General features: G+C 65.5%; 50 protein-coding genes and 1 pseudogene (2 of these 51 cut by a window edge). 38 read left to right on the top strand and 13 right to left on the bottom strand.

What is annotated here, in order from left to right:
* A protein-coding gene (locus CHEID_RS03805; protein ID WP_112768959.1) for a leucyl aminopeptidase crosses the window boundary here: on the bottom strand, nt 1-132 show its start. The gene continues 1,458 nt to the left of window position 1, outside the view; only the first 132 of its 1,590 coding nucleotides appear in the window; its start codon is at nt 130-132; its stop codon lies off the left edge, out of view.
* A gap of 262 nt (nt 133-394) precedes the next feature.
* Here CHEID_RS03805 and CHEID_RS03810 point away from each other — a divergent pair, with 262 nt between their 5' ends.
* Complete coding sequence (locus tag CHEID_RS03810) at nt 395-1,531, top strand: branched-chain amino acid aminotransferase (protein WP_112768976.1); 1,137 nt, start codon at nt 395-397, stop codon at nt 1,529-1,531.
* 34 nt (nt 1,532-1,565) lie between these two features.
* On the opposite strand, the gene CHEID_RS03815 is transcribed toward CHEID_RS03810, so the two are convergent.
* Nucleotides 1,566-2,507: a nicotinate-nucleotide--dimethylbenzimidazole phosphoribosyltransferase gene (locus CHEID_RS03815; RefSeq protein ID WP_112768960.1), complete on the bottom strand. Its 942-nt coding sequence runs from the start codon at nt 2,505-2,507 to the stop codon at nt 1,566-1,568.
* An 87-nt stretch (nt 2,508-2,594) separates the two neighbouring features.
* Nucleotides 2,595-3,458, bottom strand: a complete 864-nt coding sequence (locus CHEID_RS03820) for a DUF3043 domain-containing protein (RefSeq protein WP_238599249.1) — start codon at nt 3,456-3,458, stop codon at nt 2,595-2,597.
* A gap of 202 nt (nt 3,459-3,660) precedes the next feature.
* Between CHEID_RS03820 and CHEID_RS03825 the strand changes: the two genes are divergently transcribed.
* Nucleotides 3,661-4,005, top strand: a complete 345-nt coding sequence (locus CHEID_RS03825) for a HesB/IscA family protein (protein ID WP_112768962.1) — start codon at nt 3,661-3,663, stop codon at nt 4,003-4,005.
* 35 nt (nt 4,006-4,040) lie between these two features.
* On the opposite strand, the gene asnB is transcribed toward CHEID_RS03825, so the two are convergent.
* Nucleotides 4,041-5,978, bottom strand: a complete 1,938-nt coding sequence (gene asnB, locus CHEID_RS03830; RefSeq protein WP_112768963.1) for an asparagine synthase (glutamine-hydrolyzing) — start codon at nt 5,976-5,978, stop codon at nt 4,041-4,043.
* Nucleotides 5,979-6,342: 364 nt separating this feature from the next.
* Here asnB and ctaC point away from each other — a divergent pair, with 364 nt between their 5' ends.
* Nucleotides 6,343-7,452, top strand: a complete 1,110-nt coding sequence (gene ctaC / locus CHEID_RS03835) for an aa3-type cytochrome oxidase subunit II (protein WP_112768964.1) — start codon at nt 6,343-6,345, stop codon at nt 7,450-7,452.
* Between the two features lie 51 nt (nt 7,453-7,503).
* On the top strand, nt 7,504-7,935 hold the full coding sequence (ctaF, locus tag CHEID_RS03840; RefSeq protein WP_112768965.1) for an aa3-type cytochrome oxidase subunit IV: 432 nt from the start codon (nt 7,504-7,506) through the stop codon (nt 7,933-7,935).
* 283 nt (nt 7,936-8,218) lie between these two features.
* Here the strand turns inward: ctaF and CHEID_RS03845 are convergent, their stop codons facing one another.
* Nucleotides 8,219-9,058 carry a PRC and DUF2382 domain-containing protein gene (locus CHEID_RS03845; RefSeq protein WP_112768966.1) on the bottom strand — a complete coding sequence of 280 codons (840 nt, stop codon included), beginning with the start codon at nt 9,056-9,058 and terminating at the stop codon, nt 8,219-8,221.
* Between the two features lie 316 nt (nt 9,059-9,374).
* Entirely contained in the window at nt 9,375-10,475 is a 1,101-nt protein-coding gene (trpD, locus tag CHEID_RS03850) for an anthranilate phosphoribosyltransferase (RefSeq protein WP_112768967.1), read from the bottom strand.
* A 230-nt stretch (nt 10,476-10,705) separates the two neighbouring features.
* Here trpD and ctaE point away from each other — a divergent pair, with 230 nt between their 5' ends.
* The 4 genes from ctaE (at nt 10,706) to qcrB (ending at nt 15,126) form a co-directional block, all read left to right on the top strand.
* Nucleotides 10,706-11,317 (top strand): aa3-type cytochrome oxidase subunit III, encoded by a 612-nt coding sequence (ctaE, locus tag CHEID_RS03855; protein WP_112768968.1) that lies wholly within the window; start codon nt 10,706-10,708, stop codon nt 11,315-11,317.
* A 73-nt stretch (nt 11,318-11,390) separates the two neighbouring features.
* A complete protein-coding gene (gene qcrC / locus CHEID_RS03860; protein ID WP_181645872.1) occupies nt 11,391-12,293 on the top strand; it encodes a cytochrome bc1 complex diheme cytochrome c subunit in 903 nt (300 codons plus the stop codon).
* Nucleotides 12,290-13,498: a cytochrome bc1 complex Rieske iron-sulfur subunit gene (gene qcrA / locus CHEID_RS03865; RefSeq protein WP_112768969.1), complete on the top strand. Its 1,209-nt coding sequence runs from the start codon at nt 12,290-12,292 to the stop codon at nt 13,496-13,498. The genes qcrC and qcrA overlap by 4 nt, the downstream gene beginning before the upstream one ends.
* Nucleotides 13,495-15,126 carry a cytochrome bc1 complex cytochrome b subunit gene (qcrB, locus tag CHEID_RS03870; RefSeq protein ID WP_112768970.1) on the top strand — a complete coding sequence of 544 codons (1,632 nt, stop codon included), beginning with the start codon at nt 13,495-13,497 and terminating at the stop codon, nt 15,124-15,126. The genes qcrA and qcrB overlap by 4 nt, the downstream gene beginning before the upstream one ends.
* A 163-nt stretch (nt 15,127-15,289) precedes the next feature.
* On the opposite strand, the gene CHEID_RS03875 is transcribed toward qcrB, so the two are convergent.
* Complete coding sequence (locus tag CHEID_RS03875; protein ID WP_112768971.1) at nt 15,290-15,904, bottom strand: 3'-5' exonuclease; 615 nt, start codon at nt 15,902-15,904, stop codon at nt 15,290-15,292.
* A gap of 656 nt (nt 15,905-16,560) precedes the next feature.
* Between CHEID_RS03875 and CHEID_RS03880 the strand changes: the two genes are divergently transcribed.
* From CHEID_RS03880 to CHEID_RS03915, 8 genes are all read left to right on the top strand, one after another.
* Nucleotides 16,561-17,184 (top strand): C40 family peptidase, encoded by a 624-nt coding sequence (locus tag CHEID_RS03880; protein ID WP_112768972.1) that lies wholly within the window; start codon nt 16,561-16,563, stop codon nt 17,182-17,184.
* A 226-nt stretch (nt 17,185-17,410) separates the two neighbouring features.
* Nucleotides 17,411-18,640 (top strand): NlpC/P60 family protein, encoded by a 1,230-nt coding sequence (locus CHEID_RS03885; protein ID WP_112768973.1) that lies wholly within the window; start codon nt 17,411-17,413, stop codon nt 18,638-18,640.
* Between the two features lie 14 nt (nt 18,641-18,654).
* Nucleotides 18,655-19,887 (top strand): glycosyltransferase family 4 protein, encoded by a 1,233-nt coding sequence (locus tag CHEID_RS03890; RefSeq protein ID WP_273661473.1) that lies wholly within the window; start codon nt 18,655-18,657, stop codon nt 19,885-19,887.
* Nucleotides 19,888-19,932: 45 nt separating this feature from the next.
* Nucleotides 19,933-20,949, top strand: coding sequence for an ROK family protein (locus CHEID_RS03895; RefSeq protein ID WP_238599448.1), 1,017 nt, complete (start codon nt 19,933-19,935; stop codon nt 20,947-20,949).
* Nucleotides 20,950-20,952: 3 nt separating this feature from the next.
* On the top strand, nt 20,953-21,693 hold the full coding sequence (locus CHEID_RS03900; protein WP_273661302.1) for a lysophospholipid acyltransferase family protein: 741 nt from the start codon (nt 20,953-20,955) through the stop codon (nt 21,691-21,693).
* A 37-nt stretch (nt 21,694-21,730) separates the two neighbouring features.
* Complete coding sequence (locus CHEID_RS03905; protein ID WP_112770158.1) at nt 21,731-22,861, top strand: acyltransferase family protein; 1,131 nt, start codon at nt 21,731-21,733, stop codon at nt 22,859-22,861.
* Between the two features lie 37 nt (nt 22,862-22,898).
* Complete coding sequence (locus CHEID_RS03910) at nt 22,899-23,432, top strand: polyadenylate-specific 3'-exoribonuclease AS (protein WP_112770159.1); 534 nt, start codon at nt 22,899-22,901, stop codon at nt 23,430-23,432.
* Between the two features lie 33 nt (nt 23,433-23,465).
* Complete coding sequence (locus tag CHEID_RS03915) at nt 23,466-24,854, top strand: class II 3-deoxy-7-phosphoheptulonate synthase (RefSeq protein WP_112770163.1); 1,389 nt, start codon at nt 23,466-23,468, stop codon at nt 24,852-24,854.
* Nucleotides 24,855-24,994: 140 nt separating this feature from the next.
* On the opposite strand, the gene CHEID_RS10545 is transcribed toward CHEID_RS03915, so the two are convergent.
* Both CHEID_RS10545 and CHEID_RS03925 read right to left on the bottom strand, forming a co-directional pair.
* Nucleotides 24,995-25,375: a PASTA domain-containing protein gene (locus CHEID_RS10545; protein WP_181645961.1), complete on the bottom strand. Its 381-nt coding sequence runs from the start codon at nt 25,373-25,375 to the stop codon at nt 24,995-24,997.
* A 713-nt stretch (nt 25,376-26,088) separates the two neighbouring features.
* Nucleotides 26,089-27,102: pseudogene (locus CHEID_RS03925) on the bottom strand (protein kinase domain-containing protein); the annotation flags it as partial.
* A gap of 286 nt (nt 27,103-27,388) precedes the next feature.
* Between CHEID_RS03925 and CHEID_RS03930 the strand changes: the two are divergent.
* Nucleotides 27,389-27,760 (top strand): Rv2175c family DNA-binding protein, encoded by a 372-nt coding sequence (locus tag CHEID_RS03930; RefSeq protein ID WP_112770164.1) that lies wholly within the window; start codon nt 27,389-27,391, stop codon nt 27,758-27,760.
* Here the strand turns inward: CHEID_RS03930 and CHEID_RS03935 are convergent.
* Genes CHEID_RS03935 through CHEID_RS03945 form a run of 3 tightly spaced genes read right to left on the bottom strand, consistent with a single transcriptional unit; the run spans nt 27,753 to nt 32,271 of the window.
* Nucleotides 27,753-29,369, bottom strand: coding sequence for an alpha-(1->6)-mannopyranosyltransferase A (locus tag CHEID_RS03935; protein WP_112770162.1), 1,617 nt, complete (start codon nt 29,367-29,369; stop codon nt 27,753-27,755). The two genes, CHEID_RS03930 and CHEID_RS03935, sit on opposite strands and share 8 nt — an antisense overlap.
* Nucleotides 29,366-31,120 (bottom strand): phytoene desaturase family protein, encoded by a 1,755-nt coding sequence (crtI, locus tag CHEID_RS03940; RefSeq protein WP_273661305.1) that lies wholly within the window; start codon nt 31,118-31,120, stop codon nt 29,366-29,368. The genes CHEID_RS03935 and crtI overlap by 4 nt, the downstream gene beginning before the upstream one ends.
* A 5-nt stretch (nt 31,121-31,125) precedes the next feature.
* A complete protein-coding gene (locus CHEID_RS03945) occupies nt 31,126-32,271 on the bottom strand; it encodes a polyprenyl synthetase family protein (protein ID WP_112770140.1) in 1,146 nt (381 codons plus the stop codon).
* Nucleotides 32,272-32,469: 198 nt separating this feature from the next.
* Between CHEID_RS03945 and CHEID_RS03950 the strand changes: the two genes are divergently transcribed.
* Entirely contained in the window at nt 32,470-33,459 is a 990-nt protein-coding gene (locus CHEID_RS03950; protein WP_112770141.1) for a methylenetetrahydrofolate reductase, read from the top strand.
* On the opposite strand, the gene CHEID_RS03955 is transcribed toward CHEID_RS03950, so the two are convergent.
* Nucleotides 33,456-34,097, bottom strand: a complete 642-nt coding sequence (locus CHEID_RS03955) for a GNAT family N-acetyltransferase (protein ID WP_112770146.1) — start codon at nt 34,095-34,097, stop codon at nt 33,456-33,458. The genes CHEID_RS03950 and CHEID_RS03955 overlap by 4 nt on opposite strands.
* A 189-nt stretch (nt 34,098-34,286) precedes the next feature.
* Here CHEID_RS03955 and CHEID_RS03960 point away from each other — a divergent pair, with 189 nt between their 5' ends.
* The 20 genes from CHEID_RS03960 to CHEID_RS04055 form a co-directional block, all read left to right on the top strand.
* Complete coding sequence (locus CHEID_RS03960; RefSeq protein WP_112770142.1) at nt 34,287-34,706, top strand: SAV_6107 family HEPN domain-containing protein; 420 nt, start codon at nt 34,287-34,289, stop codon at nt 34,704-34,706.
* A gap of 299 nt (nt 34,707-35,005) precedes the next feature.
* Nucleotides 35,006-35,401 (top strand): DUF3040 domain-containing protein, encoded by a 396-nt coding sequence (locus tag CHEID_RS03965; protein ID WP_112770143.1) that lies wholly within the window; start codon nt 35,006-35,008, stop codon nt 35,399-35,401.
* Nucleotides 35,402-35,939: 538 nt separating this feature from the next.
* Nucleotides 35,940-36,371: a division/cell wall cluster transcriptional repressor MraZ gene (gene mraZ, locus CHEID_RS03970; RefSeq protein ID WP_112770144.1), complete on the top strand. Its 432-nt coding sequence runs from the start codon at nt 35,940-35,942 to the stop codon at nt 36,369-36,371.
* Nucleotides 36,372-36,903: 532 nt separating this feature from the next.
* Complete coding sequence (rsmH, locus tag CHEID_RS03975; RefSeq protein WP_112770147.1) at nt 36,904-37,893, top strand: 16S rRNA (cytosine(1402)-N(4))-methyltransferase RsmH; 990 nt, start codon at nt 36,904-36,906, stop codon at nt 37,891-37,893.
* A 13-nt stretch (nt 37,894-37,906) separates the two neighbouring features.
* A complete protein-coding gene (gene ftsL, locus CHEID_RS03980) occupies nt 37,907-38,788 on the top strand; it encodes a cell division protein FtsL (RefSeq protein WP_273661313.1) in 882 nt (293 codons plus the stop codon).
* 345 nt (nt 38,789-39,133) lie between these two features.
* Nucleotides 39,134-40,993 (top strand): peptidoglycan D,D-transpeptidase FtsI family protein, encoded by a 1,860-nt coding sequence (locus CHEID_RS03985; RefSeq protein WP_112769452.1) that lies wholly within the window; start codon nt 39,134-39,136, stop codon nt 40,991-40,993.
* 3 nt (nt 40,994-40,996) lie between these two features.
* Nucleotides 40,997-42,634: a UDP-N-acetylmuramoyl-L-alanyl-D-glutamate--2,6-diaminopimelate ligase gene (locus CHEID_RS03990; protein ID WP_112769451.1), complete on the top strand. Its 1,638-nt coding sequence runs from the start codon at nt 40,997-40,999 to the stop codon at nt 42,632-42,634.
* Entirely contained in the window at nt 42,631-44,112 is a 1,482-nt protein-coding gene (locus CHEID_RS03995; protein ID WP_112769450.1) for a UDP-N-acetylmuramoyl-tripeptide--D-alanyl-D-alanine ligase, read from the top strand. The genes CHEID_RS03990 and CHEID_RS03995 overlap by 4 nt, the downstream gene beginning before the upstream one ends.
* A gap of 72 nt (nt 44,113-44,184) precedes the next feature.
* Nucleotides 44,185-45,288, top strand: a complete 1,104-nt coding sequence (gene mraY / locus CHEID_RS04000; protein ID WP_112769449.1) for a phospho-N-acetylmuramoyl-pentapeptide-transferase — start codon at nt 44,185-44,187, stop codon at nt 45,286-45,288.
* Between the two features lie 29 nt (nt 45,289-45,317).
* On the top strand, nt 45,318-46,973 hold the full coding sequence (locus CHEID_RS04005; RefSeq protein ID WP_112769448.1) for a Mur ligase family protein: 1,656 nt from the start codon (nt 45,318-45,320) through the stop codon (nt 46,971-46,973).
* A gap of 2 nt (nt 46,974-46,975) precedes the next feature.
* Entirely contained in the window at nt 46,976-48,775 is a 1,800-nt protein-coding gene (locus tag CHEID_RS04010; protein WP_273661318.1) for an FtsW/RodA/SpoVE family cell cycle protein, read from the top strand.
* Nucleotides 48,775-49,902 carry an undecaprenyldiphospho-muramoylpentapeptide beta-N-acetylglucosaminyltransferase gene (murG, locus tag CHEID_RS04015; protein WP_273661319.1) on the top strand — a complete coding sequence of 376 codons (1,128 nt, stop codon included), beginning with the start codon at nt 48,775-48,777 and terminating at the stop codon, nt 49,900-49,902. Before CHEID_RS04010 ends, murG begins: the two co-directional genes overlap by 1 nt.
* A gap of 85 nt (nt 49,903-49,987) precedes the next feature.
* A complete protein-coding gene (locus tag CHEID_RS04020; RefSeq protein WP_112769453.1) occupies nt 49,988-51,658 on the top strand; it encodes a UDP-N-acetylmuramate--L-alanine ligase in 1,671 nt (556 codons plus the stop codon).
* A complete protein-coding gene (locus CHEID_RS04025; protein WP_112769445.1) occupies nt 51,655-52,362 on the top strand; it encodes a cell division protein FtsQ/DivIB in 708 nt (235 codons plus the stop codon). Before CHEID_RS04020 ends, CHEID_RS04025 begins: the two co-directional genes overlap by 4 nt.
* Before the next feature lie 245 nt (nt 52,363-52,607).
* Entirely contained in the window at nt 52,608-53,897 is a 1,290-nt protein-coding gene (gene ftsZ, locus CHEID_RS04030; RefSeq protein WP_113630555.1) for a cell division protein FtsZ, read from the top strand.
* 29 nt (nt 53,898-53,926) lie between these two features.
* A complete protein-coding gene (gene pgeF / locus CHEID_RS04035; RefSeq protein WP_112769443.1) occupies nt 53,927-54,730 on the top strand; it encodes a peptidoglycan editing factor PgeF in 804 nt (267 codons plus the stop codon).
* A complete protein-coding gene (locus CHEID_RS04040; RefSeq protein ID WP_112769442.1) occupies nt 54,730-55,494 on the top strand; it encodes a YggS family pyridoxal phosphate enzyme in 765 nt (254 codons plus the stop codon). Before pgeF ends, CHEID_RS04040 begins: the two co-directional genes overlap by 1 nt.
* Before the next feature lie 57 nt (nt 55,495-55,551).
* On the top strand, nt 55,552-56,157 hold the full coding sequence (locus CHEID_RS04045) for a cell division protein SepF (protein ID WP_112769441.1): 606 nt from the start codon (nt 55,552-55,554) through the stop codon (nt 56,155-56,157).
* Nucleotides 56,158-56,161: 4 nt separating this feature from the next.
* Complete coding sequence (locus tag CHEID_RS04050; protein ID WP_112769440.1) at nt 56,162-56,455, top strand: YggT family protein; 294 nt, start codon at nt 56,162-56,164, stop codon at nt 56,453-56,455.
* Nucleotides 56,456-56,715: 260 nt separating this feature from the next.
* Nucleotides 56,716-57,671 carry the 5' portion of a DivIVA domain-containing protein gene (locus CHEID_RS04055; protein ID WP_112769439.1) on the top strand. It continues 109 nt past the right edge of the window, so 956 of the gene's 1,065 nt are visible here — the first part of the coding sequence; it begins with the start codon at nt 56,716-56,718; its stop codon lies beyond the right edge, outside the window.

A 57,671-nucleotide genomic window follows, 5' to 3' on the forward strand; every position in this document is an offset into this window, starting at 1 on the left:
GGTCTCACCGGTGAACACGGGGACAATGAGGGTGTCCACCTCGCCGCCAGCCGCGATGGCCTCCGGATCCTCGGCCAGGGTGACGGTCGGGGTGGTGCCACGAGCGGGGAGTTCTGCGGTGGGTTCTGTCATGGGATTCGAGGTCCTTTCGGTCAAGTGGCGTTGCGGACGGCTAGGACGGCACAACCTGGCCATGTGCGCGCCTGCCCGAGCGCTGTGCTGTTCTCGCTTCCTTCTTACTCTGCCCTACTACTGCCGTGCCGTGTCCGGCCGCCCAATGGGAGCTTCTCCGACCGCCCCGGCCGCCACGCTACGGCCCGCGCCCGAGGGCCATGCCGGGCACCACCTCAAAGGCCCCCACCGTGTGACGGCAGCCGGGGCCACAGGCGTTAACATGACCACCATGTCTGTGCAGCTAAATTCCGTCGCCGGTCCCTTTGAGATCCACCGCAATCCCTCCCCGGTATCTGAGGACCGGTTGCAGGAAATCCTGCGCAACCCCGGTTTCGGCTCCTACTTCACGGACCACATGGTCCTTATCAACTGGGATCGCGAGGCCGGGTGGCATTCCCCCCGCGTGCAACCCTACGGCCCGATCACCCTGGACCCGGCGGCGAGCGTGCTGCACTACGGGCAGGCAATTTTCGAGGGGATCAAGGCCTACCGCCAACCGGATGGCTCGATTGCCACCTTCCGCCCCGACCAGAATGCCCAGCGCATGCGCAACTCCGCTCACCGGCTAGCCATGCCCGAAATGCCGGAGGAACTGTTCCTGGCCTCCATCGAGCAGTTGGTCGCGATCGACCAGCGTTGGGTTCCTGCGGCCGGCGGTGAGGAGGCCCTCTACATCCGGCCCTACATGGTGGCGACCGAACCCGGGATGGGGGTAGAGCCAGCCGGTAGTTACACCTACGCGGTGATCGCGTGCCCGGCTGGGGCCTACTTCAAGGGCGGTGTGAGCCCGGTGAGCGTGTGGCTGACGAAGGACTACGTTCGCGCCGTTCCGGGCGGCACGGGTGCGGCCAAGTGTGCCGGCAATTACGCCGCGTCGCTGCTGGCGCAGACCCAGGCCAAGAAAAAGGGCTGCGATCAGGTGGTGTGGCTCGACGGCAACGAGCACCGCTGGGTCGAAGAAATGGGTGGCATGAACCTCATGTTCGTCTACGGGGAGGGCCAGCAGGCCACCGTGGTCACCCCAGAGCTGTCCGGCTCGCTGTTGCCGGGCGTCACCCGCGCCTCTCTGTTGCAGGTGGCCCGCGATCTCGGCTACGGGGTGCAGGAGCGTCGGATCTCCGTGGAGGAGTGGGAGGAGGACGCCGCCAGCGGCGCGCTTTCCGAAGTCTTCGCCTGCGGCACCGCGGCGGTAGTGACCCCGGTGGGAACAGTCAAGAGCGATTCCGGGGAGTACCTCATCAACGGCGGTGCTACCGGCCCCATCACGATGCAACTGCGCAACCACCTGACCGGGATCCAGCGCGGGACGGTGCCGGATCCGCACGGGTGGATGCACACGCTGGTGGCCGCAGAGTAGGGTCCCAGGTGACCTCACCCCGGGTGGGGACACCTTATCCCTGGGTGTTGAGCAACCCCGCCGCGCTGCGCAGCAGCGGAACCGCCGCGGCGCCGGCCAGGCCCCCGCCGGCCAGGCCCCACTCCCGGCCGAGCACCGTCTTGCCCGCGATAGCTTTCAGCGCGGGCCGGTGCCCCGGTTCCGCACCAACGCTCGCCGCCCGCCACCAGGCCCCGGCCGCGGGATCCATGGAGTGCGCGCATAGAGCCGCAGCGGTCGGCCCCACCCCGTCGAAGAGCACGGGCAGGCCGCGACTCGCCGCGTGCAACAAAATCCCGCAGGCCATAACGAGCACCGGGGAACCCGCATGACGCAGAATCCGGTGTGGGTCCGCGCGGTCGTCCCGAACCCGATACATCGCATCTCGGATCACCGCGACCTTGGCTTTCCAGCCCTCGTCGCTGATCCCGGATCCGCGCCCAATGACTCTCACGGGTTCTACCGAGCACATGGTGCCGATGACGATTGAGGCGGTGGTGGTGATGCCCCGTCCCGCGTCCCCAAGCGCGAGCAGCTCGATGCCATCGTTGACTTGCGCCTCCACAAGTTGTTGGGCGGTGGAGAAAAGCTCCTCATACACTTCGACCGACATCGGCTCGCCGGTGCTTGGGGTAGTCGGAGCGGCGCTGGGGGAGGTGGCGTCCACAAGAGAAATATCCAGATGACCTGCCCCAGCAAGGGCGGACACCATGGCCTCCCCGCTCCGAACTTCCGCAGTGAACCGGGCCGCATAATCTTCCGGCAGCGCGGAGATCTGCGGACTCGCCGCGACTCGAGGATCATCCCCAACCAGCAGGAGGAGCCGAGCCGAGGACAGGGAACTCTGGGGGCCGAGGCCGCACGCACCGAGCCAACCGGCCAGGTCTCCGAGGAGCCCAAGGGAGGATGGGAAGTGCCGGGCGGTGGCGTCTAACTCGGGAATGTGAGGAGTGTCCATGGTTGCCTGGGAGATTTGGGGGGGAGGAATGGGGAAGGACGAAACAACGGCGCGGAACCGCCGAAGGGGGTGAGGGGCCAGCCGGGGCTACCGCACCGAGTCTCCCACATTCACCTTCGCGGCTGGCGTGCGGAAGCGGCGCAGCATCGTCGCCCGGGTGAAGGCGTACATCCCCAGCGAGAAACCGCCCTGCTGGGAATGCGGAAACTTCTCCCGCACCATGCGATTGACCTTCCGCCCCAGGAAAATCCCCTCCACCACCATGATGATGAAGATCGCCATCATCACCAGCGAGGACAGGTTGGCGAAGAAGGGATTACGCAGGCCAACCACCATGATGATGATCACCACGAGCGTCAGCGGTAGGAAAAGGTTCATCACATACCGGTGGCTATCCACCCAGTCCCGCACAAAGCGGCGCTCCGGGCCCTTATCCCGGTCCATTAGGTATTGCTCGTCGCCAGCCATCATCCGCTCGTTGGCCTTCCGTCGCTCGCGCGTGCGCTCCTCCCGCTCCCGGCGCTGGAGGGCTTTGTAGTCCTCCTTGGACATCGAGCGCTTGAGTTCCTTCCTGCGCTTCCGGGCTTCGGCGGGGGTTTCCGGGGGCGCGTTGTTTCCGCTGCGGCGCACTCCGGCTCGGCGCTCCTGTTCGTCGCGCTTCGGCGTGGGGCGGCCCTTCTTGGGGGTGAAAGCCTTCGACTGTTTCTGCGGGGCCTGCTTTTGTGGGGTCTGCTTCGGGTGATCCGCGCTGCCCGATGTAGCGGTGCTCCTCGAATGCCCCGATTCGGTGTGCGACGCCGACCCTGACTCTGTGCGATCCGGGCGCTTCACCTTCACCGCCCGCCCGGCGGCAGGGCGGGACTGGCCGGTGGCGGATTTCGCGGAGGCCGGGGAGGATTCGGGGTGCTCCGATGCGGGCTTGTTGGGCTTGACGTTCCTGGGCAGTTTCACGCTTCTTAGGCTAGAGGACGCAACCCAGCGGGGGCCACAACGGGCTGCAGGGGGAACCATCGGGGTTTTGCCGGATGGCGGGCGGGAATGCGCGGGCCGTCACGGGGGTTGACGCAGGTGTTCTGGGTGCTGTCAGCGCGTTGCTAAGCACAGTGGCCGCGAGTACCTTGGGAAACCTCAAACCATCTTTCGAGGAGGAAATATGACCGCTCCGGGGAAGACCACTGGCGTGGAACTGACCGATGCTGCGGCCGAGAAGGCCCGCGCACTGCTGGCCCAGGAGGGCCGGGACGACATGGCGCTGCGTATCGCCGTGCAGCCGGGCGGCTGCGCTGGCCTGCGTTACCAGCTATTTTTCGATGACCGCAGCCTCGACGGGGACCTGGTGGACAACTACGACGGGATCAACCTCGTCGTGGACCGGATGTCCTCCCCCTACCTGATGGGCGCCAAGATCGACTTCGCGGACACCATCGAGGCCCAGGGCTTCACCATTGACAACCCGAACGCCACGGGCTCCTGCGCCTGCGGAGACTCCTTCTCTTAGAGTCCCCTCAAATCCCCCCGGCATTACCCGGTCCGCTAGAGCTGGACCGGGTATTCCTTTTGGTCGATCTCCGGCGTGATGCGCTTCTCCACGAAGATCCCGTACCACACCATGAACGCCAGAATCGTCCATAGGCGCCGGGAATGATCGGGCCCGGAGCCGGTCGTCATGGCCGCGCGGTGCTCTTCGAGCATGTGGAGAATCTCCGCCTTGTTGAGCAGATCGTCGGTCTGGGAATCACGAATGATCTGCTGGGCCCAGTCATAGAGCTCCGGCCCTGCAAGCCAATGGCGGATCGGGACCGGGAATCCGAGCTTCTTGCGGTGGAGTACGTGGGATGGCACGATCCGCTCCATGGCCTGGCGGAGCGCATACTTCGTTGTCCCGTTGGAGACTTTAAGGTCCACGGGCAGGGTCTCGGCCACGTCGAAGACGACCTTGTCCAAGAAGGGCACACGCAGCTCCAGGGAGTTGGCCATGGTGATCTTGTCGGCCTTGACCAGGATGTCCCCGCGCAGCCAGGTGAACAGGTCCAAGTGCTGCATCCGGGCTACCGGATCCATCTGTGCGCTACGGGCGTAGATGGGGGCCGTGACCTCCCGGTGATCCCACTCGGGGCGGGCGAGGCGGAGCACGCGTTCTAGCTGGGCGTAGTTGAAGGAGCGGGCGTTGCCGTAGTAGCGGGCCTCAATGGGGGTAGTTCCCCGTTCCAACAGGGACTTGCCGCGAACCCCGTCGGGTAGCGCTGAGCCGACCCGGGCCAGAATCTTCTTGAGCGGAGAGGGCACTTTTTCGAACGCCGCGAGGCTGAGCGGCTCCTTATATATGGTGTAGCCGCCGAAAAGCTCATCGGCGCCCTCCCCGGAGAGAACGACCTTGACGTGCTTACGGGCTTCCGCAGCCACGAAGTACAGGGGCACGAGAGCCGGATCCGCCACCGGATCGTCGAGGTACCACATGATCTTGGGTACGGCGGCTGCGAATTCCTCCGGGCTGACCACCTTCACAATGTGCTCGGCGCCAATCGCGGCGGCGGATTCGGCAGCCACATCTACCTCGGAGTACCCCTGGCGTTCGAAACCAGTTGTGAAGGTCAGCAGATTGGGGTTGTGGCGCTTGGCGAGGGTAGCAATGGCAGTCGAATCGATGCCGCCGGAGAGGAAAGAACCTACGGTCACGTCCGCGCGCATATGCTTCGCAACGGAATCCTCTAGGGCCTCAGCGATCTTGGCGAAGACCGCCTCGCGATCGTGGGGTGCTACCTGGCGGACGGGGAACTTGGGATCAAACCAACGGTGCAATTGGGGTTGCTGACCCGGCTGGATGGTGGCGTAGGACCCGGATTCCAGGCGCCGGATGCCTGCGTGCAAACTCTCCGGTTCGGGGACGTACTGCAGATCCGTGTAGTGCTCGAGGGCGCGGAGGTCCACGTCGAGGCCCAGACCGATGTTCTCGGCCATGGCCAGGATGCACTTCTTCTCCGAGGCAAAAACGGTGCCCTGTGCGGTTGTCGCGTAGTACATGGGCTTGATGCCGAATTGGTCCCTGGCGACGAAGAGGGACTGTTTCACCTTGTCCCAGACGGCGAAGCCGAACATGCCACGCAGGTGGTGCACCACATCGGCACCCCAGTGGTGAAAGCCGGCCACGATGGTCTCGCCATCGCCCTCGGTGGCGAAGTGGTAACCGAGGCCCTGCAACTCCTCGCGCAATTCGACGTAGTTGTAGATCTCACCGTTGAACGTCAGGGCATAGCGATCCGGCTCGCCCGCCGGGCCCCACTGCAGCGGCTGGTGGGAGTGGGCAATGTCGATGATGCTCAAGCGGTTGAAGCCGAAGCAGACGGCATCGTCGTGCCAGGTCCCGCTTTCATCCGGTCCGCGATGGTGCATGCAGGGTAGGGCAGCACTGATCGCATCTGCGTATTTCTCGGCGGAGCCATGAGCCGCGATAAATCCAAGCAAGCCGCACATAGGGTAGTTCGAGTCTCCGATTCGATCCGTTGGGTTGCGCCGGTCGGGGGAAAGGGGAGGGTGAAACGGGGCCGACCGGTGCCGATCAGACCACTACGCTACGCGCACGGGGGAACGACGGCCAGCAAGCATCGCCCTCATAGCGAACGGAATCTTATGCGGTATGACCCGAACGGGGGGAGCGGGGAACCCCGTGGGCAGAAGAAATGAGGAATGTGGGCAACATGATAGTGGCAACGCTCTGGCGATAGTCTAAAGTTCTTCTGTGAAGCGGTCTTTTCCGATGTGTCGTCTACGTACTGCAGGTAGGCGAGTGTCGCGCTCGGGGAGATCATCGACGTGAGATTGAGGAAGGCATAATCGCGTGGAACAGCGAAAAGTGCACAGTTTGGCCCGCCGTTTGGGTTTGGCCGGCTCCCTGGGCCTAGCGGGCCTGTTGCTGACCGGGTGTGACGTAGCTCCGCCAGAGAATGGTTTCTTCCATGCTCTGCGCATGGGCTGGCCCACCGGGGTGACCCCCGAGGCCAAGCAGATGGGCAACTTCTGGGTATGGGTCTGGGTTGCCGCCTGGATCATCGGCATCATCATGTGGGTGCTGCTGTTCTACGTGGTGGCTCGCTACAGCTCGAAGGCGCGTTCCAAGCGCGGGGATAACAATGAGTTCCCCCGCCAGACCGGTTACAACGTTCCGCTGGAACTCGTGCTGACCACCCTCCCCGTGCTGATCGTCATGGGTCTGTTCTTCTTCAACGTCCAGTCCCAGGAGCAGGCAACCGCCCTAGACAAGGATCCGAAGGTTCGGGTGGACGTGACCGCCTACCAGTGGAACTGGAAGTTCGGCTACTCCGAGGTGGACGGTTCCGTCATGGGCGGCAGCAAGTACATTGGCGAGGACAAGGTCGCGCAGGCCAAGGCCGATGAGTCCCGGGATCAGGCCAAGCAGGTCAATCCGGAAGGCGAGGCCATCCCCGGTCCGATTCACGGCAAGTCCAAGGAGAACTACAGCTACCTCCGCTTTGACCAGATCGAGACCCTCGGGTCCACCGAAGAGGTCCCGGTGCTGGTGCTGCCCACGAACACGGCGATCCAGTTCGACCTGGCATCGGCCGACGTCTCCCACGCCTTCTGGGTCCCGGAGTTCCTGTTTAAGCGAGACGTGTACGCGCACCCGGAGGCTAACCACTCCGAGCGGCGGTTCCAGATCAGTGAGATCAACCGTGAAGGTGCCTTCGTTGGGCGTTGCGCTGAGATGTGCGGTACCTACCACTCCATGATGAACTTTGAGATCCGCGCGGTCTCCCCGGAGAAGTTCCGCGACTACATGAAGTTCCGCATCGACAACCCCCAGGCCAAGAACTCTGAGGCCCTGAAGTCCATCGGCGAGGAGCCGTACGCTACCTCCACGGCGCCGTTCGTCTCCGACCGCACTGGGACTCGCGAAGCGGATAGTAACGCAGTCCAGCGCAACGCCTAACTGCCAGCTGCGGCAGAATAAGAACAACTAGAAGGGAATGAGGGCAGAGAAATGACCTCCGGCGCAAAACTGTTCTACGGTATCGCCACGTTCTTCGGGATCGTGACGGTGATATACATCCTCGCCACGATCTACTTCAAGGACTCCGGGAGCCTCGTGGGCCTTGAGTGGGCTGGTGCCACCGGCCTCGTGATGGCCTTCCTGCTGGCCCTGATGCTGGCTGGCTACCTCAACCTCACCGACTCGAAGACAGATATCGGCCCGGCCGATTGGGAAGAAGCTGAGATCGAAGATGGGGCCGGTGTCCTGGGCTTCTTCTCCGCAAGCTCCATCTGGCCCTTCGTGATGACCGTCGCGATCGTGCTCATGGCCTACGGCCTGGCCTTCTTCCACATCTGGCTCGTGCTGTTCGGTGCAGTCATCCTGATTTTCGGCGGTACGATGCTGAACTTGCAGTACGGCCTCCCGCCTGAGAAGCACTAGGCCTTCCGCACTAGCTAGACCTTTCCTCTCCCTCCCTTCTCTAATCCCGAGAAGGACTTCCCGCACGGACACCAGGTTGGATTGCACTCCAGTCCTCCAAGAGAGTCCTGCGGGATTTTCCTATGCGCCGAGTTACACGCCCCCGTACCGGGCGCACGAAGAACCCCCACCTTCGCGAGCTGTCTGCTCGAAGGCGGGGGTTCTACTCGGTGTGCTAGCGGGGATTAACCCCAACTAGCTGGTGCCTCTCACCCCAGTAGGGGAGTGGCTCTCCCCTACGGCTTTAGCGGCGATCGTCGTGCTTCAGATCGGTGACACCGTCGGTGTCGATCTGCTCCTTGCGCAGCTCCTCGCTGTGGCGCTCGGTGTCGGTGATCTGCTCCTTAGAGAGGTTCACCTTCTCCACCGGCACGGACTCCTTGGAGACGTTCACGCGCTCCTCGTGAAGCGTGACCTCGGCGGACTCTTCGCCGATGTGGCCCTTGTAGTTGGCAGCCTCGTCGGCGCTGATGGGGGTGCGCTCCACGCGAACCTCTTCGCGGGTAACGGGAACCTCAACGGTCTCCTTGTCGGTCACAACGTACTTGCGCAGACGTGCGCGGCCGGTTGCGACGTTCTCCTTGGAGACGTTCATGCGCTCCTCGGAGCGGATGATCTCGCCGTCGTTGTTGGTGGCAGCGTGGTCGCGGTCGGCAACGTGGCGCTGCTCGGTGTGGGTGCCAACACCGGTGGTGGCAGTGGTGGCTGCCTCCTCGCGGTGGGTGTTGGTCTCGCCGCGGTTGTCGGTAGCGTAACGCTCGGTGTCCTCAGAGCCGTGAACGCCGTAGTGCTCGTAGACGCGGTTCTGCTCTTCCGGGGTCAGGCCGTTGTCGACGTCCAGGGAGGGAGCGTCGGCGATACGGTCCTTGGCGAAAGCGAGCTGCAGGTTGTCGCCGTTGAGGCGGTGGCCACGCAGGGGCACCAGGCTGGAGCTCATGCCGAACAGGCCGTGGCCAACCTCGACGAAGGTCGGCTGGCCGGTGCGCTCGTCCAGGAATACTTCCTTGACGCTGCCCAGCTTGTCGCCCTCGCGGTCGTAGGCGGTTGCGTCAAAGAGATCGTGGATCTGCTTTTCGTTGGTCATCGTGAGATGTCCTTTCTCGCCCGCAGGCGTTCTCGCCTTGAGGTGCGGGCCATCGTGATAAAGAGAAAAATCGAGTAGGCCGTATCCGGCTACTATCGACAAGCCCCAATTGTATTGAGCACGCGGGAACAGCGCCGTGGAGCGGGCTGCCCATGCCCAGTGGGCGAACGAATTCGCTACTCATACATCGGCCGGGGGGCTGCAGATGTTAGCGCAGTTCCAGCCCGCTCCATCCGGCTGCAAACTCCGGGCAACACGGGTGCCTCGAGGTCCCCTATGTAATCGAAATTTCACCGAGGGTTAACCCGCTGTTTCCCTACTGTCCGGAGATCTCTGTCACTTTTCGAGCCACAGACCCATCCTCGATCAACGCCTGGGCGCGGCGAACATTCCCGGCGAGGGTTCGCGTCAGCCCCGCCTCCTCCCAACCGGCTACCGCGGACAGTGCTGCGGCTGCGTTGAGCACAACGGCATCCTTCACCGCTCCCTGTAACTCTCCACCGAAAAGCTGCCGTGCGACCTGCGCGTTGTAGTTTGCGTCCCCACCCAATAGGCTCCCGGCATCGTGGTAATCGAGGCCCACCTCGCGCGGATTGATGATCGCCTCTCCCGTCCGTCCAGACGCATCGACCGTGACCACCTCCGTGGGAGCGCACACGCTGATTTCGTCCATTCCGTCCATGCCTCGAACCACGAGGACCCGGCTGCCCTGGTGTGCGAAGGCCCCGCCGATGATCGGCATCATGTCTCGGAATGCGCAGCCAATCAGGCCGAAACCGGGTTTCGCAGGATTGGTAAGGGGACCAAGCAGGTTGAAGACGGTGGGCACGCCTAGTTGGCTACGAACCCCCGCAGCGTGGCGCATGGCCGGGTGAAAATTCTTCGCAAAAAGGAAGGCGAAATTAGTGCACCTTGCGTCCTCGGCCACCTGCTCCGGCGAGCGCTGTATATCCGCGCCCAGCGCTTCCAGCATGTCAGCACCCCCACAGGCGGAGGAGGCCTTCCGGTTACCGTGTTTGATCACGCACACGTCCGCCGCCGCAACGACGAAGGAGGCCATCGTGGAGATGTTCACCGTGTTGTGCCCGTCGCCGCCGGTGCCCACGATGTCCACCGTGTCCCCCAGATCGTCGAGGCTCACGGCGGTGGCATAGTTATGCATTGTCTGTGCTGCGGACGCCAATTCCGCAGCGCTTATCCCCTTAACGCGCAGGCCGAAAGCGAAGGCCGCGATGAGGGCATCGGCGGCGCGACCCTCCATGATTTCGCGCATGGCCCAGTTGACCTGGGACTCACTGAGCTCCTCGCGACGGCCCAGGCGGTCCAGCACCCCCGGCCAGGTGAAGTAGGACTTCGGTAGTTGGCTTTCGCCCAGGGCTGAGGGGTTGGGGGCGCTGGTGGGGGTGCTGTCCGTCATTGGGTCTTCTCGCTAAAGGGTTCGATGGGGCACAAGGGGGCAAGGTGCGACAGGGGAGGGCACAGGGCCTCTGGGAGCGTCGGATAGAAGCATACAAAAGTTCCCGTGGACCCCCATTCGGGGTAGGTTGCCAGGTTTCGCCAATGTTTCACCTGCTGATTTAGGAAAAATCTCAAAAACTACTGGGGTGAGAATCGACTACCCGGCTTCAAACAGCCATACTTATACGCGTGACGAGCGCAGTTGAGAACCCAGGTATGACAGCACCACGGCGTGTTGCGACACTGAACCGGCCGAACATGGTCAGTGTCGGGACCATCGTGTTCCTGTCGCAGGAATTGATGTTTTTTGCTGGCCTGTTCGCGATGTACTTCGTGTCCAAGGCCAATTCCGGGGGCGATTGGCCCTCGCATCCGACGCACCTAAACGTGCCGTACGCAGCCATTGTCACCGTGATTCTGGTTTCGTCCTCGTTTACGGCCCAGTTGGGTGTCTTCGCAGCGGAGAGGGGTGACGTCTTTGCACTGCGCAGGTGGTACGCGCTTTCTGCCCTCCTCGGCCTGATCTTCCTGGTCGGCCAGGGCTACGAGTATTTCAGCCTGGTCACGGAAGGCACCACCATCGGTAGCTCCGTCTACGGCTCGGTATTCTTCATTACCACCGGCTTCCACGGCGCACACGTCCTCGCAGGTGTCCTCGCCTTCGTTGTCGTACTGCTGCGCACGGCGAAGTCCAAGTTCACCCCGGCACAGGCCACCGCCGCAGTCGTCGTGTCCTACTACTGGCACTTCGTCGACGTTGTCTGGATCGGCCTCTGGCTGACCATTTACCTCATCCAGTAGGCCGTTGCGGCTGGGGGACTCAAGCCCAGCGGACAGCCATCGCATTTCCGTTGACGAGAACTTTTAAGGGAACATGATGGAAACCAAATCCACCAACGTGCAGCCTGCGGGTGACTCCGCAGCGGTTGCACACTCAGCCGGTGGCGCCCGTCGCCGCCGCAAGATGCGCCGCACGGTCACCGGGGCGTTCGCCCTCACCATGGGGCTGACAGGCGCCGGCTTCGCCGCCAACGCTCTCACACCGGATGCCAACACCGCCGTGGCAGAGCAGAACAATGGCGACCTCGTCGCTCAGGGCAAGGACCTCTACCAGGTCGCCTGTATCACCTGCCACGGTGCCAACCTGCAGGGCGTCAAGGACCGCGGCCCCTCCCTCGTAGGAGTGGGCGAGGGTTCCGTCTACTTCCAGGTGCACTCCGGGCGCATGCCCATGCTTCGCAACGAAGCGCAGGCTATGCGCAAGAAGCCCCGTTACTCCGAGCAGCAGACGCTCGCGCTCGCCGCATACGTCGCTGCTAACGGCGGCGGCCCTGGTCTGGTCCGCAACGAGGACGGATCCATCGCCATGGAGTCCCTGCGCGGGGTCAACAACAAGGACGGCAAGATCGACCCGGCCGACGTGGCCCGCGGTTCCGACCTGTTCCGCCTCAACTGCGCCTCCTGCCACAACTTCACCGGTCGCGGCGGGGCACTGTCCGGCGGTAAGTACGCTCCCGAGCTGGATCCGGCCAATGAACAAGAGATCTACCAGGCCATGCTCACCGGCCCGCAGAACATGCCCAAGTTCTCCGACCGGCAGCTAACAGCAGATGAGAAGAAAGACATCATCGCCTACATCAAGTCCGCCAAGGAGACCCCCAACCCCGGCGGGTACGGCCTCGGCGGCCTCGGCCCGGTCTCTGAGGGCATGATTATGTGGTTCGTTGGCATTCTCGTGATGATTGCCTTCGCGATGTGGATTGGATCCCGGTCATGAGTGAAATGAAGCGTGATTACACGAGCGAAGAGCTCGGCAGGATGAACGAAAGCGAGCTCGCCCGCCTCGGTACCGAGCTCGACGGGGTCACCGTTGCCTACCGCAAGGAGCGGTTCCCCCAGCCCAACGACCCGGCGGAGAAGCGCGCCGCTATGGGCGTCGGGATCTATTTCCTCCTCGCCCTCGTCATGGGCCTCGCCTTCGCGGCCATCTACCTGTTCTGGCCCTGGCAGTACAAGACGCTCGGCGAAAGTGGGGTGTGGTGGTACACCCTATACACCCCGCTGCTCGGCCTGACCTCCGGCCTGGCCATCATCTTCCTGGGCATGGGCGCCATGAACTACACGAAGAAATTCGTGCCCGAGGAGATCTCCGTGCAGACCCGCCACGATGGTCCCTCCGACGAGGTGGACCGTCGCACCCTGGTGGCCCTGCTGAACGATTCCTGGAAGACCTCCACCTTCGGCCGCCGCCCCGTCCTTCAGGGTCTCGCAGCCGGTGGCGCAGCGCTCGCCGGGTTGTCCATCATCCTGCCCCTGGGCGGCATGGTCAAGAACCCCTGGCGCCCCAGCCACAAGCAGGACATCACCGGCGACGGCACCCTGTGGACTACCGGCTGGACGCTGGCGGACGAGGGCAAAAAGGTTTACCTGGCCCGAGACACCGGTGCCATCGCCGTCGAGCGCGAGGGTGAATACTCCACCCAGGGTGTCACCCGCCTGGTGCGCGTCCGCCCGGAGGACCTCGATGCCGGTGGCATGGAGACTGTGTTCCCGATGACCGAGGACATGGTCAACGACGGTGAGAAGTATGACCCGCGGCGCGACGTCTACGAAGAGCAGATGCACTCCGTGCACGGCTCCCGCAACGCCGTGATGCTCATCCGCCTTCGCCACGAGGATGCTCTCAAGTCCATCCCGCGCGCCGGCCAGGAGAAGTTCCACTACGGGGACTACATCGCGTACTCCAAGATCTGTACCCATATCGGTTGCCCGACCTCGCTCTACGAGCAGCAAACTAACCGCATCCTCTGCCCCTGCCACCAGTCGCAGTTCGACGCACTGCAGTACGGCAAGCCGGTCTTCGGACCCGCTGCCCGTGCACTGCCCCAGCTGCCGCTGACTGTGGACGAAGAGGGTTTCTTCATCGCCGATGGCAACTTCATTGAGCCAGTCGGCCCGGCTTTCTGGGAGCGTCGATCATGACAACTAAGCAGCAAGGCCGTCTGGCTACGGCGGCGAACAACATGGACGAGCGGTACACCGCTGCCGGGGTCGTCCGCCCACAGATCAATAAGGTCTTCCCGACCCACTGGTCCTTCATGCTCGGTGAGCTGGCGCTGTACTCCTTCGTCATCCTCATCCTCTCCGGCGTGTACCTGACCCTGTTCTTCGATCCCTCGATGTCCAAGGTCATCTACGACGGTGCTTACGCACCCCTGAACGGCGTTGAGATGTCCGCTGCCTACAAGGCAGCACTGGATCTCTCCTTCGAGGTGCGTGGCGGCCTCTTTATCCGCCAGGTCCACCACTGGGCCGCCCTCATGTTTGCGGTGTCCATCATGGTTCACATGATGCGCATCTTCTTCACGGGTGCGTTCCGCAAGCCGCGGGAGGCCAACTGGGTCATCGGCTGCGTGCTGCTGCTCCTCTCGGTCGCCGAGGGCTTCATGGGCTACTCCCTGCCGGACGACCTCCTCTCCGGCGTGGGTCTGCGCATTATGTCCGCGATCATCGTGGGCATGCCGGTCATCGGTACGTGGCTCCACTGGATGCTTTTCGGCGGGGACTTCCCCGGGGACATCATCATCCCGCGCCTTTACATCGCCCACGTGCTGATCATCCCGGGTATTCTGCTGGCCCTCATCGCCGCCCACCTGGCGCTGGTGTGGTTCCAGAAGCACACCCAGTTCCCCGGCCCCGGACGGACCGAAAACAACGTCGTGGGCGTGCGCATCCTCCCGGTGTTCGGCCTCAAGGCAGCGTCCTTCGGCCTCATCACCTTCGGTGTCATCTCCGTGCTGGCTGGCGTGTTCCAGATCAACGCCATCTGGACCCTTGGCCCCTACAACCCCTCGCAGGTCTCCGCCGGTTCTCAGCCCGACGTGTACATGCTGTGGACGGATGGTGCCGCCCGCGTCATGCCCGCGTGGGAGCTCTACCTGGGTCGTTACACTATCCCGGCCGTGTTCTGGGTTGCCCTGCTGCTCGGCGCGCTGGTGGCCCTGCTGTTCGCCTACCCCGCCATTGAGAAGAAGATGACGGGTGACGATGCCCACCACAACCTCCTCCAGCGTCCGCGAGACGTGCCGGTGCGCACCGGTCTTGGCGTCATGGGCCTGACCTTCTACACGGTCCTGACCATCTCCGGTGCCAACGACCACATCGCGCACTTCTTCGACATCTCGCTGAACGCGATGACGTGGATCGGCCGCATCGGCCTGGTCCTGGCTCCGCCGATCGCCTACTTCGTCACCCATCGGATCTGCGTTGGCCTCCAGCGCTCCGACCGTGAGGTGCTGGAGCACGGCATCGAGACAGGGACGATCCGTCAGCTTCCCTCCGGTGGCTTCATCGAGGTGCACCAGCCCCTCGGCCCGGTGGACGAGCACGGCCACCCCAAGCCGCTGGCTTACCAGGGTGCCCCCGTCCCCAAGACCATGAACGAGCTCGGCGCAGCCGGCCACCCCGGTCGCGGCGGATTCTTCAAGCCGGACGATGCCCGCATCGCCACGGAGGCCGACGAGCTGGATCACCGCAACCACCTGGAGCGCAAGGAAATGTTCGAAAAGCTCCAGGAGGCCAACCGCAAGAACTACAGCGAACGCCATTAACGGTTCGCCCAAGCGTGACTGACGGAGTCACTTACGCAGAACTAGGCCTATAGAACGGCCCTAGCAACGTTTCCCTCAAGGGGAGCCCGCTGGGGCCGGTTTCGCTGTGTGCCTCACGCTGCCTCAAGCGCGCGTCGGTCGGATGTGCGGGCCTATTGAGGGTTCAACGGCGGGGCGTGGGGGGCGAGCACGCAGAGAGGGCCCGCAACAGGCGGGCGGTTGCTAAGGCGTCGGAGGATGCCCGGTGGGGATTGTCGTAGGGGATCGCGAAGTGGGCGGCGAGGTTGCTCAAGGTGTAGCGGCCCACTGACTCTCTGGGCACGAGGGCCCGGGCTGCGGCGGCAGTACACAGGCGTGGCGCCTCTAAAAGGGGAAGGTGGGGGTCCCGCTGCGCTAGCCGTGCTGTTTCCGCGCTGAGGAAGGTGGCGTCGAACTCAACATTGTGTCCAATGAGCACCGCGGCGCTTGAGATGATCTCCGAGAGCCCCCCGAGGACCTCGCCGAAGGCGGGGGCGCCTGCCACCGTGCTGTCGGTGAAACCGGTGAGAGCAGAGACCTCGCGGGGGATGGCGCGGCCGGGGTTGACCAGGGTGGACCAATGTTCGGCGAGGTGCCCATTGCGCAGGCGCACAGCGGCGATCTCGATGATGCGGTCGCGGAGGGGATCCAGGCCGGTGGTCTCCAGGTCCACGACGAGGGCGTTGCCGTGTAGGGCACTGCGGAGGCGTCCTTGGGCCTCGTGGGGGCTGAGAGCTGGCGACGGCTGCGTAGGGGACATTGGGTGTCAGCGTACGCCCGCCAGCTCGGGCCCGGTGGGTACGCGGCGTCGGATGATTTCGGGCACGTGGGGGGCACGGCGGTAACCCCCGTGATGTTCGTTGGGAACCACCACGAGGCGGTATTCACCCTATGATGTGATGAAGGTCACACTCTCTCTTCTGGACGCTAAGAGCGGCGCGCTATCAGCAGTGGGAGCCACCCATCAAAAGGCGCTCCCTTGCCCGTGGCATGGGTGAAACCAGAGCTATTAAGGCTCAGCGGTCGCCCCCGCCACAAAATCGCCGAAAAGTCACGATTGGGCCACGGGATCGGCCGGAACACGCGGAAACGGCGGTTCGCTTTGCAACAACCGTGACTATTTCGTAATCTTTTCGAGACCTTGACGAGAGGTAACGAATCACCCAGCGGAGCTCCACGAGAGGAACCGGGTGGCACGGACACAGAGAAATGTGGGTCATGTCAGCTCGGGATACCCATCCCGAGGGTTCCGCTGGGGGGATACCGAACATTTCGAAAACTTGATGCGCGTCCCGGCGCATCGCTCCCGCAGGGGACACGCCGACCAGCGTATCGCCGAGGAAGCGCACAGTTCACCATTGTTCGGGCGGGAACAAGCGCCCGACGAGCACCGACCGAAAGGTAACCAACCGCCCCATGGGTAAGCACAGCCAGAAGAAGAACACCATCATCCGCACGTCCGCGATCATGGCCACCGTCGGCGCCGGCGCCGCCATCCTGAACCCGGCCATTGCCGACGCTCAGCCGGTGACCGTTCCGAACACCAACGTCACCTTCGATGTTCCCGCAGAACTGGCTCCTCAGGTTGTCCCTCTCATCAACTCCATCCCGGGTGTGCCCGCCGACCTACAGGGCGCTATGCCCGCGGCTCCCGCCCCGGCCCCCGGTGCACCCGCGCTGCCGGCACCGGCTTCCTCCACCGGTCAGCACATTGCCGACATCGCCCTCAGCAAGGTGGGCGCCCCCTACGCTTGGGGCGCTGCAGGCCCGGATGCCTTCGACTGCTCCGGCCTGACCTCCTGGTCCTACAGCCAGGCTGGCAAGTCCATCCCCCGCACCTCCGACGCGCAGGCCGCTAGCGGCGCTCAGGTCTCCGTGGAAAGCCTGCAGCCCGGCGACATCATCTCCTACTACAGCGGCGCGTCCCACGTTGCCATCTACATTGGCGGCGGCAAGATCGTTCACGCTCTCAACGAGGGCGAGCCGGTGCGGGTGGACGACATGAACTACATGCCGATCAACAACGCCGTACGCTTCTAGAACACCTACTTCTGCCGGAAACCCTCGCCCGACTCCTACCTGCGGCCCTTGTCCGTGGGGGGAGGTGGGGAGTTGGGTGCCAACCGAAAGAGTGGCACACTAATCCGGCGCTTTGGGCCCTAACGGGGTGGCCGCCTACTATCTTCGATGTAGATGAGGCCACCTCGTTTCCCGTCCCTACACCTTTGTCTCCACCTCGCTTCGCTTCACCAAGGAAAAGCCCACCGTGACAATCCAGTCCGCGTTCCTGCGGTACACAGTTCGACAGACCATATCCCGCGCTGCAGTGTTCGCCACGATCGGTGGCCTGTCGGCCGGTGCAATCACCACCACCGCTGCAGATCCCGCGCCGCAGAATCAGGCCCAGGAGCAGGCGCCGCAGGGGCAGGGCCAAGCCGGCCAGTCCGCCGCAGCGCCAGCGCCGGGGGAGGGCCCTGCAGTAAAACCCGCCGATGCCGAGGCTGCAGAGGTTCAGCGACTGCTGGAACAACCGGTTCCCACGGACTTTGATGGGCTGCTGAACCGGGCGGAGACCATTTCGCGGGCCGCTGCGGCCACGAGCGACAATGTAGAGAAAACCCGGGCCGGGATCGCCGAGAATCAGGCTCGCATCGATCAGATCAAGGCGGACACGCAGCGTTCCGAGGAGCAACTGGCCCAGGCACAGCAGCGCCTGGACGAATCCCAAACGTCGGTGTCCCAGATCTCCTCCGCGAAGTACCGCGGAGCTACCGTAGACGCAGTCTCCTCCGTCGTGGGTGCCAGCGGGCCGCAGGCCGCCATCGACCGCACGGCCTACTTGAACGCGCTGGCGGATCGGACGGATCGAGCCGTCTCCGCCCTCGAGGCCGACCTGCAGTCTGCCCATGAGGCCAACAGCGCGGCCAAGCGCGCCAAGGCCCAGGCGGAGTTCCAGGCCAACAATCTGGCCCAGCGGCAACGGGAGTTGGACGAGCGCAACCACACCCTGACCGACCTCAAGGCCCAGGTCACCAAGATCGTGGACGGATTCACCCCCGAGCAGAAGCGCCAGTGGGTCGACCGCAAGGGGCCGATTGATGTGGATGTGGCCACGTTCCTCGGAAAGCTGCCCGCTGCCGGCCCCGCCTCAGCGAACGTCGGCGGTGCCGTGGCAGCCGCGATGTCCAAGCTGGGCTCCCCCTACGCCTGGGGCGCTGCGGGCCCGAGCGCCTTCGACTGCTCCGGGCTGATGATGTGGGCTTACCAGCAGGTGGGTAAGACGATTCCCCGCACCTCTCAGGCCCAACTGTCCGGGGGCAAGCAAGTTTCCGTGCAAGATCTCCAACCCGGGGACATTGTGGCCTACTACCCAGGGGCTACCCACGTGGGGATGTACATCGGCGACGGCAAGCTCGTTCACGCCTCTGACTACGGTATCCCCGTGCAGGTCGTACCGGTGAACTCCATGCCTATCGTGGGCGCTGTCCGCTACTAACTCCGATGGCGGGAATGCACACCTTCGGGGTGGGGGCCCCGCTCAAGCGCACGCCGGGGACGCCGCCCAAGATCCTGGTAGTCACCAACGACTTTCCGCCGACGGTCGGTGGCATCCAAACCTACGTGCGGGACTATTTGGCCACGTACGATCCGGATCGGATCGTTGTCTTCGCCTCCACGCAGGATCCTGCAGCCGCTGCCGAGTTCGATTCCGCCGTGCCCTACCGCGTCGTCCGGTGGCCGAGGTCGGTCATGCTGCCCACTCCCGCGACGGCGCGCCGGATGCAGCGGCTCGTCGCAGAGCATGACATTGACACGGTGTGGTTCGCCGCGGCCGCCCCTCTAGCAATCATGGCCGGTGCCGCCCGCCGGGCCGGCGTAGCCCGGGTGGTGGCGTCTACCCACGGCCACGAGGTGGGTTGGTCGATGTTCCCCGGCTCCCGGCACATCTTGCGCGCGATTGGTCAGCGCGTCGACTGTCTGACCTACGTCTCCCGTTATGCGCGATCGCGTCTGGCCGGGGTGTGCGGGCCCTCGGTGGCTTGGGAGCCCATGCCGGGTGGTGTGGACACTGCGACCTTCACGCCGGATCCGGAGGGGAGTTCCGAGGTACGGCGCCGCTATGGCCTGGCGGAACGGCGGGTAGTCGTGGCGGTCTCCCGGGTGGTTCCGCGCAAGGGGCAGGACGCGCTCATCGCGGCTTTTCCCGACATTGTGCGGCGAATTCCAAGTGCTCACTTGCTCATCGTTGGCCCGCTCGGGAGGTACGGGGCGTCCCTAGCCAAAAAAGTCAAGGACTTGGGCTTGACCGACCATGTGACGTTCACCGGTTCGGTCCCCTTCGCCGAACTGCCCAGCCATTTCGGTGCCGGAGACCTTTTCGCCCTGCCGGTGCGCACCCAGGCCGGGGGGCTTTCCGTGGAGGGGCTGGGCATTGTCTACCTGGAGGCCCAGGCCTGCGGTGTCCCCGTCGTGGCGGGGCGCGGGGGCGGGGCCCCGGAAACGGTCGTCGAGGGGGTCACCGGCACCACCGTGGACGGGCGGGATAGCGCGGCGATAGCGGACGAGGTCGTTCGCCTCCTCAGCGACGACGACGCTCGGGAGCAGATGGCCCAGCGGGGGCTGCACCACGTTCGACGTGCCTGGACAATGGCAGCCCTCGGCGCCCAGTTCGAGGCCGTCATGGCGGGCGACGGCCGCGTGCCGCCTGCACACAGTTGGAACTACCCAAGCCCCACGGTCTAACGTTGTTGCGGTAATTGGACCGTGAAAGAAAGCGTGTGTGCGCCCGTGCCCGACTTGCTGCTGCCCGCGGATGCCCTGACCATCGGAGTGGACATCGGCGGCACCAATCTCCGGGCAGCCGTGGTGGATGGGGCGGGGCGCCTGGTGGATAGCGAGCAGCTTCCCACGCCCTCGACGGTCCCCGCCCTGGAGACGGCTGTGGAGCATGTCGTTCGAGCGCTGCGCGGTCGTCATCCGCAGGTCTCCGCCGTGGGGCTGGCCGTGGCCGGGTTCATCGCAGAGGACATGACCACCGTGCGGTTCGCGCCCCATCTGCCGTGGCGGGGTGCGAATGTTGCCGAACGCCTACGGCCGAAATTGGGCCTACCGGTAATCATTGAGCACGACGCCAATGCCGCCGCGTGGGGGGAGTACTTCTGCGGTGCGGCACAGGGGGCCGGAACGTGGGTGTTGTTTGCAGTGGGCACGGGCATCGGCGGGGCCATCATGATCAACGGGCAGATCTTCCGGGGGGCCTTCGGCACCGCCGGGGAGTTCGGACATGTGGTAGCGGTGCCTGGCGGGCGCACCTGCCCCTGCGGCAAACGGGGGTGCCTGGAGCGCTACTGCTCTGGCAGCGCGCTGACGCTCACCGCCCAGGACATGATCGCTATGGGACGGGCACCGGACTCCACGCTGACCCGGGAGTTCCACAACCACCCCGAGGAAATCTCGGGCCGAACGATCGTTCGGCTAGCCCGGGAGGGGGACCCCCTGGCGCGGGCGGTGATGCGGGATCTGGGCACATGGCTGGGCCGGGGCCTTGCCATCGTGCAGGACATCGTGGATCCGGAGCTCATTGTTGTGGGCGGAGGGGTCAGCGCGGATGCGGACCTCTATCTCGATCGGGCCCGGAGTGTTCGCGATCGGACGGTGGTGGGTGCGGGCCACCGGCCGCTCGCTCGCCTCGAAACGGCCCGGTTGGGCGGCCAGGCCGGTATGATTGGCGTGGCGCTTTTAGCGGCGAAGACGGTGCACACTACTGCAGCAGAACGCCCCGGAAGAACAAGAAAGGCCCGGTGAACCGTGCACAACAAAACGTACTGGTGGCTGAAGCATGTCTTTATCGGGCCGCTGCTGTGGGTGTACAACCGGCCCTTCACCCGGGGAGTGAAGACTATCCCGGAGACCGGCCCGGTGCTTTTGGCCAGCAACCACCTCGCCGTCATGGATTCCTTCTTCCTGCCTCTGGTGTGCAAGCGGCAGCTCACGTTCCTGGCGAAAAAGGAGTATTTCACCACTCCTGGGTTGGTTGGGGGAATCCAGAAGTGGTTCTTCTCCTCGGTGGGGCAGGTCCCCTTGGACAGGGACGACAAGGATGCCCAGCGTGCTGCACTGAAAACCGCCAAGGGGATACTGGCCAAGGGGGACGCGCTGGGAATGTACCCGGAGGGCACCCGCTCCCCGGATGGTCGGCTTTACCGCGGTAAGACGGGCCTAGCCCGCATCGCCATGGAGACCTCCGTTCCCGTGTATCCGGTGGCCATGATCAACACGAACAAGGTCAATCCCATCAACACGTGGGTGCCCCGGCCTTTTCGCTGCGGCGTGGCCGTGGGAAAGCCCATCGACCCTGCTGGATATCAGAACACCGGGGACGACTTTGCCGCCGCCCGTGAGATGACAGATCGCATCATGTCGGCGATAGCGGCGCTTTCCGGACAGGAATACGTGGCTGGGTTCTACGCCGCGGATGTGAAAAAGAGCCTTAACGAGGGCAAAGGCTATCCCCCGGGGACGGAGCCAGGCGCGGTTACAGCTAGGTGAACTTGACCGGAACGTCAGAAATTGTATGTTCATATAGATGACTATGAGCCCAGCCGAGCCACCCGCCCCCACCGCGCGGCAGCGTCTCGGCTGGGCTGATACCGCCAAAGGCCTATCCATCATCGGCGTGTGTCTGCTGCACGTCGTCACCGCCGTGCCAGATGCTCTGAACACCCCAGTGGGGCTCATCTCGACGGCTCTGGACCCCCTGCGCATGCCCCTGTTTTTCATGGTGTCCGGGCTCTTCGCGCACCGCATTCTGCAGCGCTCCCTGGCGGATCTGTGGTACCGGCGGTTATGGTTCCTGCTCATTCCTTACCTCGTCTTCACTCCAGTTCAAGCGGTGTTCCGGCTCGAGCTGGACCAGCGGCTGAGTTGGGGCAACTTTCTGTTAGCAATTGTCAGCGGGGACCCTGGGCTGTGGTTCCTCCACGCGCTCATCCTGTTCAACCTGGCCGCGTGGCTGCTGCGAAAGCAACCGGCACCTCTGGCCGTGGCGCTGTCCTGCCTGCCCCTCTTGATCGGAGTCATGACCGGTGCAGTGATGAATCAGGGCTTCCGCCAGATCGTTATCTACGCACCGACCTTCTTTATCGGGTTGCGCTACCGAGAGCTCATGTTCGCTATCGCGCAGAGCGCCGGGCGCTGGTGGGCGGCCGGCGCCAGCATATGTGTGTACCTTCTCTCCGAGGTGCTGTACCATCACGCCAACACCACCCGCTGGGCAGAATGGAATGAGCTCACCGCTAGCGAGACCGCTGTGGCCAACTTGGTGCGGGCCGTCGCGGCGATCCCGATGGGAATCGTTCTCGCCGTTGCCCTCGTCCACACTCCCGTCGTGGGCCGGTCGCTGCAGTGGATCGGGCGCCACACCCTGCCGGTGTACGTTTCACATCACGCTGTCATGGCGCTGGTCTTTTCTGCCATCGTGCTGCCGCTCGTGGACTCCGATCCCGATCGCTATGGATTCCTTACCCACACGTACCCAATGGTGATTGTGGGCATGCTCGCCTGCGCCGCGGCCGGCGCATTCTTCTACGCCGTCGGCAAGGTCCCCTACCTGCAGTGGGTTCTCTACCCTCCGCCGCTGCCCCGGCGGCACCACCGCCCGGCGGGCCACGCCGGGGATCATCGCGCCAGGGTCGAGACCCTGTCGGGGGTGCGTTAGGTCCGCACCTGATGCCCAGACCCTAAGATGGGCAACCGTGCGCTACTTCTACGACACCGAATTCATCGAAGATGGGCGAACCATCGATCTGATCTCCGTAGGAGTGGTGGCCGAGGACGGCCGTGAATTTTACGCCGTCTCCACTGAATTCAACGCCGCTGCGGCCGGCTCGTGGGTCCGGCGGCACGTATTGCCGCAGCTCCCGCCGCGCTCTCACCCAGCCTGGATGAGTCGAGCGGAATTACGGCAGGCCCTCTATTCCTTTCTGCTGCCCGGAGCCCGGCCGGGTCAGCGGCTGCCCTACGACCAGCGGCCCGAACTCTGGGCGTGGGTGGGTGCCTACGACCACGTCGCCATCGCCCAGCTTTGGGGAGACATGACCGCCCTGCCCCGGGAACTACCGCGCTACACCCGGGAGCTTCGGCAATTGTGGGAATTTGCTGGTCGCCCCAAGCTGCCCGCCCCACCCCAGGGGGCCCACGATGCCCTCGTCGATGCGCGGTTTAACGTCGTGAAATACCGGGAATCCATGGCGGCGCTCGCCGCAAAGGGGCCCGAGTTGGCCAAGTAGTCTTCTGTGGGCTGGTTCACGTATGATCCCCCCATGGCTTGGACTATTGATGCCCCGCTCGACGAACTTCCCGACCTGCCGCCGCTTCCCCCGGCTCTTGCCGCCAAGCTGGAAGACGCGCTCTCTCGAGAAGCGAAGCAGCAACCGAGCTGGGATAAGGACCACGCCTCCCGCGTGCGTCGGATCCTGGAATCCGTGCCTCCTATCGTCGTCGCCCCGGAGGTCCGCCGACTGAAGAAGCAGTTGGCCGATGTGGCCCTGGGCCGGGCATTCCTCCTGCAGGGCGGGGATTGCGCGGAGACCTTCGAGTCCAACACCGAGCCGCACATCCGCGGTAATATCAAAACCTTGCTGCAGATGGCCGTGGTCCTTACCTACGGTGCCTCCACTCCAGTGGTCAAGATGGCCCGCATCGCCGGGCAGTACGCCAAACCCCGCTCGGCGGACCGGGACTCCTCCGGGTTGCTGAGCTACCGCGGGGACCTGGTCAATGGCGTGGAAAGCACCGAGGAAGCCCGCGCCCACGATCCCTCCCGAATGGTTCGGGCGTACGCCAACTCCTCGGCTGCCATGAACCTCGTCCGCGCGCTGACCAGTTCCGGCACCGCTGATCTGTACAAGCTGCACGAGTGGAACCGCGAGTTCGTCTCCGAATCGCCGGCCGGCGCTCGCTACGAGGCTTTGGCGGAGGAGATCGATCGCGGCCTGGAGTTCATGAGCGCCTGCGGCGTACAATCCCCAACTCTGCGGAACGCGGACATCTACGCTTCCCACGAGTCCCTGGTCTTGGACTACGAGCGTGCCATGCTGCGCCTCGCGCACACCGAGGATGGCGACGACGCCCTCTACAACCTCTCCGCCCACCAGGTCTGGGTGGGGGAGCGGACCCGCGGCGTGGAGGATGCCCACATCCAGTTCGCCTCGGTGATCTCCAATCCGGTGGGGGTCAAGATCGGCCCGAAGACCACTCCGGAGGAGGCGGTGCAGTACGTGCGCACGCTGGATTCCCGTAACGAGCCGGGTCGCCTCACGCTGATCTCCCGCATGGGTTACGACAAGGTCCGCCAGGTCCTTCCTGCCATCGTGGAGGCCGTGGAGGCTACGGGGCACAAGGTCATTTGGCAGTGCGACCCCATGCACGGCAACACCTACACCAGCTCTAACGGGTACAAAACGCGGGACTTCGACAGGATTATCGACGAGGTCCAGGGGTTCTTCGAGGTCCACCGGTCCCTCGGCACCCACCCCGGGGGCATTCACATCGAGCTCACTGGTGAGGACGTAACGGAGGTGGTGGGCGGCGGCCAATCCATTACGGACGTCGACCTGCCCGAGCGCTACGCCACGACCGTCGATCCGCGACTGAACACCCAGCAGTCTCTGGAGCTGGCCTTCCTCGTCGCAGAGATGCTGCGTAACTAAGGGCTATCCCGCGCATCGGGGGGGGGGGAGTAAGTCCGGGTTCGCGCCGCCGGGGGGTCGGACGGTTCGCCCCGCCGGGGGGTCGGATGATTCGCGCCGCCGCGGGCTCTGATGGCACGCGCGTGGTGGGGGAATCGTATTTAGAGGGTGCGGATCGTGACGTGCTCCCCGGGCTGGACGCGCGCTCCCGCCTGTGGTTCTTGCGAGATCACGACGCCACTGGAGCCGCCCTCGACCGTTACGTGAAGTCCTAGGGCTTCCAGCGAGCTGCGAGCGCGATTGCCACTCTGTCCAATGACCCGCGGTAGGGACGTAGCCGCAGAACCTTGTCCTCCGGTGGAACTGGTGCTTGCGGCGTTTGCCGAGCCCCCCGACAGCCGGATGGTGACCACCGTATCCGTGTCCACTTTCGTCCCGCTAGGCGGGTCCAGCAGGGCGATCTTGCCCTCCGGGAGGGTAGAACCGTACAGACTCGGGCCGAGAGTGTGCCGTAGGGAGCGCTGTTCCAGGAGTGTCTGCATTTCCTCCAGGCTGCGTTCTGGGACTGTGTCCGGAACCGTGGGACGACCCTGCGACACAACGATCGTCACCTCCCCGCCGCGCCGGGTCTTTTCCCCGCCGCCGGGAGTTACTGACAGGATGTGGGAAGCGGAGTGTCGTTGTCGTACCGCAGCTGGGTGCGCGCGTGAAAATCGGCTTGTTCGATTGTCCGGGTGGCCAGGGAAGATTCCATTCCGAGGACGTTGGGCACTTCCCCGTAACGCCCAGATGTCAGCCACCATCCCCCGAGGGCAACCGCGGCTACGAGCCCGGTGATGACGAGAAACCACAACACGCGGCCCCCCGCCGAGCGGTTGCTTAGTGGTTTTTGGGCTGCTCGGTCGATGGCGGGCGAGGCCGGAGCCACGTGCGCTGCTAGAGGTGCCGGGTGTTGTGCTGGCGCAGCCGCATGGGGCATTGGGGGTTCTCCCACTGCCCTGTCGTAGTGCTGAGAGGGGTCCGGGGACGCCGACGCGTAACGGGGTTGGGAGCTATACCCCAGCCGGTCATTGCCCTGCTGGCCGTAGGCATCATCGGGACCCAGTCCCTGCCCGGCCACACTCTCGGGGAGATCAAACGCAGCTTGCTCTGAGGTGTGGTCGGCGCCGACCTGCTGGGTTCGTAGTAGCACGGCACGGGTGGCCATCGACTCGTCGTCCCACGACAACCGCTCGCCGAAGTCCGCCTGTTTCAGGGCACGGCGCACGGCAGAATTGACCGGTGCCGGGACGATAAAGCCCGGCAGGTTCTCCTCTCGAATGGTTCGAACGACAGCGCGGCGAAACTCACCCCCGTCGGCAAAGCGGTCGTCCGGCCGCAATGCGCAGGCGGTGGCCACAAGTTCGTCGATCGCCGGTGGAACCCCGTCGATGAGCTCGGAGGGGGCAGGAACCGAGTCCCGCAGGCGGGCCACGGCCGTGAGCTCGTCGGTCTCGCCGTGGAAGGGTGTTTGGCCGGTGATGAGCTCGAAGAGCAGGATGCCGGCGGAATAAACGTCGCTCGCGTGGTTGAGTTCCTCCCCGCGGACTTGTTCGGGGGAGAGGTACGCTGCCGTTCCGATGACCTGAGTGGTTTCCCGCGGCCGGGACCCCCCAGGTTCAGTGGCGCCAGAACCCCCGGAGCCGTCCTCCAGCCCGCGCTGGGCAGTCGTCAATCCGGAGCGGCTCAAGCCCCCTGTGTTCTGCACCCCCGTGGCGATCGCCCGGACCAGGCCGAAGTCGGCGAGCTTGACCTGGTGTTCATCGCTGATCAGCACGTTGTCCGGCTTGATGTCCCGGTGGATCATCCCGGTCCGGTGCGCGACGGACAGCGCGGTCAGCACCTCCGACATCACCGCGAGGGCGGCATGCGGGGGCATCGGTCCGCGTTCCTTCAACAGCTCCCGCAGGGACCCGCCGGGGACCAGCTCCATCACCAGGAAGACCAGCTCGCCGTCGTGACTGCGGTCCACCCCCTGGTCGAAAACGTTCACCAGCGAGGGATGGTTTAACCGGGCTACCGCCCGCGCCTCCCGCTCGAAGCGGATGCGAAAGGTGGGGTCCGCCGCCAGCAGTGGGTCCATGACCTTCACCGCCACCTCACGGTCCAAGCGTTCGTCTACAGCGTGGTAGACCGTGGACATTCCTCCGCTGGCGATGTCCCTGCCCAGGCGGTAGCGATCGTCGAGCAGGCTTCCGGGGCTGAGGTTCTTCACAGCGTGCTCGGCCATCCCTTTCGCTTACTCGTCGGTGGACAACGGTGGGGTTGGGCGGTGGACCGACAAGTGAACGGTAAGAACAACAGGTGCGAACCACCCGCCGGTTCACGGCTAGTCCAGCCGGTTCACAGTGAGTATAGGCGTTGTTCCCCGACGACGGCCCAGGCGTGAGCATAACTATCCGCGAGCCTCCGCTAGGGTGTGATCCGTGAATACACGCAATCCCCACGCCCCCGAACCGCACGAACAGTCGGCGCCCCCGTCCAGCACCGGCTCGCGCTCCCGCACCGCCCCGCGCATCCTGACGCTCGCGGAGCCCACGGCGGGCCTACCGGCGGGGGAGACTGTCATCACCATCGCGGAGGCTGCGGACCGCGCGGGGTTGGTGGCGTCCAAAATCTTCGACGAATTAAACGCCGGGCGCCTGTTGGACATCCGCGTAGATTCCGTGCGCTACATCCCCGAGCGCTTTTTCACCGAGGATGGCGAGATCAACCGGTTTGTCCCGGGCGTGCTGGCGCTGCTCAGCGATGGGGGCTACAGCCATCGGGAGTCCCTGGAGTACCTGTTCACTCCCGATGACTCCTTGCCAGGTCGGCCGGTGGACGCACTGCACGGCCACCTCGCCAGGGAAGTCATGCGGCGGACCCAGGCGATGGCAATCAGCTAGTCGGCGGCGAGCTCAGTTCCGCTCTTGGGCGAGGGAGGGAAGCGGAGAGGCTGGCACCGGCACTCGCTGGAACAGCCACGGGGGACCGGTGGGCGCGCAGGCTCAAGGAGGGTGTCCACAAATCGGTCTCTGCCTCTGGCTTACCGGGCCGGTAACCCAGGCAGGCCCGCGCCATCAACCAGGTGACCACGAGAATGAAGAGCACCCAGGACGGCTCATACAGCCGATTATCCCCTCCGCCATCGAACATCATGCACATCGCCATGGACCCCCAAGCGGTGAAGAACACCATCCACCGGCGAGAGACCCACACCCCCAGCAGAGCAACCAATGGCGCGTAGTACCACGGCAGCACAACCGCATTGAAGATGCAGGTCAACAGGTACGCCAGGGTTGCCCCTTTGAGGGCCTCCCGGGGGGTGCGCCGGAATACCCACCACGCGGCCACCAAGCCCATCCCCAGGGCAGCCGTCGTCGCCGGGCGGACGTAACCGAGGATGAGGTTGAAGGTGATGTCGTCATCGAACTGCGACAGCGGTGGCTGCAGAGTGCTGGCCACGGCGGAGGACAGGGACAGGGGATTGACCACCTTCGTGTTGCCGGCCACCGTCGCCAACCACTGCCAGGACTGACCGCTGGCCAGCGTGATTGCCTCCACGATCGCCAACAGCAGGGCCGTGGAACCCAGCCCCACCCCGAGCAGCGCGACCAAGCGATTGCGGTGCTCCCGGAACAACCCGGAGGGCGCGTTGCCGGCCAATCGAGACACGGTGATCCACACCAGGAAGGGTAGCCCCACCACGGCCGTAGCCTTCAGGGCGGTACCAATTGCGATGAGGGCCACACCTGCGGCAGCACCCCGTAGCGGGCGTAGGCGCACCCCCGCGTACAGGCCCAGCACGACGAGGGCCATCATCGTCACCTCGTTGTGCATTCCCCCCACCAGGTGGAGGATCGACAGCGGATTGGCCACGCCCAGCCACACGGCCACGCTGGGTTTGGTGCCGAACTGCCGGGCGAGCCGCGCCACCCCCCAGGCCAGGGCCGCGAAACTGCCGAGGGAGAGCGCCTTGTACGCCAGCACGCCCAGCGTGACATTGTCCCCCACCACTGTGGTGATCGCCTGCCCCAGCCACAGGTGCAGCGGGCCGTAGGGGGTGGTGGTGTTGCGCCAGTCCGCGCTGACTTCAAACAGCAGCGGCCCTGGGTTGGCGGCGGCCCCGTGCGTGTAGGGGTTGATGTGGTCCCGCGCGAGGGTGCCCTGCATGAGGTAGGAGTAAACGTCCCGGCTCATCAGGGGTCCGGCGAGGGTGAGCGGTGCGGTCCACCCGGCCACCATGCCCAGCGATAATTCCCGCCCGCGGCGCAGGATGTGGCCGCCCACCACGATCCAACTGATCAGAATGGACCCGATCGCTAGCCACATGACCGCGATGAGCAGCCCGGCGGCGTGGCCGAAGGTCAGCGCGCTGAGCCCCAACCATTGCATCACGCCGCCGCGGGCCCGGGTGGCGCCGACGCAGTGGGAGCACAGGGTGAGGACCACGCTGCCGAGGAAGCCGAACCACCACGCGCGCCGCCAGGACATCGCGCGCAGTGCCGCTGTCACTTCACGCCTCCACCGCCGATGCGGCGGGCGGCCAGGGCCCCGGAGAGGATGGTGGTGGGGACGCCCACGCCGGGGGTGGTGCTGGATCCCGCCATGACCAGGTTGTCGATGCCGTAGGCGGGGTAGTTGCGCGGCCGGAAGGGCCCGGTTTGGGTGAACGTGTGGGCCAGTGCGAAGGGGGTGCCGGCGCCGTGGCCCATGCCCAGCCAGGTGGCGGGGGTGTCTACGCGGGCGATGGAGATGTCGCTAGCCAGCCCGGCGAAGCCGCGCTGTTCGAGCAGGCCCAGGATTTCCTCGGTGTAGGGGTCGGTGATGGCATCCCAGTCCAGGGGTGCCTTGGTGAGGTTGGGGGCGGGGGCCAGCACGCTGATGGGTTCGTAGCGCATGCCGCTATCGGTGGTCTGGCGGCGGGCGGGGGCGCTCGCGGCGGGTCGGGTGACCAGCAGAGAGGGATCGGACATCAGCTCGCCGCGCTTGCTGGGGTTCTTGCCGGTGATCTCCCGGAAGGTTTGGTCCCAGGCGTGGCCGAAGCTGATGGTGTGGTGCATACCGCTGTGCCCGTCGGCTTGGGTGGCCTCCTGCTGGCCGACCCAGGCATCGGCCGTGGCGGTGGGGATGGTGCCGTGAATGACGACGGCGGAGGGGGACCAATTCAATTTCGGACGCCGATAGCGGCGCGCGAGCCGGGACAGCCGCCCGGTGCCATCGGCAGCTCCCGGGCGGGAGGCGTTGAGGAGCTTCTCCATCACCGGGAGGTCGGGGGTGGCAATGACAGCATCTGCGGGGATGGTCTCGCCGTCGCTGAGGTTGACGGCGGTGATGTGGTCCCCGTCGAAGGTGAAGGAGGCGACCTCGCGCTCAAGCTGGAAGGACACGCCCACCTTGCGGGCTGCGGCGGCCATTAGTTCCGGGACGTCGCCGATGCCGAAGCGCGGGTAGTAGACGCCCATGGAGGTATCCATGTGGGCGATCACGGCGTACACGGCGAGGGCCTTGCGGGGGGCCACGCCGGCGTAGAGGGCTTGGAAGGACAGCACGCGGGCCAGTTCGTGGTCAATGACCTGTTTTTCGGTTTTGCGCCCGAGGCTGCCGAAGGCCCCGAGGCTGAGGAGGTGGCCAAGGTCGGAGGCTGACGCGGGCGTGGACAGTAGGTCCAGCGGGGAGTCGAAGTCCGCGGCGAGGAAGTTTTCGAAACTGCTGGCAAACAGCTCGGCGGCCCAATCGCGGTGGTGCAGGTAACCCTGTTGGATGCGCTCCACGTCGGCGGCGGAATAGTGGTCAGAGGCGAAGCGGCGGATCTCGCTGAGCATTCGGTCCGAGTTGGAGTACACCCCCAGGACGCGGCCGGATGCGAACTCTGCCCGGTAGGCCGGGGAGAGCTTATGCAGGCCCCAGCCTTCCGGCAGGTCTTCAGCGAGGTCCTGCGGGCGCAGGCCAACGGAGGCGATGGCTGATTCCACGAGGGAGGGCATGGTGAACACCGAGGCGCCGGTATCCGCGGCGTAGCGGCCGTGCCCAGAGGTCAGCCATTCGGTGCGGCAACGCCCGCCGACGGTGCTTTCGGAGTCGATGACGGTGACGTCCCGGCCCGTGGCGCGCACGCGGATGGCGGCGGTGAGTCCCGCCAGTCCCGCGCCGACGATGACGACATGGTTGGTTTTCCCGGGGACAAGTTGGCGTTTCGTCGCCCGAGTCATGGGGATGGAGGGGCGGACAAGGTCGAGGTGGCTTTTGCGGGTACGGGGAGCCATGGTGGTTAAAACCTCCGGTTGGTGAGCCGGGAGGCAAAGCCTACCAACTCGTCGATGATGCTGGAGTGTAGCCAGCTGTTGTGTAGGGCGGTGTTGGCGCTGTCGGTGAGGCCTTGGATTGTGTCTTCGATGTGGTCTTGCGCACCCGTGGCGATGATGACCTTGCGCATCAGCTCCACATCCGCGTCGCTGCTGATGGACCCCAGGGCTTCGTGAACTTCAGTGCGCTGGGCGGCCGTGCCCCGGGCGAGAGCGGAGTTGATCAGGGCGGTTCGCTTGCCCGTGCGCAGGTCATCCCCGCTGGGCTTGCCGGTGACGGCGGGATCCCCGAAGACCCCTAACTGGTCGTCGCGGAGCTGAAAGGCCGTCCCGATCTGCTGTCCAACCTGGCAGAGCAGATCCACGGTGCGCTCGTCGGCGCCGCCCAGGCTAGCCCCGAGGTGGAGCGGGCGGGTCGCGGTGTAGGAGGCGGTCTTGTACTTGACCACCTTTAGGGAATCGGCCACGTCGTCGCTGCCGCGCGCTTCCACTGCGATGTCCAGTTGCTGGCCAACGATGACTTCGGTGCGCATCGCCCGCCAAGCGGGCCGGGCCCGCACCTGGTGCCGGGTGGGCACCCCGGAGTCCGTCAGCATGTCGTCTGCCCACGCGAAGACGAGGTCCCCGGCGAGGAGGGCCTGGCTGATGCCGTAGTGTTCCGGCGAACCGTGCCAGGAGTGATCCCGGTGCTGCTTCTCGAAGACTCGGTGGACAGTGGGGCGCCCACGCCGGAGGTCGGAGGCGTCGATAATGTCGTCGTGGATGAGCGCACACGCCTGAATGAGCTCCAGAGAGCTCACTGCGGCGAGATAGGCCTGTGGGGGAACCCCACCTTCGGTCTCCCCGTCGTGTGGGTGGCCGCCGCCGCCCTCCCAGGCGGCCCTCACTCCGGCCCAGGCGAGGGTGGGGCGGACTCGTTTACCTCCTCCGAGGATGAAGTCCGCGAGGGCATCCAAAGTTGTCTCCAGCAGCGGATCGATGCCGCCGAACTCTTTGCGGCACTGTTCTAAGTAGGCCTGCAGGACCTCTTGGCAGGCGGCGGGCACCTCGCTCAACGGCGTTGACGGCGCCCAGCGGGCGGAAGCGGGGCCGGGATCGGTCCACGGTTGCATAGGAGCGGTAGTGCCTTTCTCAGGCTTCGGGGCCTAGTAGCAGGCAGCACAATGGCTACCGTAGGTGCACATCTTGAGAAACCGGATTGGATCGATGTGCGGGAACGCAGAACTTCAGTCTAGCGGCGATATGGACGGCGGCGGCAGGAGCCGGTGGTCTGGAGGGCACCACACGTCGCGGGCGTTAAGATTCCTGACATGCCGGATTCTCCCCGCCCCGCCCCCCTGCCGTACCGCCAGGTCGCGGTCTCCGACACCCTGCGTTTCAACACCCCCGGGCGGGTACCCTTCTCGGTCGAGTTCATGCCACCCCGGGATGACGAGGCCGAGCTGCGCTTGTTCACGGCGGCGGAGGCCTTTCACGACCTCGGGGTCAGCTTCGTGTCCGTGACCTACGGGGCGGGAGGATCCACCCGGGAGCGCACGTTGCGCGTCGCTCGCCGGCTGGCCACTAAGCCGTTGACCACCCTGGTACACACCACGTTGGTGGAGCACACGGTCCCCGAGCTCATCCACATGGTCCGGGCCTACGCCAGCCTGGGGTTGACCAACCTGTTGGCGCTGCGGGGGGACCCTCCGGGGGATCCCACGGGCCAGTGGGTGCAAACACCGGGTGGCCTGAGGTATGCCAGCGAGTTGATCGAGCTGGTCACCGCCATGCCGGAGGGGCGTTTTTTCGATATCGGCATTGCTAGCTTCCCCGAGGGCCACTACCGGGCCAATGATCTGCAGCAGGACACGGAGATCACCCTCCGCAAACTCCGAGCCGGGGCCCAGTACTCCATCACCCAGATGTTCTTCGACGTCGACCATTATCTGCGCCTGCGAGACAGGTTGGCCGCAGCCGACCCGACGGAGGGGGCTAAGCCCATCATCCCTGGGCTCATGCCCATCACCTCCCTGCGCTCTGTACGCAAGCAGATGGAGCTCGCGGGGGCCCAACTGCCCGCCGACATCGAGCGGGAGCTGCTTTCAGCCGCCGGTGGGGACGAGCGAGCCAATCGCGATCGCATCCGGGAGGTGGGCATTGGTATCACCACGAGGATGGCTGAGCGCCTCATCGCCGAGGGCGCCCCTGACCTGCACTTCATGACGATGAATAACGTGCGGGCGACCCAGGAGGTCCTGCACAACCTCGGGATGGCTCCAGCCTGGGGGGAAGAGTACGGCCACGACATGGTTCGCTAGCTGCGAACTTCGGGGATGTCCGGCCGTTCCCGCCGCAGGATCCCAAAAGGCCTGGGGTCTCCGCCGAAGTGGAAGTCCCGGAGAACATCCCGGAAACCGAACTTGCGGTAGAGCGACCAGGCCCGGTTGCCCTCGTCACGCGCCTCCGGGGTGGACAGCATCACAGCCGGGGTGGACACGGTGCGCAGATGCTGGGCCAACAACTGGGTGCCCACGCCCTGGTTCTGCCACTCCGGTAGGAGGTGCACCTCGGAGAGTTCCGTGTAGCTGCCCATGAACTCCCGGATAGCTTCGGTGCTCCAGCCGATGTTGCGAAGACCCGCATAGACGGAGTTGTACCAGAAGGTGGCGGCGGTGCCGAGGAAGCTGAAGCACACGCCAACGGGGTGGTGGCCGTCAGCATCGGGGTTGGCAGTCTCGCCGTGCGGATGCGCCAGAGCTACGTGACAAGCAAACTGCGGCTCCTGGGCATTCGAACGCCACAAGACCCGGCGGCCCTGGTGGGCGGAACGGGGATACCTCATGGCAGCGAGGTGGATGTCCACGAGCCGGTCCAGGTGGCGCAGGAACTGGTCGGGGTTCAGGCGAACCACGTCCACCCGCAGGGCAGCGGGGGGCACGGTGGGCTGGCTGAACATGCGGTCCATGGTGCCACGGTTGTCCACGCAAAGGTGCAGCTTTAGGGTAAAGGTTGGTCGCATCGAACATATGTTCTATAAAACCGGTATCATGGCATGGCGATGTCCCGCAGCGGCGTTAGCGTGAGCAGCACCAAAGACAGGGACTCCGGAGCGCCGGTGACCAGGACTGGAAAGGTGGGCCGAACAATGGCGACACAGCAGCGGAGAGGGTGGCAGACTCGCCCCGATGCGCGGGCCTTCGTGGCTGCTGCCGAAGATCAGTTGGAACTCGCTCGCACTGCGGCGACGGCGGAGGTGGCCATCGTGTACGCCTATCGGGCAGCCCTGCGGGCCGCCGGTTCTCTCATCGAATCGGAGCGAAAGGGGCGCAAGCGCCTGCCGGCCGGGTCTGCGTGGTCCCGGTTGCGTCGGGTGTCCCCGGAGCGTGCGGATCGGGCGGCGAACTTTGAGGCTCATGCGCGCTATGTGAATCGGGTGGACATGGGGTTGGAGCGGGAGGTTCCGAGCTCTGTTATGGACGCCGTCTACCGCGACGCCAGCGCACTGATCGAGGAGGCGCGCCTAGCCGCCGGCTTGCAGCCGCAGACCTTGGGGGCAGCCGGGTAGGGGAGAATCTGCCGTAGTGGTCTGGGCAATCGGATCTAAGGAACACGCCGGAGCGACTACGATGGGGTTGTAAGCGCAGGCGCAGGCAACCAGTTCCGGGCAGGTCCGCTTGAGGAACTAAAAACCCGCCCGTGGCGTTGACACCGTGAGAGTGTGAAAGCGTCAGCAACGAAAACTGGTGGATTGGGCTATCACTAGCTCGATCGAACCAACTTGATCGGCCGGATTTTGCTCGGCGCGCCGTGCCGTTCGCACACCGTGTCAACCGTGAACAAGACCGTCCAGAGTGGAGGACAACCGTGGCTTTATCTGAGAAGGAACAGCGCATGCTCGCGGAGATCGAGCAAGCGCTGGCTGCGGAGGACCCGCGCTTCGCCCAGCGTGCGGCGAAGGCCGGGTCGCACTCCGGCTTTTCCTTCAACATTCGCTGTGTCGCACTGCTTCTCCTTGGGCTCGTCACGCTTATCGGGGGCATCGCGTTGGCCCAGCACTCCCTGTGGTTCGTGGCCCTCAGCATTCTGGGGTTCCTTATCATGTTCGCCGGGGGCATGTTGGGCTTCCGGGGCACTCAACCCTCCCCGAAGGTGGGAAGCGCCCCCCAGCGTGGCAAGTCCCGCCCGGGTCGGGCCCGTGTTCCCAATGGCAACCTAGGGGACCGGATGGAGAACAACTTCCGGAAGCGATTTGAGCGCTAGCTAGAGGCACACACAAGGCCCTTTCCCGTAGGCGCTGGGTCACCCCACACGCCCAGTGGGCCGGACCCCATAGACACTGGGCCGAAACCCAGGATGTCGGTAACAACAGCCGTCATCCTGGGTTTTTGCATGCGCAGGAAGGTTCCCCGGCGAATGGTGCCCACGCACCACTTCAAGCGACGCCCCCCGGCGACACCCCGGTGAGGAATTTTCCCCCACTTCCCCCCACGCCGGGAAAGACCAGTAAGACCAGCAGAAAGTAGTTGAGAAGCCTTCTGGAGAGACAAACGCTGACCGCTAATTGTGGGTTGCGTGGGGGAAAGTGGGGTAGCATGGGGCTCATGTGACAGCTGGTGCAGTGACCAGGGGGATTCCCCGCATCCCACGTGCAGGGTCTTCCGCCAAACAACTGGAGTGGCTGTTCACGCCGAATAACTCCACAGAGCAAGTAAGGGCCCGGTATCGCGACCAGGGGTTTTGCTTGCGGATTGGGAACGTGTGGGGCTGACAGCGACGACGGCAGAAAGGAACCGCAGACGTGTTCTTCGGCACCTTTAGCCCCAAGCTGGACGACAAAGGCCGCCTCACGCTCCCCGCTAAGTTCCGCGAGCAACTCCACGATGGCTGCATGGTGGTAAAGGGTCAGGACCGCAGCCTGGCGGTGTATCCGCGCGGGGAATTCCTCGTGCGAGCACGCAAAGCGGCGGCCGCCTCCCGGACGAACCCCAAAGCCAGGGCGTTCGTTCGAAACCTCGCCGCCAGCGCAGATGAACAAACCCCGGATTCACAGGGGCGGATCTCCATCTCCGCTGGGCATCGGAACTATGCGGGGCTCGCCAAGGAATGCGTTGTCATCGGATCGGTGGATTTCCTAGAGATTTGGGATGCCGACTCCTGGTCCGAATACAACCGCGAGCACGAGGCGGACTTCTCCGAGGGGATCGACGAGGCCTTCGCCGAGTTCCTCTAGGTGCCCCTCACCTCCGTCGGCTTCGGCGCAGCGATGGCCAGGTCAGAACCCGGAGAGCATTCGGCGACCACCCGGGCGACCACCCGAGCGATCAGTCGGAGATCACCGTGTTGCGGTCAGGCCCTCACCTGGATGAACAACGTGGTCGTTTGATGTACTTCCCCAACATCAAGCCCGCGGAGCCATCCAGGTGGGGCCCTGTCCGTAGCACCCCAGCTACCGCCGCCGACGGCCCCCTTTTTCCCGCCCCCAGCTGCTACCGGCCGTACCCCGCCAACCGGCCGTATCCGGGAACTAGCCGGGCCCTGACAGTCAATCCCGTCCTGCCAACCGGCTATATCCCCGCGAACCGGCCACACCGAGCCACCTACGAGCCATCCCCCACAGAAAGGAGGTGCCCCAGAACATGAGCATCACCCCCGGCGCGCCATCGCGCACCACACCCGACCACGCATCCCAGTCCGCCGACACTTCGGCCGGAGTTCGTCCCGCCGAGACCGCGGCCGGTGTTCAGCCCGGGCACACTCCGGTGATGTGCGAACGGATGGTGGAGCTGGTAGGTATTGGCGTCCACAATTGGAAAGAACCGGAAGCACCCGTCATCGTCGACGGGACCCTCGGCGCCGGGGGACACAGTGAGGCCTTTCTCCGCGCTTTCCCCACCGCCATCGTCGTGGGCCTGGACCGTGATCCGGACGCCCTGCGGGAAGCCGGTGCACGCCTTGCCCCCTTCGGGCCCCGCTTCGTCAGCGCAAAGACGCGATTCGATGCTCTCCCGGAAACGCTCGACAGCCTGGTGTCCAGCGGCGATGTGTCGGAGAGCGTCCGGCGGACTGGCGTAGCCGCATGCTTCTTCGACCTCGGCGTGTCCTCCATGCAGTTGGACCGGGAGGAACGGGGTTTCGCCTATCGCACCGACGCGCCCCTGGACATGCGCATGGACCCGGAACTCCCGCTCACCGCCGCAGATGTGCTGAACACGTATTCGCACGGGGACCTGGCCCGCGTGCTCAAGACTTACGGCGATGAGCGCTTCGCAGGCAAAATCGCCTCCGCTGTCCTCCGGGAACGGGAGCGCGAGCCGTTTGCTACCTCCGGGCGCCTCGTGGAACTGCTTTACGCGACCATCCCCGCGGCGAGTCGGCGCACAGGCGGTCACCCCGCCAAACGGACCTTCCAGGCATTGCGCGTGGAGGTCAACCGAGAGCTGGAGGCCCTGGAGCGCGTCATCCCCGCGGCGCTCGGCTGCCTGCCCATCGGGGGAGTAGCGGTGTTTATGAGCTACCAATCCCTCGAAGATCGCCTGGTCAAGCGCGCTTTCTCGGAGGCCACGACTTCCCGCACCCCGGCAGGGCTGCCCATGGAACTGCCCGGCACCGAACCGGAGTTCGAACTGCTCACCCGCGGGGCTGAGCGGGCTGGCCCAGCCGAGATCGACGCCAACCCCCGAGCAGCTCCCGTTCGCGTGCGAGCCGCGCAACGCATCCGACAGCACACCTCCCGGCCCCACCAAGAACGTTAAGGACACCCCCCTCATGCCCCCGACAGGTACCCTCCACGACCTGCCACCCCGGACTGAGCGCCGCACGGCATTCCGACCCGACCGCCGGAAAACCCCCGGGGCCACGCAGACCCCCGTGGGCCCGCGCCGCGTCGAGCGCGCGGCGGCGGCATCTCCCTCGGCAACCCAGACTCGACGCACCTCCCCCCGCACCGGGGCAGCGGCGGCACCTCGGACTTCGGTGGGCGCACGGCGCACCGTCTCCGTCCGCGGTCGGCGAGTGGTGGACTACAACCGCGCCAACTCGGCCGTCGTTCGCCTCGTGGGGGTGGTCGCGGCGATGCTGATCGTGGGCATCGCGGTGATCATGTACTTGTCGGCGGTGACAACGGACCAGTCCTTCCGGATCGCCGAGGCGCGCAAGCAGACGACTTCTGTGGGCAACGAGCTGGAGAGCCTGGAGCGGGATGTCACCGTCGCCCGGTCCTCTGGTCACGTCGCGGAGCGGGCCGCGCAGTTGGGCATGGTCGTGCCCAACCAACCCGGTGTTTTGGAGGCTCGGGGAGCGGATGGGCGGGACATCGTGGAGACCCGGCCCAGCAATGCTGAGGGCAATCGGCCGATTCAGGACGTCAACGGCCGCCAACAGCGCCGGGGGGCTACGTCCAACCCCGCCGAGACCGCCAACGTCCCAGGGCTGGCCCCTTCCGATCCCGCCGGACAAGCCGCAGTGATTCGGGGCACACCCGGGCAGCCCGCCGGCGCACCCCAGGCGGCGGAGTTGCCCTATGCGCCGTCGACTGGGCCCGCTGCTCCTGTTGCCCCGCCCGCTGCGGCTGCGCCTGCCGCCCCTCCCGCTGCGGCCCCGGCAGCCCCGGCCTCGGCACCGGCAGCCCCCGTTGCTCCCCGCACCTAAGTTCCGCGGTCGGCCGAGGCGGGCAATACGGACCCCTTGTTCGAGCTCGCCTTCGCCCCACCCCCAACTCCAATCGCACGTGACACGCCGCAGCGGTGCCGAGACGGATTTTGTCCGCCGGCCGGTACACAATAGCGAGCGAGCCGGTGGTGCCCGCTAGACGGCGGCCTTGTCGCCACCGCCGCACCCCCTAGCCCCGCCCATCCCGACCCATGCCGCAATAACCCACCCTGCTGACCCGAAAGTTGAGGACCGTCCGCGTTGGCCGCTGAAAATGACCGCTCCGGATCCCCATCGGGGTCCTCTGCTGCGCGCGCGGGTCGGTCTCCGGTGGCCAACTCCTGGATGATTGTGGACGCCAGTACGGCGCGCTTCAACAAGCGCGTTCGCATTGTGCTCCTCATCGTGGTCCTCGTTGTTCTCGCCATGGTGCTGCGGCTGACGTGGGTGCAGCTCATCGCGGGACCCAACCTGGCGGAGCAGGCCTCCCAGCAGCGCACCGCAGTAATTGCAGAACCGGCCCACCGGGGCCAGATCACGGACCGCAATGGGCAGGTGCTGGCGTACACGATGGAGGCCCGCAGCCTGTCGGTGCACCCGAATCGTCTGCGGCAGTACATGGAGGAGCGCCACGAGCTATATCCCGATCAAGCGGCGGCCCCGGACCAGCGGCTAGATGAGATTGTGCGCACCCTGCCCGGGATGATCGAGGAGGCCAGCAAGAAGAACACCTCGCAGCGTCGGCCGGAAATCAAGGAGAAGGACCTGCGGGATACCCTGACCTCTAACTCCACCTACGAGGTGCTCGTCCGCGACGTGGACCCGGATGTCGCCCAGGCGGTTGTAAGTAAGTTCCCAGAGATCACCGCGGAGCGCCAGGACGTGCGGATGTACCCCAATGGGGCCGTGGGCCAAAACGTGGTGGGCAAAATCAGCGCAGACAACCAGGGGCAGTTTGGGTTGGAGCTCGCCCAGGATTCGCACTTGCAGGGCATCAACGGGTCCCGCACGGTGGACGTGGCTGGAGATGGCTATGCCATCCCCGGGTCCACCCGCGACGAGCACCCCGCAGTCGACGGCGATGCGTACAAGCTCACGATCGACCTGGACGCCCAAACGTTCGTCCAACAGCAGGTGCAGCAGGCCCGGGAAAAGTCCGGCGCGAAAGCCGCCAACGCTGTCGTGCTCGACGCCCAAACCGGGGAGATTGTGGCGATGGCCAGCTCGGATACGATCAACCCCAACGGGGACATCCAGCAGCAGTTACGGGACAAGAAGGTGTTCGGGGACCGCAACACGGCCGATACCTTCGAGCCCGGATCCGTCGCTAAGGTCATGACCGCCGCCGCGGCCATCGAGGAGGGGAAGACGGCCCCCGACGAGGTCCTGCAGGTCCCAGGCAGCATCAACATGGCCGGAGTCACGGTGAAGGATGCCTGGCAGCACGGGGTGTTGCCGCTGACCACCACGGGTGTATTTGGTAAGTCCTCCAACGTGGGCACGCTCATGCTGGCGCAGCGGGTGGGCCAGGACAAGATGTACGAATACTTCCAGAAGTTCGGCATTGGGCAACCCACCGACTTGGGGCTGCCCTACGAGTCCTCCGGCTACATGCCAGCCCTGCCCCAGTGGTCCGGGGGCACCTTCGCCAACCTGCCCATCGGCCAGGGCATGAGCGTCACCATGGTGCAGATGGCCAGCATCTACCAAGCGCTGGCCAACAAAGGGGTGCGGGTTCAGCCCCACCTCATTAAATCCATCGCCGCCGCGGACGGCACGAACATCCCGGTCCCCGAACCGGCCTCCACGCGGGTCGTGTCCCCGTCGACCGCCGAGACGGCGGTGAACATGTTCCGGGGCGTGACCCAGGCGGACCCGACGGGGCTCAACCGGGGCACGGCTCCGCAGGCAGCGATTCCCGGGTACCAAATCTCCGGTAAGACCGGCACTGCCCAGCAGATCAACCCGGATACCGGGGCCTACTCCAACTCTGCGTACTGGATTACGTTCACCGGGATCGCCCCGGCGGACAACCCGCGCTTCGTCGTCTCGCTCATGCTGGACAATCCCCAGCGCGGACCGGACGGCGGCGCCGGCGGCACCGCAGCTCCCCTGTTCAACGACATTGCCTCGTGGCTGCTGGACCACTACAACGTTCCGCTATCGCCGGATCCCGGCCCGATGCTCAGACTGCAGGATCACTAGACAATGACTTACTCTGGCCCGTACTCTCCGCCCACGCTGCACGACCTCGCCGATCTCACCGGCGGTCACGTGGCCCCCCGGCATGCCCACGTCAGCGTGCACAGTGCTTCCATTTCTTCCCAGGACGTCGCCGCGGACGGACTGTTCTGCGCCGTGCCCGGGACCCGCACCCACGGGGCCACCTTCGCCAGTTCCTCCGGGGCCGCGGCAGTGCTCACGGATGCCCGTGGGGCGAAGCTGCTGGAGGAGCACGGTTGCGAGCTGCCGGTGCTCATCGTCGATGACGTGCGCAAGTGGATGGGCCCCGTGGCCGCCGAAGTCTATGGTCACCCCGCCAAGGGCCTCACGATCGTGGGGATTACGGGCACGAGCGGCAAGACAACCACCAGCTACCTGGTGGAGCGGGCCCTCATGAGCGAGCACCACGTCGGCATCATCGGCACAACTGGCACCCGAATCAACGGCCGTCCGGTAGAGACCAAACTGACTACCCCGGAAGCGCCGACGATGCAGGCACTACTGCGGCAGATGCGGGACGAATCCGTCACCCACGTCGTCATGGAGGTGTCCTCCCACGCCCTCCAACTCGGTCGGGTCCGCGGCATCCCCTTCGACGTCGTGGCCTTCACGAACCTCAGCCAAGATCACCTGGACTTCCACCCCACGATGGAGGACTACTTTCAAGCCAAGCGGACCTTGTTCGTGGACCCCGATGGCGCCTACGGGGCCAACTCCGCCCCCCGGTCGGCTGCTAAGCAGCAGGCGGTGATCTGCATCGAGGACGTGTGGGGCCAGCGCCTGGCCAGCGAAACCGAGGGCGCCGCCACCGTCAGCGCCACTCCCGGGCCGGGCGCGGCCACGTGGAACGTGGAGGCGGTCCAGGTATCCCAGTCCGGTCGGCAGAACATCACCCTCACCCACCGCGCCGGGGCGGACGGGGTGGGCGAAACCATCGACTACAGCATCGGCCTGGCCGGCAGCTTCAACGTCGCCAACAGCGTTATAGCCATCGCCTCCGCCACCGCTGCCGGGGTGGCCTCGCGCCGCGCGGCCGTTGCGCTCGCCGACGTGCAGGTACCCGGGCGGATGCAGGCCGTAGACGCCGGGCAGGACTTTCTGGCCGTCGTGGACTACGCCCACAAACCGGGCGCCGTCGCCGCAGTGCTGGGAACGCTCTCGGACTACCTGCCTAGCCCCACCGGGCGCATCGCTATCGTCCTGGGCGCCGGGGGAAATCGCGACCGGGACAAGCGCCCCAAGATGGGGCACTACGCAGCCGCTATGGCCGACGCAGTCTTCGTCACCGACGACAACCCCCGCGACGAGGACCCACAAACGATCCGCGCGGAAGTGCTCGCGGGCGCCCGTGAGGTAGCGCTCGGTCCTGGCGTCCAGAAGAAAGAAGAACAACACGGGCCAGCCAGCCACGTGGAAGAAATCGCCGACCGCGCCCGGGCCATCGCCGCGGCCGTGGCCTGGGCCCAGCCGGGCGACGCGATCGTCATTGCCGGGAAGGGCCACGAAAAGGGCCAAGAAATCCGCGGAGTGATGCACGAGTTTGACGATCTGGCACAGCTAACATCAGCACTGAACCAGCGCATGGCGCACAATTCGACGAACAACCAGGAGAAGCAGCCATGATCGAATTGACGGTCGGCGATATCGCAACAATTACCGGCGGTGGGCACCTCACCGGCGGCATTGACCCCGAAGCTACGGTCTCCGGCCCCGTGGAATTCGATTCGCGTCGCATCACCCCGGGCAGCATTTTCATGGCTCTTCCCGGAGCTCACGTGGATGGGCACGACTTCGCCGCCGATGCGCTCAAGAAGGGGGCCGCGCTGTTACTGCTGGCGAAAGACGTCAATCTGGCCGCGCTCATTGTGCCGCGCGCCGAGATGGCGGAGGACGCGGCAAACGCCACCGCCTTCGAGTTTGATTACGAGGGCCATGGGGCCTCAATTCTGGCTGCCGTGGATAAACTCGCCCGCTATAACACCGATGAATTGGTCCGCACTAACGGAATGCTCGTCGTGGGAGTGACCGGATCCGCTGGAAAAACCAGCTCGAAGGACCTCATTGGGGCGGTATTGCAGATGGTGGGGGAGACCATTGCGCCCCCCGGCAGCTTTAATAACGAAATCGGATTGCCCTATACCGCGCTGCGGGCCGTTCCCAGCACGAAGTTTCTTGTCGCGGAGATGTCCGCCCGCGGGCAGGGGCACATCCGGCACCTCACGGAAGTGGTACCGCCGCGCTTCGGCGTGGTACTCAACGTGGGCAGCGCCCACCTGGGGGAGTTCGGATCCCGGGAAGCTATCGCGCGGGCCAAGAGCGAGCTGATCCAGGCGCTACCAGCCGACGGCGTGGCCGTGCTCAACGCCGACGACGATAAGGTGCGCGCGATGGCCGAGCTCACCGACGCGAAGGTCGTGACGTTTTCCGCCGCAGCCGCCGATGGGGCTGACTACTACGCCACCGAAATCGTCCTGGACGAGGTGGCCCGCGCCTCCTTCACGCTGCACCACCCCGCGGGGGAACCCCAGCGCATCGAGCTGGGCGTGTTCGGCGCCCACCAGGTCTCCAACGCCTTGGCCGCGGCCGCCGTCGGGATCGAGGCGGGGGTCCCCCCGCAGCTCGTGGCCCAGGCCCTCGGGGAGCACGTGGCCGCCAGCGAAAACCGCATGGACGTGCGCCGGACCCGGGAGGGCGTGACCATCATCAACGATTCCTACAACGCCAACCCGGAGTCGATGCGCGCGGGCGTGGACGCCCTGGCGTACACTGCCACCGGCCGCGCCGACGCGCAAAGCTGGGCCGTGTTGGGCCAGATGAGCGAGCTGGGGGAGGACGCTGTTGCTGCGCACACCGACCTCGGAGCGCTGTTGGGGCGTCGGCGGATCGACAACGTTGTGGTTGTTGGGTCTGGGGTTAACCAACGGGCACTGGCGGCCTCGGCCCGGCAGGAAGGAGTGGAAACGCACATGGTGGAGGATATCGACGCCGCCGTGAACTTCCTGGACCAGAATTTGCGCCCCAATGATGTGGTGCTGATCAAAGCCTCCTATTCGGATGGGCTGTGGGGAATCGCCCGGGGTTTGCTGGACGATGGGCAGTAGTAGGGCGCACGGCACCCGCGCCCAAACCCGCGGGGTAGGTAGTAGAGGAATATCAAGGAGCTCGACGAACCAATGATGCAGATTATTATCGCCGGAGCGGTGGCCTTTATGGTCTCTGTATTCCTCACGCCGGTGTTGATCCGGAAGTTCTCCGCAGAGGGGTTGGGCCAGGAGATCCGGGAGGATGGGCCCAAGTCCCACCTGAAGAAGCGGGGCACTCCCACGATGGGCGGCATTGCGCTGTTGGCCGGGTTAGTCTGCGGTTACCTGGCCGCAGTCCTGTTCGGCTTGGCCACGACAGGGGCGGGGCCCGGAGTTTCCGGCCCCTTGGTGCTGGGGCTCACCCTGTGCCTGGGCTTGCTGGGCTTTTCAGACGACTACATCAAGTTGGTCAAGGGCCGGAATCTGGGCCTCAGCGCCAAGATGAAGCTGGTGGGCCAACTAGCGCTGGCGGTGGTCTTCGGCATTCTCATCTTGCAATTCCCCAATGACCAGGGCCTGACTCCCGCGACGACGCATCTGTCCTTTATCCGATCGCTGCCGACCTTCAACGTGGCGATCGGCGGCACGATCATTGGCTCTATCCTTTTCCTCATCTTCATCTACCTGGTGATTTCCGCGTGGTCGAATGCCGTGAACCTCACCGACGGGCTCGATGGGCTGGCCGCCGGAATCACGGCGATTGTCATGGGGGCCTACGTCCTCATCACATTCTGGCAGTTCCGCAATGCCTGCTCGACCGGCCCCGCACCCGGTTGTTATGCCGTTCGGGATCCACTGGATTTGGCCGTGCTCGCGTCTGCGGGCTTGGGGGCCTGTTTGGGCTTCCTGTGGTGGAATGCCGCGCCCGCGAAGATCTTCATGGGGGATACCGGTTCCCTGGCGCTCGGGGGTTTGGTGGCGGGCTTGTCCATCACTTCTCAGACGGAATTGCTCATGATTATTGTGGGGGCCGTCTTTGTGGCGGAGGCCGCGAGTGTGGTTATCCAGGTCGGGTCCTTCAAGGCCACGGGGAAGCGCGTTTTTCGGATGGCCCCGTTCCACCACCACTTTGAAAATGGGGGATGGGCTGAAACCACCGTTGTCATCCGCTTCTGGCTTATCGCGGCGTTGGCCGCTTGCACCGGGTTCGGGATCTTCTACGGCGAATGGCTAAGCGCTGCATCCCTGCAGTGATTTATGCTTTGCCCCCCAGCGCAGGAAAGATGGTGAATACCGTGGATAGCACCCCACAAACCCCCACTCTAGATACGCTCCGCCATGGCCGCATTATGGTGGCCGGAGCCGGAGTGGCCGGGCAGGGTGTCATTGCCATGTTGGGCGCGCTCCACCGGGCCGATGGTGCCCAGGGCAGCGTTGTCATTGTGGACGACGCCTCCCCGCGCGCACATCTCACCGTGTCCCAGGCCATCGAACTGTTCGCCGCGGACAGTGGTGGGCACGGCATCGCGCTGGTCATCACATCCCCGGGGTGGCGCCCGGACTCCCCGCTTTTTGCGGCCGCGGCAGCCGCAGGCGTGCCGATCATCGGAGACATTGAGGCGGCCTGGGTTGCGGATCGGGAGGGGGCATTTGGCCCGTCCAAGACGTGGCTGGCTGTGACCGGAACGAATGGGAAGACCACCACCACGGCCATGCTCAACCAGATGTGCCTGGCAGATGGCCGCAGTTGCGCGGCGGTGGGGAATATCGGCAAGCCCCCCGGAACGGCTCTGGCCGAGGATGCCCCGGAGCGCCGAATTGACGCGCTGGCCGCAGAAGTGTCCAGCTTCCAGTTGCACTGGGCGGAAAACTTCGCGCCGACGGCCGGGTGCGTGTTGAACCTCGCCGAGGATCACCTGGACTGGCACGGCAGCTTCGCCGGATACGCCGCCGACAAGATGGTCGCGCTCCGCGGGGAGCACGCTGTGCTGCCAGCGGACGAGGCAGAGGTGTTGGCCTTCGCGCTCCCTGGAGGCGGACCCGCCGAGTGGCTGGCGCCCAGGGTGCATGCGTTTAGCACCGCAGATCCCCGCGTGGTGCTGGAGGGGCCCGTGAGCCAGGAGATTTCGCTGGAATCCGTTGTGGGAGTGGCCGAAGGGCGGCTGACGGAGTGGCGGCGGTGGGAAGGACCCACGGGTACCGGAGGCACCGACGCGGAGGAAACACCGGAAGAGGGGGAGAGCCTCGCCGAGGCGGCCGGTGCCCAGTGGCTGTGCACGGATCTGGCCCCGGCCGCGGGCATTTCCCCGGCGGGTCCCGCAGGTCTAGCCGATGCTGCGGCTGCTGCCGCCCTGGCCCGCTGTATCGGGGTGGCGCCCGCCAGTATCGCCGAGGCTCTATCCACCTTCCGGGTGCAGGCCCACCGCGGGCAGGTTGTCGCCCGCATCCACGGCGTGGATTGGGTGGACAATTCGAAGGCCACGAACCCTCACGCTGCCCGTGCCGCCCTGGCGGGTCAACGCAACGTGGTGTGGGTTGCCGGGGGCCAACTGAAGGGAGCCAGTGTCGCCGAGCTCATCGCGGAAATCGGCCCGGCCCTGCGCGGGGCGGTCGCCTTAGGGGCTGACCGGGATGACATCTGCGCGGACCTCAACCGGTTGGCTCCGGACATCCCGGTGGTGCGGGTGAATGAGACGGATCCGCACCGGGCGATGGAAACCGTGGTGCGCGCCGCCCACGACATGTCCCGGGCGGGGGATAGGGTGATCCTAGCCCCGGCGGCGGCGTCCTTAGATATGTACACCGGTATGGGGCAGCGCGGCGACCTCTTCGCGCACTACGCCAACAACCTGGCCGCCAAGGACCTAGCCGCCGAGGATCGACCCCAATCGCAACCTCACCACAACGCCACTACCCCCACCCCCCGGCAGAAGGGCTGACCATGCGTGATACCTCCACCACCCGCACGGGCCTCGCCTCAGCTCGGCCGGGCGCCCGTGCGTCTGACCGAGCGAGTGCTCAGGAGACCGGCCGACGAATGAACCGGCCGGCAGAACGGTCCGGCAGCCGTAAGGCAGCGAGCGGTCGTCACGGCCATTCGGAGTGGGCCGACATCGCCGAGCGCCTGCGGACCCTCTTTACTGCCCCGCAAATGAACTACAAGGCCATCTTGCTCATCACGTTCCTCCTGGTGGGCCTGGGCCTGACGATGGTGCTCAGCTCCTCCATGGTGACCTCCCGCGCCGCCGAGGATTCCGTATGGGCGGAGTTCGCCAAGCAAGCCATGATTGTGGCAGTGGGTCTCGTGGGTTTCTGGGTGGCCTTACGGTTGAAACCGGGGCACATCGAGCGTTTGGCGCCCTGGCTGCTGGGATTGTCCGTCGTCCTGCTGCTCATCGTGCTCATTCCCGGTGTGGGCGTGGGTGCCGACGAGGTGGGCAGTAACTCCTGGCTGCGGTTCGGCTCGGTGGGTGTTCAACCCTCGGAGGTGGCGAAGCTCGCGCTCGCCGTGTGGGGTTCGTCCATCGTGTCGCGCCAAGTGCGCCGCAACCCCACGATCTTCGGGTCTTTCGGTGCCTTTGCCGCCGTAAGTGCCGTGATCCTCGGGTTGGTGCTGCTGCAAAAAGACCTGGGCATGATGCTCACTGTCGGCATCGTTCTGCTCGCCATCGTCTTCTTCGCCGGGGTGAGCTCGGTACTGCTCGCGAGCCTCGCGGGCATCTTCGCCGTGGTCGTGTCCATCGCCATCATGGCGCAGAGCTTCCGCTCCAATCGCATCACGACGTGGATGGATGCACTGTTCCTTCGGTTTAGCGATCAGAGCATCAAGGGCAGTTCGTATCAGTCCTATCAGGGGATGCTCTCCCTGTCCGATGGGGGACTCACCGGGGCTGGTCTGGGGCAATCCCGAGCCAAGTGGTTCTACCTGCCGGAGGCGAAGAATGACTTTATCTTCGCCATCGTCGGTGAGGAACTGGGGTGGATTGGCGCGGTCATCGTCATCGCCCTATTTGCGGCGCTAGCCCTCTTTGGCATCAAGTCTGCGCTGGCCCAGGCCGATCCCTTCTACAAGATGCTCGCCGCGACCCTCACCATCGGTGTGATCGTGCAGGCCTTCTACAACATGGGGTATGTCATGGGATTCCTCCCCGTGACCGGCATCCAGTTGCCCATGATCTCGGCCGGCGGAACCAGCGCGATCATCACCCTGTTCACGATGGGGCTGCTGGCCAACTGTGCCCGGCACGAACCCGCCACCATCTCCTCCATGCAGCACGAGGGGTTGCCGCTAATCGACCGGCTCATGCTCCTCCCGCTGCCCGAAACCCCGCGCAGCTCCGGCGAACGGCGCCGGGTGGAACGCCGCACGACCCCTCGCCGCTATGGGGCACCGGTGACCGGGCGGGCCGGGACCCCCGGCTTCCGGGGCCAGGACGTCCGCCGAGAACAAGAACGGCGGGCGGCGAGCACCCGACGGGTCTTGGGGGACGCATACCCGGGATCGGCACCGGAGGATCGATTGGACCGCACCGGCTCGGCCGGGCGCACCGCGGGCCGCACCCGGGCCTCCCGCTTTTCCGCCTCCGCCCCCCCGCGGGCCACTAGCTATGATGGTCGCCGCCGCACGCAACTGCCCCCACCACGCAGCGGGAGTTCCCGTGCAGACAGAACCCCGTCATCGGGGGGCCGTGACCAACCAACGCCGGGGCAGCAACGCCCCCCGAGGAGGCGAAACTACTAGTGACCAGCACATCCTCCACCCCGGGCTCAACCCACACCGAATCCGGGCCCTCCGTTGTAGTCGCCGGAGGCGGCACGGCCGGGCATATCGAACCGGCAATGGCCGTGGCAGAGGCGGTCAAGCGGTTGGCGCCCGAGGCCCGGGTGACTGCGCTGGGGACCACGAAGGGTCTGGAGAGCTCGCTCATCCCGGCCCGCGGTTTTGACCTCCGGCTTATTCCGCCGGTGCCCGTTCCCCGCAAAGCCAACCGAGACCTGCTCACCCTCCCGCTGCGTCTCAAGGCCGCCATCTCCGCGACCCGGGCGGCCCTGCGGGAGCTGCAGGCCGATGTGGTCATCGGCTTCGGCGGTTATGTTTCGGCGCCTGCCTACCTAGCCGCGCGCAGCCTAGGCATCCCCTTCTTCGTCCACGAGGCCAACGCCAGCGCAGGGATGTCCAACAAGCTGGGTGCCAAGCTGGGGGGCACGGCCCTGGCGGCGGTGGAGGGCTCTGGCCTGCCCGCCGAGACCGTGGGTATCCCCGTCAAGCAGGCGGTGCTGGATCTGGACCGGCAGGCGCTCCGGGCGCAGGCCAGGGAGCATTTCCACCTGTCCCCGGAGGAACCGGTGCTGCTGGTGACCGGCGGTTCGCAGGGGGCCCGCTCCCTCAATGACGCGGTGCTAGGAGCAGCGCAAACGCTCCACGACGCCCGCATTGGCGTGTTGCACGCCTATGGCAAGAAAAACTCCATCACCGCTCCGGTGTACCCGGACTCCCCGGCCTACGTGGCCCTGCCGTATATCGAGCGGATGGACCTGGCCTACGCCGCCGCGGACATGGTGTTGTGCCGCTCCGGCGCGATGACGGTTGCGGAGGTTTCCGCAGTGGGGCTGCCAGCGGTCTACGTTCCCCTCCCGCATGGCAACGGCGAACAGCGGCTCAATGCCCTCCCCGTGGTGGAGGCCGGGGGCGGAATGCTGGTCCGAGACGAGGACCTCAGCCCGCAGCGGGTGGCCCAGGAGGTCATCCCGGTGTTGCGGGATCCGGAGCGGCTAGGCGAACTGTCCAAGAAGGCCCGTCTGGCGGGTCACCGGTCGGCGGCAGACGATATCGCTCGGCGATTGCTCGCGGCCGCCCGGGCTCGCTGAGGCAACGCGGATAGAGGACATTCGAACAACGGCGTCTCCCCAGGGCGACACAACGGAAGCAACGCAAGACAGGGAAGTGAACAACATGTCGAGTCAGACCCCCAGCCCCAGCAATCCGGCCCCGGTCGAGGCGGATCTCACCCGCGTGCACATGGTGGGCATCGGTGGCGCTGGGATGTCTGGCATAGCGAGAATTCTCCTCGCTCGGGGCTATGCGGTGAGTGGCTCCGATATGAAGGATTCCCGCAGCATCCTCGCGCTGCGAGCTGCAGGGGCAGTCGTCGGGATTGGTCACGATGAGGCCAACCTGACCCTTGACGGCGAGCTGCCCACCGTGGTGGTGACGTCTTTCGCCGCCATTCCGCAGGACAATCCGGAGTTGGCCGCTGCCCGTCAGCGGGGGATTCCGGTGGTGCGGCGTTCCGATGTGCTGGCGATGCTGCTGCGGTCCAGGCGTTCCTTCTTGCTGGCGGGGACGCATGGGAAGACCTCCACGACGTCCATGGCCGTCGCTGCTCTGCAGCAGGCGGGGCAGGATCCCTCGTTCGCCATCGGGGGGCAGCTCAATCGCGCGGGCACGAACGCTCACCACGGCACCGGGGATATTTTCGTTGCCGAGGCCGATGAGTCCGACGGCTCCTTCCTCTCCTACGAGCCGGAGGTCGCCGTGGTGACCAACATCGAGCCCGATCACCTGGACTACTTCAGAACGGCCGAGGCCTATGTGGATGTCTTCCGGGCCTTTGCCGGGAGGGTGCAGTCCGGTGGGGCCCTCTTGTTGTGTCTTGAGGACGCCGGTTCCGCCGCGTTGGCCGAAGCCCTCGTCCGCGATGGCTTCCCCGGCCCCCAGGAGGGCAGGCGAGTTCTGGGTTACGGCAGCGTGGAGGCTGTGCGGGCGCACCCGGAGGTCCCCGTCATCGCCGCCGTTCAGGACATCTCGGTGACCCCTACGGGCACTTTGTCCCACGTCACCTTCTACGACCCCAGTGGGGCTACTAGGGGCGGCGATGTGGAGGCGGCGGTTGGCGAGGAGGCCGCAGGCACGAGGGCGTCCGGCGAAGCGGCGGCAGGTACGCACACGGTGGCGCTGGAAGTCCGCATCCCCGGGGATCACATGGTCCTCAATGCGGTGGCGGCCGTGGCGGGCAGCTACGTCCTCGGCGCAGACATCGAGCGCGCCGTGGCAGGCGTCAGCGCCTTCGATGGTGTCCGCCGACGCTTCGAATCGCATGGTTCCGTAGCCGGGGTAGAGGTGTACGACGACTACGCGCATCACCCCACGGAGGTGGAAGCGGTGCTCACCGCCGCGCGCCAGCGCCAGGGTGCCGGGGGAGGCGGGAGGGTGCTCGCCGTCTTCCAGCCCCACCTGTACTCCCGCACGATGACTTTCGCCGAGGAGTTCGCGCGCGCGCTCTCACTGGCGGACCAGGTCTTCCTGCTGGACATCTTCGGTGCCCGGGAGCAACCGGTGGAGGGGGTGGATTCGCGCATCATCGGGTTCAACCTCAACGTGCCCTGGGAGTTCGTGCCGGAGTTCGTTGCGCTACCGGGCCGCGTTGGGCAGCACGCCCGGCCCGGCGATTTGGTGCTGACTCTGGGGGCTGGGACTGTGACCATGCTCGCCGACGAGATCATTCGGGAGCTAGCGGAACGGGCGGCTGATCCGTCGGCCGGGGAAGAATCCGCAGGTGCCCCGTCGGCCGGGGAGGAATCCCCAGGTGCTGCGGCTGAGGCGCCGGAGGAGTCCACCCGATGAAGGAGAACGAACCCGCCGGTGCGCGGCCGAGCGGCCGCAGGGCCCCTCGTCGACGGATTCTGCTGCGAACGCTAGTAGGGCTGCTGGTCCTGGGGGTGCTCGCAGTTGCCGTCGCCTACTTCGTGCCGGTGCTTGGCGTTCGCGCCATCACCGTGGAAGGTGTCGCGCGCGCTGATGACGCCGCCATCACCCGGGCCAGCGGCATTCGCGAGGGCGACAACATGCTGCGGGTGGACACCACCGCCGCGGCTCGCAACGTCGCCGGACAGGCCTGGGTGGAGCGGGTGACGGTCGCCCGCCACTGGCCGCGGACCATTGCTGTGCAAGTCACCGAGCACGACCCAGCGGGGGTGCTCAAGCAGGGAAATCAAACCCAGTTGGTGGACACGAAGGGCAACATTTTCCTCTCCGGAGCGGCTGCCGAGGGCGTCCCGGAGTTCCGTAACATTCGCGCGGAGGACTCGGCGGCGCTGCACGCCGCCGCCACCGCGGTCGGGGCCCTGCCGCCAGAGGTACGCGCCCAGTTAGAAGCGGTGGAAGCTCCGGGTGAGTCCAGCGTGAAGCTGCTCATCAAGGGGGGCAAGACGGTGTTCTGGGGAACCGCTGAGCGAGCAGCGGAAAAGGCGGAGGCCACTCGTATCGTCTTGACCCGGGAGGGCACGGCGTGGAATGTCTCCAATCCGGCTATGCCCACGGTTCGCTAAAACGCCCGAAACCTCAAGCTGACGTTTAAACCTACGACACGCCACGAAAAAATGTGCGCCAATCACACGGGTGAAACCCGCAAAATTGGGAACCGAACACGAAAACGGCACCATCCCCTTGCGCAGGCTGGGGGTAGCTGCACTCGCAGCTGATTGCGCTACCAGCGCTACCGCGTATGAGCAGCGCAAATGGCCCGGGGATCAAAAGAACACGTACTACCCACACAGGAAGGCGGTCGGCCCATATGACCACTCCAGGAAACCACCTCGCGGAAATCAAGGTGGTTGGCGTTGGTGGCGGCGGTGTCAACGCCGTCAACCGGATGATCGACGCCAAACTTCAGGGCGTTGAATTCATCGCCATCAACACTGATGCACAGGCCCTTATGCTGACCGATGCAGATGTGAAGCTGGATATCGGCCGGGAAGAGACCCGCGGCCTCGGTGCCGGGGCCAACCCCGAGGTGGGCCGGAAGTCCGCCGAGGATCACAAGGACCAGATCGAGGAGATCCTCGCGGGTGCGGACATGGTCTTCGTCACCGCCGGGGAGGGCGGCGGCACGGGCACCGGCGCGGCTCCGGTCGTGGCAAACATCGCCAAGAAGCAGAATGCCCTGACCGTGGGTGTGGTCACCCGGCCCTTCACGTTCGAGGGCCCCCGCCGCTCCAAGCAGGCCCTCGCCGGCATCGAGGCCCTTCGGGAGGTTTGCGACACCCTCATCGTGATCCCCAACGATTCCCTGTTGAAGATCGGTGACGAGCAGCTCTCCATGATGGACGCCTTCCGCAAGGCCGATGAGGTGCTGCTCTCCGGTGTGGAAGGCATCACCCGCTTGATCACCACCCCTGGTGTGATCAACGTCGACTTTGCCGACGTTCGTTCCGTGATGACGGACGCCGGCAGTGCCCTTATGGGCATCGGCACAGCCCGGGGGGAATCCCGTGCGGTGAAGGCGACCGAAGCGGCGATCAACTCGCCCCTCCTGGAGTCCACGATGCAGGGGGCCAAGGGAGTGCTGCTGTCCTTCGCCGGTGGCTCCGACCTGGGGCTCATGGAGGTCAGCGAGGCCGCCTCGCTGGTGGAGAACCTCGCCGACGAAGAGGCCAACATCATCTTCGGCACCACGATCGACGACCAGCTCGGCGATGAAATCCGCGTCACCGTCATCGCGGCGGGCTTCGACGACTCCCCCTCGGCCTCCTCCACCTCCCAGCGAGGTGGGGCCAGCGCAGGGCAGGCCAGCTCGGAAGGGACCCAGTCCCACTCCGCCGGGTCCAGCATCTTCGGTTCGGATGCGGCCCCGGCAGCCCGCCCCGCCAGCCAGGAGCCAGAGTCGGCCCCGGCAACGAGCTTCGCGCAGCGCACCCGCGGGGAGATGCCGCAGAGCCACCCGCAGCCCGGTGGTCTGTTCACCACCCGGGATAACGACTCCCAGCTGGGGTACCCGGGGGCTAGCCAGTCCGGCCAGTCTGGTCAGGGCCGTCACGCTGTCGACGACGATGAAGACGATCTGGATCTGCCGAGCTTCCTCTGAGAAGCTGCCCGTCCTAAGGAAGCGAGTCCGTGACTACCTCCTCACCCACCGCTGTTCGCAAGGCCTTTAGCAACCGCTTCGGTGGGGCCTCTGCCGGGCCCTATGAGTCCTTCAACTTGGGCTCCCATGTGGGGGATGACCCCGCCGCGGTGCGGGCCAACCGGTCCCGTCTCGCCGCCGTGCTGGGGGTGGACACCCTGGTGTTCATGGAGCAGATTCACTCGCCGACGGTCACGGAGGTGACGGCACAGCACCTGCGAGACCGGCGGCCCCTGGGGGACTCGGCGGAGGGAGTGAGCGAGGTTCTCGTCGAGACCACGGATGCGCTGATCGCCACGGTGCCGGACATCGCCCTGGTGGTGCTCACCGCCGACTGTGTGCCCCTGTTGCTCTCCGATGACTCCGCAGGCGTGATCGCCGCCGTCCACGCAGGGCGAATGGGCGCACGCAATGGCATCGTCGCGCGCACCGTTGCCCGGATGGTGGAGCTAGGCGCTGCAGAAGCAAACATCCACGCGCTAATGGGTCCGGCAGCCAGCGGAGACCATTACGAGGTGCCGGAGGCCATGGCCGCCGATGTGGAGGCCAAGCTTCCGGGCTCACGGACCCGCACCACCCGAGGCACGCCGGGGCTGGACATCCGTTCGGGGATTGCCCGACAGCTATCCAGCCTGGGCGTGCGCACCGTCGACATAGACCCGCGATGCACCATTGCGGATCACGATTACTTCTCCTACCGCCGGGATGGAACCACGGGCCGCCAGGCCGGGGTGGTGTGGCTGGACTCCCGCGGAGCGCAGTCCGGGGGCGGACATTCCCGAGGCGCGCAGTGATGGCCGGTCCTCATGAATCTGCGGGCTCGCCATCGTCGCGCGATGACGTAGATGCGAGCGCTACACACATCGAGCAGGCCCGCCGCGAGCAGCTAGCCGAGCGCCTCGCCGCGGTGCACGAACGGATCGCCGCGGCCGGGGGTGCAGACCTGCTGCCGGTGACGAAGTTCCATCCGGCGCGGGACTTGCGCCTGCTCGCGGGTCTTGGCGTTCACACTGTAGGGGAGAACCGGGAGCAGGAAGCCCGCAGCAAGCATGAGGAGCTGGGCGGGCACCCCGCCATCGCCATGATCGGCCAGATCCAAACGAAGAAGGCCAACAGCGTCGCCCGCTGGGCCAGCGCCGTGCACACCGCCGATAGCGAAAAGCTCATCCGGGCACTGTCCAGGGGAACGGGGCTGGCCCTGGAGCGCGGGGATCGCAGCACGGAATTGGAGGTGCTCATCCAATTCAGTGCCGACGGTGATCCGCACCGCGGTGGGGCGGTGGCTGGGGATATCCAAGCGCTGGCGGACGCCATCAGCGGCGCGCCCCACCTACGTCTGCGCGGCCTCATGACAGTGCCGCCGCTGGGTTGGGATGCCCGGGAAGTATTCACCCGCGGACGCCAGTTGCTGGAGAGCATCGCGGACCGGATAGAGGGCAGCCCCGTATACTCAGCGGGGATGAGTGGCGACCTAGAGCTGGCCATAGCGGAGGGGGCCACTGTAGTGCGTGTCGGAACAGACATCCTAGGACCCCGGCCCAGTACGTTAGACATCTAAGACGAACCAGCAACGCACATCGGCGCGGCGGCGTCAGCGGAAAGGTAAGCGAAGAACATGGCTGAAGGTTTCGGCGGGAAGATCAAGGATTTCTTTGGTCTGAGCGACGTTGACTCCTACGAGGAGGCTTACGATCGCGAGCGCTTCGCAGAGGAGCGGGACCCTCGGGATGCCCGAGATGGGGCAGCCCGGCGGGTCCACCGGGGCTACACGGATTACCGCGCCGAGCACGAGGATCACGGCCTGGGGCGCGGCGGCCGCGAATCGCGGGACGAGCACGTTGCCGAGGACCGTTATGCGCGCCGCGGGGAATACCGCGAGTATGGGGATGCCGGTTCCCGCCGGAGCAGCTACGAGGCACCGGCCCCGCACGCGGAGAGCCGGGCAGTTCCGCACACCCCCCAGGTGGTGCGCCTCGTGTTGAGCTCCTACCGGCAGGCGGGGGAGATTGCCGAGGCCATCCGCGGAGGAGATGTTGTGGTCTTCAGCCTCAGCGGGATGGAAAAGGCGGAAGCCTCCCGGGTGCTCGACTTCTCGGCGGGCCTGGCGCGGGGCGTGGACGCCGACCTGAAGAAGCTGCGCGGAGTGCGGAACTTCGTGCTCATCCCCGCTGGCCTGACTTTGGAGCAGAGCCAGTTGGATCAATTGGTGGAGGATAACTAGCCCAGTGGTTCAAGTTGGTCTAGGCCTGGTCCTGCTCATCCGAGTCTTCATCTACATTCTGGTGCTGCGCATTGTGGTGGAGATGATTCAGTCCTTCTCCCGGAATTGGCGGCCACCGCGGTGGTTCTCGATCGCTGCAGAGCCGATCTTTGTGGTCACAGATCCCCCGGTGAAGGGATTGCGGCGCATTATTCCCCCTTTGAACCTGGGCGGGGTTAGCCTGGATCTCTCCATTCTGGTTCTATTCTTCGGGCTACAGATTCTTTCGACGGTCATCGCCTCGACCATGATCCGGTGACTTTCTGACCAACCGGGTTTCCGCCCAGAGTCCCCCCGGGGGGATTCACGGCGAAAAATCTGCGTAAGATTGCCGAAAATTTTCGAAAAAGTTGCGCGTCCTCACCGTCAAGTTGAGCCTAAGCCCCCGCGCGCTGGTATGCTCGGTGCAGTTTGACATTAAAGTGACTGTTGTCAACACCTAAGAAACAAGCGCCCCTCGGGAGCTTCCGCTACGGCCAGAAGCTCGCACAGGCCACTCGAAAGGGAAGGGAAGTACCGATGCCCCTTACACCAGCTGACGTACACAACGTAGCTTTCAGCAAGCCACCGATTGGCAAGCGCGGGTACAACGAGGACGAGGTAGACCAGTTCCTCGATCTGGTCGAGGACACCCTCGCCGAACTGCAAGACGAGAATGCCGATCTGAAGCTACGCGTAGAGGAACTCAGCTCAGGTGCTTCCTCCGCTCCCGCCGCAGCCGCCGCCCCTGCACAACCGAAGGTGGACGAGGCACAACTGCGCCGAGAGATCCGGGCACAGGTCGAATCCGAGGTTCGCGCCGAGGTGGAGAAGTCCGCCGCAGCGCGCAGCGAGCAGAACCAGCAGTCCAACACCAAGCTCATTTCCCAGTACGAGTCCAAGGTGCGCGAGGCCGAGGATCGTGTGCGGGCTGCGGAAGAGCGGGCTCGCAAGGCCGAGGCCGAGGCAGCGGAGGCCCGCAAGGCCGCCCAGTCCAGCGCGGCTTCTGCGGATTCCCAGCAGCGTTCCGCCGCCGCCTCCGCCCCCACGGAGGGCGCGGCCACGGCCGATACCCACATGCAGGCCGCTCGCGTGCTGTCCCTGGCCCAGGAGATGGCCGACCGGCTTACATCCGATGCCAAGGCAGAGTCCTCCTCCATGCTCGCCGACGCACGCGCCGAGGCTAAGCGAACGGTGGACGAGGCCAATTCCACGTCCCAGAACCAGCTCAATGAGGCCCGGACTCGCTCCGAGTCCATGCTGGCGGATGCCAAGCAGAAGTCCGATTCCCAGCTCGCCGACGCCAAGCAGCGTTCGGAGACCATGATTTCGGACGCCACCGCCCAGTCGCAGGCCCAGATCCGCCAGGCCCAGGAGCGCGCCAACGCCCTGCAGCAGGATGCCGAGCGCAAGCACTCCGAGATCATGGCGACGGTGAAAAAGCAGCAGACCGCCCTGGAAGCCCGCATCGAGGAGCTGCGCACCTACGAGCGCGA

It is taken from the genome of Corynebacterium heidelbergense (assembly GCF_028609845.1).
Taxonomy (GTDB): Bacteria; Actinomycetota; Actinomycetes; order Mycobacteriales; family Mycobacteriaceae; genus Corynebacterium; species Corynebacterium heidelbergense.

Bases quoted from the DNA above. Each gene is read 5' to 3' on its own strand.
- CHEID_RS03810 (WP_112768976.1), top strand. From the start codon at position 395: ATGACCACCATGTCTGTGCAGCTAAATTCCGTCGCCGGTCCCTTTGAG.
- CHEID_RS03815 (WP_112768960.1), bottom strand. From the start codon at position 2,507: ATGGACACTCCTCACATTCCCGAGTTAGACGCCACCGCCCGGCACTTC.
- CHEID_RS03825 (WP_112768962.1), top strand. From the start codon at position 3,661: ATGACCGCTCCGGGGAAGACCACTGGCGTGGAACTGACCGATGCTGCG.
- asnB (WP_112768963.1), bottom strand. From the start codon at position 5,978: ATGTGCGGCTTGCTTGGATTTATCGCGGCTCATGGCTCCGCCGAGAAA.
- ctaF (WP_112768965.1), top strand. From the start codon at position 7,504: ATGACCTCCGGCGCAAAACTGTTCTACGGTATCGCCACGTTCTTCGGG.
- CHEID_RS03845 (WP_112768966.1), bottom strand. From the start codon at position 9,058: ATGACCAACGAAAAGCAGATCCACGATCTCTTTGACGCAACCGCCTAC.
- trpD (WP_112768967.1), bottom strand. From the start codon at position 10,475: ATGACGGACAGCACCCCCACCAGCGCCCCCAACCCCTCAGCCCTGGGC.
- qcrC (WP_181645872.1), top strand. From the start codon at position 11,391: ATGATGGAAACCAAATCCACCAACGTGCAGCCTGCGGGTGACTCCGCA.
- qcrA (WP_112768969.1), top strand. From the start codon at position 12,290: ATGAGTGAAATGAAGCGTGATTACACGAGCGAAGAGCTCGGCAGGATG.
- qcrB (WP_112768970.1), top strand. From the start codon at position 13,495: ATGACAACTAAGCAGCAAGGCCGTCTGGCTACGGCGGCGAACAACATG.
- CHEID_RS03875 (WP_112768971.1), bottom strand. From the start codon at position 15,904: ATGTCCCCTACGCAGCCGTCGCCAGCTCTCAGCCCCCACGAGGCCCAA.
- CHEID_RS03880 (WP_112768972.1), top strand. From the start codon at position 16,561: ATGGGTAAGCACAGCCAGAAGAAGAACACCATCATCCGCACGTCCGCG.
- CHEID_RS03890 (WP_273661473.1), top strand. From the start codon at position 18,655: ATGCACACCTTCGGGGTGGGGGCCCCGCTCAAGCGCACGCCGGGGACG.
- CHEID_RS03905 (WP_112770158.1), top strand. From the start codon at position 21,731: ATGACTATGAGCCCAGCCGAGCCACCCGCCCCCACCGCGCGGCAGCGT.
- CHEID_RS03915 (WP_112770163.1), top strand. From the start codon at position 23,466: ATGGCTTGGACTATTGATGCCCCGCTCGACGAACTTCCCGACCTGCCG.
- CHEID_RS10545 (WP_181645961.1), bottom strand. From the start codon at position 25,375: ATGCAGACACTCCTGGAACAGCGCTCCCTACGGCACACTCTCGGCCCG.
- crtI (WP_273661305.1), bottom strand. From the start codon at position 31,120: ATGGCTCCCCGTACCCGCAAAAGCCACCTCGACCTTGTCCGCCCCTCC.
- CHEID_RS03945 (WP_112770140.1), bottom strand. From the start codon at position 32,271: ATGCAACCGTGGACCGATCCCGGCCCCGCTTCCGCCCGCTGGGCGCCG.
- CHEID_RS03950 (WP_112770141.1), top strand. From the start codon at position 32,470: ATGCCGGATTCTCCCCGCCCCGCCCCCCTGCCGTACCGCCAGGTCGCG.
- CHEID_RS03955 (WP_112770146.1), bottom strand. From the start codon at position 34,097: ATGTTCAGCCAGCCCACCGTGCCCCCCGCTGCCCTGCGGGTGGACGTG.
- CHEID_RS03960 (WP_112770142.1), top strand. From the start codon at position 34,287: ATGGCGACACAGCAGCGGAGAGGGTGGCAGACTCGCCCCGATGCGCGG.
- rsmH (WP_112770147.1), top strand. From the start codon at position 36,904: ATGTGCGAACGGATGGTGGAGCTGGTAGGTATTGGCGTCCACAATTGG.
- ftsL (WP_273661313.1), top strand. From the start codon at position 37,907: ATGCCCCCGACAGGTACCCTCCACGACCTGCCACCCCGGACTGAGCGC.
- CHEID_RS03985 (WP_112769452.1), top strand. From the start codon at position 39,134: ATGATTGTGGACGCCAGTACGGCGCGCTTCAACAAGCGCGTTCGCATT.
- CHEID_RS03990 (WP_112769451.1), top strand. From the start codon at position 40,997: ATGACTTACTCTGGCCCGTACTCTCCGCCCACGCTGCACGACCTCGCC.
- CHEID_RS03995 (WP_112769450.1), top strand. From the start codon at position 42,631: ATGATCGAATTGACGGTCGGCGATATCGCAACAATTACCGGCGGTGGG.
- mraY (WP_112769449.1), top strand. From the start codon at position 44,185: ATGATGCAGATTATTATCGCCGGAGCGGTGGCCTTTATGGTCTCTGTA.
- CHEID_RS04005 (WP_112769448.1), top strand. From the start codon at position 45,318: ATGGTGAATACCGTGGATAGCACCCCACAAACCCCCACTCTAGATACG.
- CHEID_RS04010 (WP_273661318.1), top strand. From the start codon at position 46,976: ATGCGTGATACCTCCACCACCCGCACGGGCCTCGCCTCAGCTCGGCCG.
- CHEID_RS04020 (WP_112769453.1), top strand. From the start codon at position 49,988: ATGTCGAGTCAGACCCCCAGCCCCAGCAATCCGGCCCCGGTCGAGGCG.
- CHEID_RS04025 (WP_112769445.1), top strand. From the start codon at position 51,655: ATGAAGGAGAACGAACCCGCCGGTGCGCGGCCGAGCGGCCGCAGGGCC.
- ftsZ (WP_113630555.1), top strand. From the start codon at position 52,608: ATGACCACTCCAGGAAACCACCTCGCGGAAATCAAGGTGGTTGGCGTT.
- CHEID_RS04040 (WP_112769442.1), top strand. From the start codon at position 54,730: ATGGCCGGTCCTCATGAATCTGCGGGCTCGCCATCGTCGCGCGATGAC.
- CHEID_RS04045 (WP_112769441.1), top strand. From the start codon at position 55,552: ATGGCTGAAGGTTTCGGCGGGAAGATCAAGGATTTCTTTGGTCTGAGC.